57 protein-coding genes, 1 tRNA gene and 1 riboswitch (1 of these 59 only partly in view) are annotated in these 55,371 nt (G+C 70.7%); of the genes, 23 read left to right on the plus strand and 35 right to left on the minus strand.

Going from position 1 to position 55,371, the window contains the following annotated elements; genetic code table 11:
- Positions 1-562: 562 nt before the first annotated feature.
- Complete coding sequence (locus LO762_RS13560; protein ID WP_230614993.1) at positions 563-1,498, minus strand: NADP-dependent oxidoreductase; 936 nt, start codon at positions 1,496-1,498, stop codon at positions 563-565.
- Between the two features lie 113 nt (positions 1,499-1,611).
- Here LO762_RS13560 and LO762_RS13565 point away from each other — a divergent pair, with 113 nt between their 5' ends.
- Entirely contained in the window at positions 1,612-2,073 is a 462-nt protein-coding gene (locus LO762_RS13565) for a helix-turn-helix domain-containing protein (protein WP_230614994.1), read from the plus strand.
- Here the strand turns inward: LO762_RS13565 and LO762_RS13570 are convergent.
- The 5 genes from LO762_RS13570 to thrC form a co-directional block, all read right to left on the minus strand.
- Positions 2,045-2,389: a hypothetical protein gene (locus LO762_RS13570; protein WP_230614995.1), complete on the minus strand. Its 345-nt coding sequence runs from the start codon at positions 2,387-2,389 to the stop codon at positions 2,045-2,047. The genes LO762_RS13565 and LO762_RS13570 overlap by 29 nt on opposite strands.
- 68 nt (positions 2,390-2,457) lie before the next feature.
- Positions 2,458-4,083, minus strand: a complete 1,626-nt coding sequence (groL, locus tag LO762_RS13575; protein ID WP_230615866.1) for a chaperonin GroEL — start codon at positions 4,081-4,083, stop codon at positions 2,458-2,460.
- Between the two features lie 300 nt (positions 4,084-4,383).
- Complete coding sequence (locus LO762_RS13580; RefSeq protein WP_230614996.1) at positions 4,384-4,584, minus strand: cold-shock protein; 201 nt, start codon at positions 4,582-4,584, stop codon at positions 4,384-4,386.
- A gap of 262 nt (positions 4,585-4,846) precedes the next feature.
- The gene (locus LO762_RS13585) at positions 4,847-5,122 is read right to left on the minus strand and encodes a MoaD/ThiS family protein (protein ID WP_230614997.1); all 276 of its coding nucleotides are present in this window, start codon (positions 5,120-5,122) and stop codon (positions 4,847-4,849) included.
- Positions 5,123-5,124: 2 nt separating this feature from the next.
- On the minus strand, positions 5,125-6,354 hold the full coding sequence (thrC, locus tag LO762_RS13590) for a threonine synthase (protein ID WP_230614998.1): 1,230 nt from the start codon (positions 6,352-6,354) through the stop codon (positions 5,125-5,127).
- A gap of 17 nt (positions 6,355-6,371) precedes the next feature.
- Positions 6,372-6,509, minus strand: a riboswitch (SAM riboswitch).
- 184 nt (positions 6,510-6,693) lie between these two features.
- On the opposite strand from thrC, the gene LO762_RS13595 reads away from it, so the two are divergent.
- Entirely contained in the window at positions 6,694-8,127 is a 1,434-nt protein-coding gene (locus LO762_RS13595) for a trehalose-6-phosphate synthase (RefSeq protein ID WP_230614999.1), read from the plus strand.
- An 87-nt stretch (positions 8,128-8,214) separates the two neighbouring features.
- Here LO762_RS13595 and LO762_RS13600 read toward each other — a convergent pair whose 3' ends face one another.
- Positions 8,215-8,766, minus strand: a complete 552-nt coding sequence (locus LO762_RS13600; protein ID WP_230615000.1) for an RNA polymerase sigma factor — start codon at positions 8,764-8,766, stop codon at positions 8,215-8,217.
- Positions 8,767-8,819: 53 nt separating this feature from the next.
- Between LO762_RS13600 and LO762_RS13605 the strand changes: the two genes are divergently transcribed.
- Positions 8,820-10,631 carry a serine/threonine-protein kinase gene (locus LO762_RS13605; protein ID WP_230615868.1) on the plus strand — a complete coding sequence of 604 codons (1,812 nt, stop codon included), beginning with the start codon at positions 8,820-8,822 and terminating at the stop codon, positions 10,629-10,631.
- Positions 10,632-10,634: 3 nt separating this feature from the next.
- On the opposite strand, the gene LO762_RS13610 is transcribed toward LO762_RS13605, so the two are convergent.
- The gene (locus LO762_RS13610; RefSeq protein WP_230615001.1) at positions 10,635-11,783 is read right to left on the minus strand and encodes an FAD-dependent oxidoreductase; all 1,149 of its coding nucleotides are present in this window, start codon (positions 11,781-11,783) and stop codon (positions 10,635-10,637) included.
- A gap of 160 nt (positions 11,784-11,943) precedes the next feature.
- On the opposite strand from LO762_RS13610, the gene LO762_RS13615 reads away from it, so the two are divergent.
- On the plus strand, positions 11,944-12,522 hold the full coding sequence (locus tag LO762_RS13615; protein WP_230615002.1) for a PadR family transcriptional regulator: 579 nt from the start codon (positions 11,944-11,946) through the stop codon (positions 12,520-12,522).
- Here the strand turns inward: LO762_RS13615 and LO762_RS13620 are convergent, their stop codons facing one another.
- The 4 genes from LO762_RS13620 to LO762_RS13635 form a co-directional block, all read right to left on the minus strand.
- A complete protein-coding gene (locus LO762_RS13620) occupies positions 12,523-13,974 on the minus strand; it encodes a serine/threonine-protein kinase (protein WP_230615003.1) in 1,452 nt (483 codons plus the stop codon).
- Positions 13,975-14,062: 88 nt separating this feature from the next.
- Complete coding sequence (locus LO762_RS13625; RefSeq protein ID WP_230615004.1) at positions 14,063-15,640, minus strand: serine/threonine-protein kinase; 1,578 nt, start codon at positions 15,638-15,640, stop codon at positions 14,063-14,065.
- Positions 15,641-15,709: 69 nt separating this feature from the next.
- Positions 15,710-16,477 (minus strand): trehalose-phosphatase, encoded by a 768-nt coding sequence (otsB, locus tag LO762_RS13630; protein WP_230615005.1) that lies wholly within the window; start codon positions 16,475-16,477, stop codon positions 15,710-15,712.
- A 43-nt stretch (positions 16,478-16,520) separates the two neighbouring features.
- A complete protein-coding gene (locus LO762_RS13635; protein ID WP_230615006.1) occupies positions 16,521-16,844 on the minus strand; it encodes a DUF3263 domain-containing protein in 324 nt (107 codons plus the stop codon).
- Between the two features lie 305 nt (positions 16,845-17,149).
- On the opposite strand from LO762_RS13635, the gene LO762_RS13640 reads away from it, so the two are divergent.
- The 5 genes from LO762_RS13640 (at position 17,150) to LO762_RS13660 (ending at position 21,546) form a co-directional block, all read left to right on the plus strand.
- A complete protein-coding gene (locus LO762_RS13640; protein WP_230615007.1) occupies positions 17,150-17,698 on the plus strand; it encodes a MarR family winged helix-turn-helix transcriptional regulator in 549 nt (182 codons plus the stop codon).
- 72 nt (positions 17,699-17,770) lie between these two features.
- Positions 17,771-18,982 (plus strand): type VII secretion-associated serine protease mycosin, encoded by a 1,212-nt coding sequence (gene mycP, locus LO762_RS13645; protein WP_230615008.1) that lies wholly within the window; start codon positions 17,771-17,773, stop codon positions 18,980-18,982.
- A 96-nt stretch (positions 18,983-19,078) separates the two neighbouring features.
- Complete coding sequence (locus tag LO762_RS13650) at positions 19,079-19,741, plus strand: ATP-binding cassette domain-containing protein (RefSeq protein WP_230615009.1); 663 nt, start codon at positions 19,079-19,081, stop codon at positions 19,739-19,741.
- 3 nt (positions 19,742-19,744) lie between these two features.
- Positions 19,745-20,983: a hypothetical protein gene (locus LO762_RS13655; protein ID WP_230615010.1), complete on the plus strand. Its 1,239-nt coding sequence runs from the start codon at positions 19,745-19,747 to the stop codon at positions 20,981-20,983.
- Positions 20,980-21,546, plus strand: coding sequence for a hypothetical protein (locus tag LO762_RS13660; RefSeq protein WP_230615011.1), 567 nt, complete (start codon positions 20,980-20,982; stop codon positions 21,544-21,546). Before LO762_RS13655 ends, LO762_RS13660 begins: the two co-directional genes overlap by 4 nt.
- Positions 21,547-21,555: 9 nt before the next feature.
- Here LO762_RS13660 and LO762_RS13665 read toward each other — a convergent pair whose 3' ends face one another.
- The gene (locus tag LO762_RS13665) at positions 21,556-22,407 is read right to left on the minus strand and encodes an SDR family oxidoreductase (RefSeq protein ID WP_230615012.1); all 852 of its coding nucleotides are present in this window, start codon (positions 22,405-22,407) and stop codon (positions 21,556-21,558) included.
- Between the two features lie 76 nt (positions 22,408-22,483).
- Between LO762_RS13665 and LO762_RS13670 the strand changes: the two genes are divergently transcribed.
- The gene (locus LO762_RS13670; protein ID WP_230615013.1) at positions 22,484-22,894 is read left to right on the plus strand and encodes an Rrf2 family transcriptional regulator; all 411 of its coding nucleotides are present in this window, start codon (positions 22,484-22,486) and stop codon (positions 22,892-22,894) included.
- A 65-nt stretch (positions 22,895-22,959) separates the two neighbouring features.
- Here the strand turns inward: LO762_RS13670 and LO762_RS13675 are convergent.
- The 3 genes from LO762_RS13675 to cysS form a co-directional block, all read right to left on the minus strand.
- Positions 22,960-23,033, minus strand: a tRNA-Thr gene (locus LO762_RS13675).
- A gap of 19 nt (positions 23,034-23,052) precedes the next feature.
- Entirely contained in the window at positions 23,053-23,997 is a 945-nt protein-coding gene (rlmB, locus tag LO762_RS13680) for a 23S rRNA (guanosine(2251)-2'-O)-methyltransferase RlmB (protein ID WP_230615014.1), read from the minus strand.
- A gap of 87 nt (positions 23,998-24,084) precedes the next feature.
- On the minus strand, positions 24,085-25,473 hold the full coding sequence (gene cysS, locus LO762_RS13685; protein WP_230615015.1) for a cysteine--tRNA ligase: 1,389 nt from the start codon (positions 25,471-25,473) through the stop codon (positions 24,085-24,087).
- Positions 25,474-25,598: 125 nt separating this feature from the next.
- On the opposite strand from cysS, the gene LO762_RS13690 reads away from it, so the two are divergent.
- Positions 25,599-26,456, plus strand: a complete 858-nt coding sequence (locus LO762_RS13690; protein WP_230615016.1) for a hypothetical protein — start codon at positions 25,599-25,601, stop codon at positions 26,454-26,456.
- On the opposite strand, the gene ispF is transcribed toward LO762_RS13690, so the two are convergent.
- A complete protein-coding gene (ispF, locus tag LO762_RS13695) occupies positions 26,453-26,938 on the minus strand; it encodes a 2-C-methyl-D-erythritol 2,4-cyclodiphosphate synthase (protein ID WP_230615017.1) in 486 nt (161 codons plus the stop codon). The genes LO762_RS13690 and ispF overlap by 4 nt on opposite strands.
- A 15-nt stretch (positions 26,939-26,953) precedes the next feature.
- Positions 26,954-27,436, minus strand: a complete 483-nt coding sequence (locus LO762_RS13700) for a CarD family transcriptional regulator (RefSeq protein WP_106397345.1) — start codon at positions 27,434-27,436, stop codon at positions 26,954-26,956.
- A 273-nt stretch (positions 27,437-27,709) separates the two neighbouring features.
- On the opposite strand from LO762_RS13700, the gene LO762_RS13705 reads away from it, so the two are divergent.
- Both LO762_RS13705 and LO762_RS13710 read left to right on the plus strand, forming a co-directional pair.
- Positions 27,710-28,417, plus strand: coding sequence for a hypothetical protein (locus LO762_RS13705; RefSeq protein ID WP_230615018.1), 708 nt, complete (start codon positions 27,710-27,712; stop codon positions 28,415-28,417).
- A 188-nt stretch (positions 28,418-28,605) separates the two neighbouring features.
- Positions 28,606-29,229: a hypothetical protein gene (locus tag LO762_RS13710; protein WP_230615019.1), complete on the plus strand. Its 624-nt coding sequence runs from the start codon at positions 28,606-28,608 to the stop codon at positions 29,227-29,229.
- Between the two features lie 62 nt (positions 29,230-29,291).
- Here LO762_RS13710 and LO762_RS13715 read toward each other — a convergent pair whose 3' ends face one another.
- Both LO762_RS13715 and LO762_RS13720 read right to left on the minus strand, forming a co-directional pair.
- Positions 29,292-29,972 (minus strand): response regulator transcription factor, encoded by a 681-nt coding sequence (locus LO762_RS13715; RefSeq protein WP_230615020.1) that lies wholly within the window; start codon positions 29,970-29,972, stop codon positions 29,292-29,294.
- The gene (locus LO762_RS13720; RefSeq protein WP_230615021.1) at positions 29,969-31,147 is read right to left on the minus strand and encodes a cell wall metabolism sensor histidine kinase WalK; all 1,179 of its coding nucleotides are present in this window, start codon (positions 31,145-31,147) and stop codon (positions 29,969-29,971) included. The genes LO762_RS13715 and LO762_RS13720 overlap by 4 nt, the downstream gene beginning before the upstream one ends.
- Before the next feature lie 184 nt (positions 31,148-31,331).
- Between LO762_RS13720 and phoU the strand changes: the two genes are divergently transcribed.
- A complete protein-coding gene (phoU, locus tag LO762_RS13725; RefSeq protein WP_230615022.1) occupies positions 31,332-31,997 on the plus strand; it encodes a phosphate signaling complex protein PhoU in 666 nt (221 codons plus the stop codon).
- 109 nt (positions 31,998-32,106) lie between these two features.
- Here phoU and LO762_RS13730 read toward each other — a convergent pair whose 3' ends face one another.
- The 3 genes from LO762_RS13730 to mshA are packed head-to-tail and all read right to left on the minus strand — an operon-like array spanning position 32,107 to position 34,614.
- Positions 32,107-32,853 carry a phosphoglyceromutase gene (locus LO762_RS13730; RefSeq protein WP_230615023.1) on the minus strand — a complete coding sequence of 249 codons (747 nt, stop codon included), beginning with the start codon at positions 32,851-32,853 and terminating at the stop codon, positions 32,107-32,109.
- Between the two features lie 28 nt (positions 32,854-32,881).
- Positions 32,882-33,376 carry a YbjN domain-containing protein gene (locus tag LO762_RS13735; RefSeq protein WP_230615024.1) on the minus strand — a complete coding sequence of 165 codons (495 nt, stop codon included), beginning with the start codon at positions 33,374-33,376 and terminating at the stop codon, positions 32,882-32,884.
- Positions 33,367-34,614 (minus strand): D-inositol-3-phosphate glycosyltransferase, encoded by a 1,248-nt coding sequence (gene mshA, locus LO762_RS13740; protein WP_230615025.1) that lies wholly within the window; start codon positions 34,612-34,614, stop codon positions 33,367-33,369. Before mshA ends, LO762_RS13735 begins: the two co-directional genes overlap by 10 nt.
- 112 nt (positions 34,615-34,726) lie before the next feature.
- Between mshA and LO762_RS13745 the strand changes: the two genes are divergently transcribed.
- Both LO762_RS13745 and LO762_RS13750 read left to right on the plus strand, forming a co-directional pair.
- A complete protein-coding gene (locus tag LO762_RS13745; protein ID WP_230615026.1) occupies positions 34,727-35,491 on the plus strand; it encodes an SDR family NAD(P)-dependent oxidoreductase in 765 nt (254 codons plus the stop codon).
- Positions 35,492-35,580: 89 nt separating this feature from the next.
- Positions 35,581-36,639: a hypothetical protein gene (locus LO762_RS13750; protein ID WP_230615027.1), complete on the plus strand. Its 1,059-nt coding sequence runs from the start codon at positions 35,581-35,583 to the stop codon at positions 36,637-36,639.
- On the opposite strand, the gene LO762_RS13755 is transcribed toward LO762_RS13750, so the two are convergent.
- The 4 genes from LO762_RS13755 to LO762_RS13770 form a co-directional block, all read right to left on the minus strand.
- Positions 36,630-37,439 (minus strand): trans-aconitate 2-methyltransferase, encoded by an 810-nt coding sequence (locus tag LO762_RS13755; RefSeq protein WP_230615028.1) that lies wholly within the window; start codon positions 37,437-37,439, stop codon positions 36,630-36,632. The genes LO762_RS13750 and LO762_RS13755 overlap by 10 nt on opposite strands.
- A 31-nt stretch (positions 37,440-37,470) precedes the next feature.
- Positions 37,471-37,965 (minus strand): hemerythrin domain-containing protein, encoded by a 495-nt coding sequence (locus LO762_RS13760; protein WP_230615029.1) that lies wholly within the window; start codon positions 37,963-37,965, stop codon positions 37,471-37,473.
- Between the two features lie 119 nt (positions 37,966-38,084).
- Positions 38,085-39,122, minus strand: a complete 1,038-nt coding sequence (locus tag LO762_RS13765; protein ID WP_230615030.1) for a hypothetical protein — start codon at positions 39,120-39,122, stop codon at positions 38,085-38,087.
- Positions 39,119-40,831, minus strand: a complete 1,713-nt coding sequence (locus tag LO762_RS13770) for a DUF2207 domain-containing protein (protein ID WP_230615031.1) — start codon at positions 40,829-40,831, stop codon at positions 39,119-39,121. The genes LO762_RS13765 and LO762_RS13770 overlap by 4 nt, the downstream gene beginning before the upstream one ends.
- A 226-nt stretch (positions 40,832-41,057) precedes the next feature.
- On the opposite strand from LO762_RS13770, the gene LO762_RS13775 reads away from it, so the two are divergent.
- The 3 genes from LO762_RS13775 to LO762_RS13785 all read left to right on the plus strand — a co-directional run bounded on the left by LO762_RS13775 (position 41,058) and on the right by LO762_RS13785 (position 42,447).
- A complete protein-coding gene (locus tag LO762_RS13775; protein WP_230615032.1) occupies positions 41,058-41,453 on the plus strand; it encodes a helix-turn-helix domain-containing protein in 396 nt (131 codons plus the stop codon).
- Positions 41,450-41,962, plus strand: a complete 513-nt coding sequence (locus LO762_RS13780; protein ID WP_230615033.1) for a hypothetical protein — start codon at positions 41,450-41,452, stop codon at positions 41,960-41,962. The genes LO762_RS13775 and LO762_RS13780 overlap by 4 nt, the downstream gene beginning before the upstream one ends.
- A 149-nt stretch (positions 41,963-42,111) precedes the next feature.
- Positions 42,112-42,447 carry a DUF2516 family protein gene (locus LO762_RS13785; protein ID WP_230615034.1) on the plus strand — a complete coding sequence of 112 codons (336 nt, stop codon included), beginning with the start codon at positions 42,112-42,114 and terminating at the stop codon, positions 42,445-42,447.
- Positions 42,448-42,772: 325 nt separating this feature from the next.
- Here LO762_RS13785 and LO762_RS13790 read toward each other — a convergent pair whose 3' ends face one another.
- Positions 42,773-43,654 carry a M56 family metallopeptidase gene (locus LO762_RS13790; protein WP_230615035.1) on the minus strand — a complete coding sequence of 294 codons (882 nt, stop codon included), beginning with the start codon at positions 43,652-43,654 and terminating at the stop codon, positions 42,773-42,775.
- Between the two features lie 31 nt (positions 43,655-43,685).
- Positions 43,686-44,036 carry a BlaI/MecI/CopY family transcriptional regulator gene (locus LO762_RS13795; RefSeq protein WP_308103860.1) on the minus strand — a complete coding sequence of 117 codons (351 nt, stop codon included), beginning with the start codon at positions 44,034-44,036 and terminating at the stop codon, positions 43,686-43,688.
- A gap of 156 nt (positions 44,037-44,192) precedes the next feature.
- Between LO762_RS13795 and LO762_RS13800 the strand changes: the two genes are divergently transcribed.
- Positions 44,193-45,701 (plus strand): CocE/NonD family hydrolase, encoded by a 1,509-nt coding sequence (locus LO762_RS13800; RefSeq protein WP_230615036.1) that lies wholly within the window; start codon positions 44,193-44,195, stop codon positions 45,699-45,701.
- Positions 45,702-45,841: 140 nt separating this feature from the next.
- Positions 45,842-46,267: a D-aminoacyl-tRNA deacylase gene (gene dtd / locus LO762_RS13805; protein ID WP_230615037.1), complete on the plus strand. Its 426-nt coding sequence runs from the start codon at positions 45,842-45,844 to the stop codon at positions 46,265-46,267.
- Positions 46,268-46,347: 80 nt separating this feature from the next.
- Here the strand turns inward: dtd and LO762_RS13810 are convergent, their stop codons facing one another.
- From LO762_RS13810 to LO762_RS13825, 4 genes are all read right to left on the minus strand, one after another.
- Positions 46,348-46,812, minus strand: a complete 465-nt coding sequence (locus tag LO762_RS13810) for a hypothetical protein (protein ID WP_230615038.1) — start codon at positions 46,810-46,812, stop codon at positions 46,348-46,350.
- 69 nt (positions 46,813-46,881) lie between these two features.
- A complete protein-coding gene (locus LO762_RS13815) occupies positions 46,882-47,826 on the minus strand; it encodes a folate-binding protein YgfZ (protein ID WP_230615039.1) in 945 nt (314 codons plus the stop codon).
- A complete protein-coding gene (locus LO762_RS13820) occupies positions 47,823-48,239 on the minus strand; it encodes a Fur family transcriptional regulator (protein WP_230615040.1) in 417 nt (138 codons plus the stop codon). Before LO762_RS13820 ends, LO762_RS13815 begins: the two co-directional genes overlap by 4 nt.
- A 269-nt stretch (positions 48,240-48,508) precedes the next feature.
- Positions 48,509-49,036 carry an FABP family protein gene (locus tag LO762_RS13825; RefSeq protein WP_230615041.1) on the minus strand — a complete coding sequence of 176 codons (528 nt, stop codon included), beginning with the start codon at positions 49,034-49,036 and terminating at the stop codon, positions 48,509-48,511.
- Between the two features lie 230 nt (positions 49,037-49,266).
- Here LO762_RS13825 and LO762_RS13830 point away from each other — a divergent pair, with 230 nt between their 5' ends.
- Positions 49,267-49,863 (plus strand): TetR/AcrR family transcriptional regulator, encoded by a 597-nt coding sequence (locus LO762_RS13830; protein WP_230615042.1) that lies wholly within the window; start codon positions 49,267-49,269, stop codon positions 49,861-49,863.
- A gap of 75 nt (positions 49,864-49,938) precedes the next feature.
- Positions 49,939-50,529, plus strand: coding sequence for a TetR/AcrR family transcriptional regulator (locus LO762_RS13835; RefSeq protein WP_230615043.1), 591 nt, complete (start codon positions 49,939-49,941; stop codon positions 50,527-50,529).
- 68 nt (positions 50,530-50,597) lie between these two features.
- On the opposite strand, the gene LO762_RS13840 is transcribed toward LO762_RS13835, so the two are convergent.
- Positions 50,598-54,488: a DNA-directed RNA polymerase subunit beta' gene (locus LO762_RS13840; RefSeq protein ID WP_230615044.1), complete on the minus strand. Its 3,891-nt coding sequence runs from the start codon at positions 54,486-54,488 to the stop codon at positions 50,598-50,600.
- Positions 54,489-54,500: 12 nt separating this feature from the next.
- Positions 54,501-55,371: the 3' end of a DNA-directed RNA polymerase subunit beta gene (gene rpoB / locus LO762_RS13845; RefSeq protein ID WP_230615045.1), read on the minus strand. It continues 2,600 nt past the right edge of the window; only the last 871 of its 3,471 coding nucleotides appear in the window; its start codon lies beyond the right edge, outside the window; it ends in the stop codon at positions 54,501-54,503.

A 55,371-nucleotide genomic window follows, 5' to 3' on the forward strand; every position in this document is an offset into this window, starting at 1 on the left:
AAGCCAAACCTATCGGTGTTGAAACTGGCAAATGAACAAGGTCTGGCGAGACCTTTGTCCGTATTGCCTCAAAGAAATCCTCTGACGAGGATGAGCCAGAACCGAAGTCCTGGCCTTAATTGGCACTGACTTTTAGCACGCTGTTGAGTTCTCAAGAAACGGACTCGCACCGTTTTTCACCCTTGCGGGCTTCTTTCGGAGCAACCCTGCTAACTTACCAGGTTCGGGAAGCTTGTCAACCTCCGTGACCCGCTGCCCTTGATCGGCTACTTTCGCACCCGTTCTTGGAGCAACCCTTCGAACTTACCAGATCTGCCCGAAGTGTCAAACTTCGTCCCGATCTGTCGCTTTTGGGCACCGCAAGGCGGACCTTCGAGCTGGTTCTCCGGGGTTCCCCGCGCGGTGGCCGCCCCTCGGTCTCCCTCGTTGCGGCCCGCCTCTCAGCGGGGCGAAGCAAACGTTATTCCCCTCCGGCGTGATCGTCAAACCAGCGCGCGAGGCGGAGCCGTCCCCACGGCCCCACCTCGCTTCCGTCCGATCGGACTCCCCCGCAGGCACCCGTTCAGGGGACGAGCACGATCTTGCCCGTCGTGCTGCCACTCGCGATCGCCTCATATGCCTTGACCGCGTCGGCGAGCGCGAAGGCGGCGTCCACGTGGACGCGCACCGTGCCGTCCGCGACGAGCGCCGTCAGCCGCTCCAGGTCGTGCGCGGACGGGCGGACGTTGACGGCCTCCAGTCGGATCCCGCGCTCGGCCGCCTCCTCAGGCGTGAGCCCGAGGAAGGCGGAGATCGCGCCGACCAGGATGCCGCCGGGCCGGAGCACGCTCGCCGACCTGGGCCCGTTGTCGTAGCTCAGCAGATCGAAGACGACGTCGAGGCCGGACAGGACCTCGGTGTAGTCGGTCGTCCGGTAGTCGATGACCTCGTCGGCGCCGAGCGACCTGACGAACTCGTGCTTGGCGGCCGATGCGGTGCCGATGACGTGGGCGCCGCGCCACTTGGCGAGCTGCACGGCGAGGTGTCCGACGCCCCCGGCGGCCCGGTGGACGAGCACCCGCTGGCCGGGCCGCACGTCGGCGATCGCCACGAGCGCCTGGTAGGCGGTGAGCCCGGCCAGCGGCAGCGCCCCCGCCGCCCTGACGTCGAGCGCCTCGGGCCGCCGCACGATCTCGTTCGGCGAGACGAGCACGTACTCGGCGTGCGTTCCGGCCTCGGCGGGGAACCCGACGAAGCCGAGCACCTCGTCGCCCGCGCGGAACGCCGAGACGCCGGAGCCGACCGACACGACGGTCCCCGCGACGTCCCAGCCGAGTGTGAAGGGCGGCTCGCCGAGCAGCGGGTACAGGCCGGAGCTGACGGACGCGTCCACGGGGTTGACGCCCGCCGCGGCGACCCCGACGAGCACCTGTCCCGGACCCGGCTCGGGCCGCTCGGCGTCGACGAGCCGGAGCACGTCGGCGGGGGCGCCGACGGTGGTCTGGGTGAGCTTGCGCATGTCTTCCTCCAAGGATCTGCCTGGTTCGATCCCCGTTCCGGCGATCTGCGATCATCCTGGCCAGAACCGGTATCCCTTGGAAAGAAGGCACCTTTCGGATATATAGGTACCCCATGGAAACCATCCAGGTCGAAGCCTGCGGGACCGGCGAACCGCACAGCGAGCTCCTCCGGCTCGACGCCGACGCCTACCTCGCCGAGTGCGCCTCCCGCACCGTCCTCGTCGCGCTCTCCGACAAGTGGACGTGCCTCCTGGTGGACGCGCTCAGCGGCGGCCCGCTCCGGTTCGGGGAGCTGCGCCGCCGGATCGGCGGGATCACCCAGAAAAGCCTCACCTCGACGCTGCGGACGATGGAACGGGACGGCCTCGTCGTACGGACCGTCTACCCGTCGATCCCGCCGAAGGTCGAGTACGAGCTGAGCGAACTCGGCCGCGGCGTCATCCGGCTGATGAGCGGCATCAAGGAGTGGGCGGAGGTCCACGTCGACGAGATCCTCGCATCGCGTGCGCGGTACGACGAGCGGGCGGCGCAGGACGTCGAGCCGGTCAGGGCTGTGCCAGGTACCCGCCGGTGAACACGACGGCCTCCGCGAGGATCCAGAGGCCCGCGGTGGCCGTCAGGAGGATGTCGAGCGCGTCGGGGTCGTCGCGCAGGAGGACGCCGCCCAGCAGGCCGAGGACGAGCGCGGGGACGGCGAGGATCAGCGAGTACTCGACAGCGGCGGCGAACCCTATGAGGCACTGTGGGTCGGCGGGGAGGCCGTCGGCGATGGCGCAGAAGGCCGTCTCGCCCCAGCCGCCGTAGGCCGACAGCAGCCAGAGCAGCACGAGTGCCGCGTTGGCGGCCGCCGGGAGCGCCGGGGACACCCGCCATCTGCTGGGGCGCTGCATGTCCGTTGCATACACCAAAAGGGCGGCCCCCGTCACGGGGACCGCCCTTCGGTGCGTTCAGGCGCGGACTAGAAGTCCATGCCGCCGCCGTCGGGCATGCCCGCCGGGGCCGGGTTCTTCTCCGGCTTCTCGGCGATGACGGCCTCGGTGGTGAGGAACAGCGCCGCGATGGACGCCGCGTTCTGCAGCGCCGAGCGGGTCACCTTGGCCGGGTCGATGATGCCGGAGGCGAACATGTCGACGTACTCGCCGGTGGCGGCGTTCAGGCCCTGGCCCGCGGGCAGGTTGCGGACCTTCTCCACCACGACGCCGCCCTCAAGGCCGGCGTTGACGGCGATCTGCTTGATCGGCTCCTCCAGCGCCTTCTTGACGATGGCGGCGCCGGTGGCCTCGTCACCCGCGAGGTCGAGCTTGTCGAACGCGCTGACGGACGCCTGGAGCAGCGCCACACCACCGCCGGGGACGATGCCCTCCTCGACGGCCGCCTTCGCGTTGCGCACGGCGTCCTCGATGCGGTGCTTGCGCTCCTTGAGCTCCACCTCGGTGGCGGCGCCGGCCTTGATCACCGCGACCCCGCCCGCGAGCTTGGCCAGGCGCTCCTGGAGCTTCTCGCGGTCGTAGTCGGAGTCGGTGTTCTCGATCTCCAGCCGGATCTGGTTCTCCCGGCCCTTGATCTCCTCGCGGTCGCCCGCGCCCTCGACGATGGTGGTCTCGTCCTTGGTGATGACGACCTTGCGGGCGCGGCCCAGCTGGTCCAGGGTCACCGAGTCGAGCTTGAGGCCGACCTCCTCGGTGATGACCTGGCCGCCGGTCAGCACGGCGATGTCGCCGAGCATGGCCTTGCGGCGGTCGCCGAAGCCCGGGGCCTTGACGGCGACGGACTTGAAGATGCCGCGGATCTTGTTGACGACCAGCGTGGCCAGGGCCTCGCCGTCGACGTCCTCGGCGATGATCAGCAGCGGCTTGCCGGCCTGCATGACCTGCTCGAGCACCGGCAGCAGGTCCTTGTTGGAGGAAGCCTTGCCGCCGACGATGAGGATGTACGGGTCGTCGAGCGACGCCTCCATCCGCTCGGGGTCGGTCACGAAGTAGGGCGAGATGTAGCCCTTGTCGAAGCGCATGCCCTCGGTGAGCTCAAGCTCAAGGCCGAACGCGTTGCTCTCCTCGACGGTGATGACACCTTCCTTGCCGACCTTGTCCATCGCCTCGGCGATGAGCGCCCCGATCTCGGGGTCGGCGGCGGAGATGGAGGCGGTGGAGGCGATCTGCTCCTTGGTCTCGATCTCCTTCGACAGCTGGGACAGCTGCTCAGAGACGGCGGCGACCGCGGCCTCGATGCCCTTCTTCAGGGCCATCGGGTTGGCGCCGGCGGCGACGTTGCGGAGGCCCTCGCGGACCAGCGCCTGGGCGAGGACGGTCGCCGTGGTGGTGCCGTCACCCGCTACGTCGTCGGTCTTCTTGGCGACCTCCTTGACCAGCTCAGCGCCGATCTTCTCCCAGGGGTCCTCCAGCTCGATCTCCTTGGCGATGGACACACCATCGTTGGTGATCGTGGGAGCGCCCCACTTCTTCTCCAGAACGACGTTGCGCCCCTTGGGACCAAGGGTCACCTTCACGGCGTCCGCGAGCTGGTTCATGCCACGTTCGAGACCGCGCCGGGCCTCCTCGTCGAACGCGATCATCTTGGCAGCCATCGGCTCCAGATCCTCCTCGTAGTGGATGCGGAACATGGCGGATCGAGAGGATGCCCGCGACGGACGGCCTCACTCCCCGAGCAGCCCCATGCATGCCACCCGAGGGCCAGACCTCATCGTCCCGACCCTGAAAGCTTTGCGGTTGTCACTCTCACCCAGAGAGTGCCAGAACACTGTTTAGCACTCTACCCCAACGAGTGCAAGCCGTATCCCCCTTGACCAGCAAGTGCCCACAAGAGTGAAGACCCCCAGCCCGGGGCTGGGGGTCCGTGGAGCGGTCCGGCTCGATCGGGCGCAGAATCACACAGTGCGGACCAGGTCGGCCTGGGGGCCACGGTCGGACTGGGTGATCTCGAACTCGACCCGCTGGCCCTGCTCGAGGGTGCGGTAGCCGTCCATCTGGATGGAGGAGTGGTGGACGAACACGTCACGGCCGCCGTCGACGGCGATGAATCCGTAGCCCTTGTCCGCGTTGAACCACTTCACGGTGCCCTGCGCCATGCTGTGAACCCTGACTGGAGCCGCGGCCCCCCTGGACCGCGGAACGCGCGGGGAGTCCACCTCGGAGTCCCCGATCCCCTATCGAGACCGTCCGGAGATCGGGCCGTGATGGAGATGGCACCGGAAGATATCCCCCGTATCGGACGTAGGGAATGGCTCCGGCCGGGTGTGGCCACGGTGAAAACGCAAAAGGGCTTTCCCTTTCTGACAGGAAAGCCCTTGGTGTCAAGCCGCTGTGTCGGGTGACACGATCCAGCGCGCGTCAGCCGCCGGCTACCGCCGGGATGATCGAGACCTGGACGCCGTCGGGCGTCGCGGTGTCCAGACCGTCGACGAAGCGCACGTCCTCGTCGCCGACGTAGACGTTGACGAACCGGCGCAGCTTGCCGGTGTCGTCCAGGACGCGGGCCGCGATGCCGGTGTGGTTGGCCTCCAGGTCCGCGATGACCTCGCGCAGGGTGGCTCCTGTTGCCTTCACCTCGGCCTCGCCACCGGTGTAGGTGCGAAGAATCGTGGGAATGCGGACGGAAACACTCATTTTCACACCAATCCTGTAGCGCGGAACGCCTCGATCGTGGGCGCTATGTTGGCGGACGGCTTGGCGACGGGCGCCACGGCGTCCAGGGTCTTGAGTCCTTCGCCGGAGTTGATGATCACCGTCTCCAGGGCCGGGTCGAGCTGGCCGGACTCCACCAGCTTCTTCAGCACGCCGACCGTCACACCGCCCGCGGTCTCCGCGAAGATGCCCTCCGTCCTGGCCAGCACCCGGATGCCCTCGACCACCTCGGCGTCGGTGACGTCCTCGATGGCGCCGCCGGTGCGGCGCACGGCGTCCAACACGTAGGGGCCGTCGGCGGGGTTCCCGATCGCCAGGGACTTGGCGATGGTCTTCGGCTTGACCGGGCGGATCACGTCGTGACCGGCCTTGAACGCGGCGGAGACGGGGCTGCACCCCTCGGCCTGCGCGCCGAACACCTTGTAGGGCTTGTCCTCGACCAGGCCGAACTTGATCAGCTCCTGGAACGCCTTGTCGATCTTCGTCAGCTGGGAGCCGGACGCGATCGGGACCACGATCTGGTCGGGCAGCCGCCAGCCGAGCTGCTCGGCGATCTCGTAGCCGAGCGTCTTGGAGCCCTCGGCATAGTACGGCCGGACGTTGACGTTGACGAACGCCCAGTCCTCCTGCTCGCCCGCGAGCTCGGAGGCGAGCCGGTTCACGTCGTCGTAGTTGCCGTCGACGGTGACGAACGTGCCGTCGTACACCGCGGTGGTGATGATCTTCTGCTGCTCCAGGTCGGACGGCACAAAGACGGCGCTGCGGATGCCCGCGCGGGCCGCGGCGGCCGCGACGGCGTTGGCCAGGTTCCCGGTGGACGGGCAGGCCAGCACCTTGAAGCCGAGTTCGCGGGCGGCGGCCAGGGCGACGCCCACCACGCGGTCCTTGAAGGAGTGCGTGGGGTTGCCGCTGTCGTCCTTGACCCAGAGGTTCTGGAGGCCGAGCGCCGACGCGAGCTGGTCGGCGCGCACGAGCCGGGTGAAGCCGGGCTCGGTGTTGGGGATCTCCGCGACGTTCGGGGGCACCGGGAGCAGGTCCTTGTACCGCCAGATGTTGCGGGGACCCGCCTCGATGTCCGCCCGGGTCAGCCCCTTGATGTCGTAGGCGACCTCAAGGGGGCCGAAACACTCGGCACAGGCGTAGTAAGGACCGAGTTCGACGGAGTTTCCGCATTCGCGGCAGGTGAGCGCTGTGGCGTTACCCAGGTTGGGCATGATGCGCGGGGACCTCTCCCTCATCTTCCCTGCGCCGATCTGGTCGCAGGCCGGAGTTGGCACCTGTTCCGGCGTTGCGCGCGCGGGCTGCGCGGTGTGCCGGAAGGGTTGCCGGGGCTTCGCAGGGCCGGTCCCTCCACCCCTCTGGATGAGCGCCCGTCATCGAGTGACGGGCGTGTATGAAGTTGTGTTCCGACTTTACCTCAGCGGTCCGATCGTGCGAACAGCCGGGGTCGCCACCTTGGTGGACCGTGCCGGTTTGTGACTTCCGACACGGGACGGCAAGGTCAAGACCGACCTTGACCGAGCGCCGGAGAACCCCCGTGTAAGACTCGGGTCATGCAGGTACTCGTCGCCAGCAACCGGGGTCCGGTCTCGTTCGGCAGGTCCGAGGACGGCGCGCTGACCGTGCGCAGGGGCGGGGGCGGGCTCGTCTCCGGGCTCGCGTCGGTCGCCGCGGGCACCGACCTCCTGTGGATCTGCGCCGCCCTGTCAGACGACGACAGAACGGCCGCCCGGGAGGATCCGGAAGGCAGGCTCGACAGGGCTGGGCACGACACCGGGGCCGTCCGGATGCTGGACATCCCGGAGAAGACGTTCCAGCGGGCCTACAACTCGGTGGCGAACTCGACGCTCTGGTTCGTCCACCACCTGCTGTACGACACGCCGAACGCCCCGCACTTCGACGCGGCGTTCCGGCGCGACTGGCAGGCGTACGCGGCCTACAACGCGGCGTTCGCGGGCGCGCTCGGGCAGGACGCGGCGCCGGGCGCGAAGGTCGTCGTGCAGGACTACCACCTCGCGCTGGTGCCGGGGATGCTGCGGCAGGCCCGTCCCGACCTGCGGATCGCGCACTTCTCACACACGCCCTGGGCGCCGCCCGCCTACTTCCGGCTGCTGCCCGACGACATCGCCACCGACATCCTGGAAGGCATGCTGGGCGCCGACCACCTCGGGTTCCTCTCCGAGCGCTGGGCCGGGGCGTTCCTCGACTGCTGCGCGGAGATCCTCGACGCCAAGGTGGACCGGATCTCCGGCACCGTCACCCACCGGGGCCGCACCACCCGGGTGGGCGTGCACGCGCTCGGCGTGGACGGCGCCGAGCTGCGCGAACGGGCGGGCCGCGCCGACGTCGCCGAGCGGATGGCGCAGCTACGGGAGCAGGTCGGCGGTAGGCAGCTCATCCTGCGGATCGACAGGACGGAGCTGTCCAAGAACATCGTGAGGGGCCTCGCCGCCTATTGGGAGCTGCTTCTCAACCACCCGGAGTGGCGCGGGCAGGTCGTCCATGTGGCGTTCGCCTACCCGTCGCGCACGGACCTGCCGGAGTACCGCGCCTACACGGCCGCCGTCGAGCGGCTGGCGGGCGAGATCAACGACGAGTTCGGCACCGACACCTGGACGCCGCTCATCCTCCAGGTCAAGGACGACTACGCGCGCTCGCTGGCGGCGCTGCGGATCGCCGACGTGCTCGTGGTGAACCCGATCCGGGACGGCATGAACCTCGTCGCCAAGGAGGGGCCCGTGCTGTCCGACGGCGGGTGCGCGCTCGTGCTCTCGCGGGAGGCGGGCGCGGCCGCCGAACTCGGTGAGGACGCGCTGCCGGTCAACCCGTTCGACGTCTCGCAGACCGCCGAGACGCTGAACCAGGCGCTGCTGCTGGGCGCCGAGGAGCGCCGCGAGCGCACCGCCCGGCTGGCCGCGGCCGCGACGGCGCTGCCGCCCGGCCACTGGTTCGCCGAGCAGCTCACCGCCCTCGACGGTGTTCATTAGGGCCGGCCGCTTTCGCGACCCCGACTTCGTCGGGAGCGCCCGACCCTGTGTTCATTAGGGCCGGGCGCTTCTCACGTGCCCGGCCGGTCAGCTGTAGGACTCGCCCAGGGTGGCGCGTACCTGCTTGCGTGCCTCGTGGATGCGCGACTTCACCGTGCCCAGCGGAAGGCCGAGCTGCGCGGCGATCTCGCTGTACTCCAGCTGCGACACGTCCCGCAGGACGAGCGCCTGGATGAGGTCGGGTTTTTTGGCCTCCAACTCCTCCATCGCGTCGAGGATGTCCACCCGGGACCCCGCGATGACGGAGGTGCGGCGCGGGTCGGGCCGCTGCGAGGGCAGCTCGCCCGCCTGCTCGACCGACCGGCGCTTGAGCGACCGGTAGGTGGAGCGCGCCGAGTTGGCGACGACGACGTGCAGCCAGGTCGAGAACCGCGAGCGGCCCTCGAACCTGTGGATGTTCCGCGCGACCTGGAGGAGCGCGTCCTGGCACGCTTCCTCGGCATCCTGCCGGCAGGGGAGGAACCTGCCGGTGTGTCGTAGTACATCACTCTGGATGAGGCCGAGCAGTTCGTTGAGAGCGCCCTGGTCGCCCTTGGCGGCTCGCAGCGCCAGTTCCTCGGTCCGTTCGTTGAACGCCATACCGCTTCCGCTCCCCTTCGTGACCGCTCAAAGGGCATGATATCGGGGTGTCCATGCCTTCAGCCGTCGGCCGTTACCGAATCGATCGAGTCCTCGGTCAGGGGGCGTTCGCCCATGTCTGGCTCGGTCTGGACGACGACCTGAACGACCAGGTCGCGATCAAGGTGCTCTCCGGGGCGCTTCTGGACGATCTGGACGTGCGCAACCGCTTCCTGGAAGAGGCCCGCATCCTGCGGCGGGCCGACTCCGAGCGGCTTGTGCGGGTGCACGAGTTCGGCGAGCTACCGGACGGCCGCCCCTACTTCGTTATGTCCTACGCCGACCGTGGTTCGCTGTCGGATCGGATGCGTGAGGGCGGTCCACTTCCGGTCAGCACGGCGCTCGCCTACATCGACGACATCGCGCAGGGTGTCGAGGTCATCAACGAGCTCGGCGTGATCCACCGGGACCTGAAGCCGTCGAACATCCTTTTCCAGACGACGAAGGACGGAAAGGGCGAACGCCTCCTCATCGCCGACCTGGGTCTGGCCAAGGCGCTCGCGCACGCGTCCGGCGCGTTCACGCTCCCGGTGGGGACGCCCGGGTACATGTCGCCCGAGCAGGCGCGGTTCGGCGGCGGCCTCGACGTGCGGGCCGACGTGTACGGCGTCGGCGCGCTCAGCTACCACCTGCTGGCCGGGCGCGCCCCCGGGCCCGCGCCGGTGCGGGTGCCGCCGAGCGCGCACAACCCCGAGGTCGGCCCGGACATCGACGCCGTCGTCCTCAAGGCGCTGGAGGCCGACCGGGAGCTGCGCTGGCCGACGGCGGGCGCCTACGCCCACGCGATAGCGGCGCTGCGGCGCGGTGAGGCCCCGCTGGGCCTGGGTCAGCGCCGCCCGCCCCCGCCCGTCGCGATGACGACGCCCGACCTGCCCAGCTTCGAGCCGTATGGGCGGCCCGTGCAGCAGCCTCCGCAGCCTCCGCCTCCGCAGCACGTCCAGGCGGCGCACGGGCAGCCGCCTCCGCCGGGGCCGCACGGGCCGCAGGGCCCGCAGGGGCGGCCGTCGGGGCCGATCCCCCCGCGCGGTGACGAGGACAAGACGCAGGCGCTCAGGTTCCCCGGTGGGGACGTGGACGCGACCATCCTGGACCAGCAGCCTTCCCTCCCCCGGGACACCCCCTTCGGTAGCCAGCCCTCCGCCCCCGTGCCTTCACCGTCTCCGTCGCCGTCCTCCCCTGGCCGTCACAGCAGGCCGTCGGGGCCTTCCGGGGCGCGTGGCGGTCGGCAGAAGCTGCTCATCCCGGCGGTGGTGACGGCCGGTGTCCTCGTGCTCGGCGCGGTCGCGGCCGTCCTGGTCCGGCTGGGCGGCGACGAGCCCGGCCCGGCCCCGACGCCGAAGGTGCCGCTTGTCGCGCTCGCCGACCCGAGCCAGAAGATCCAGGTGAGCGTCCCGGCCGCGTGGGCGCAGGACACCGCCGAGGGCACCTGGAACCCGAAGACGAACGCCGCGCTTGAGGACGACACCGACCGGCCCGTGCTGCGCGCCACCAGCGACAAGGACGACTTCCGGCCCGCCGACGCGACCTCGCCCGGCATCTTCGTCGGCCTCACCGGCGCGCTGACGGTGCCGCCGCCCACGCAGTCCGACCACGAGGCCGACGCGAACGGCGGGTGCGTCAAGGGCGACACCCGCAGCCTCAAGATCGGCACGCTGAACGCCACGATCACGCCGTGGACGGAGTGCAAGACCGGCGTCCCGAGCATCACCGAGGTGGGCGTCGTCAACGAGGAGCAGACGTTCGCCGCGTGGGTCCGGATCAAGCAGACCGACGAGACCGACCTCACCGACGCGATCCTGCGCACCCTCAAGCTGCAGGAGCCCTAGCCGTCACACCCTGACGTGCTCGGGGCGGATGCCGTAGGCCAGGGCGCGGGCTACCAGGCCGTTCACCCGCTCCATGACGGCCGGGGGCGGCAGGCGCGGTGGCCGTCCGGCGAGCGCGGGGGCGACCAGCCGTCCCTGCGCGACCCGCTGCACGCCCTGGACGAGGACGGTCGCGGGCATCCGGCGGCGTTGGACGGCGGCCAGGTCGGCGGTGCTCAGGGTGCCTTCGCGCAGCGGCCGGGCGAGGCGGTTCGCGGCCGCCACCGCGTCCTGGACGGCGAGGTTGATCCCTACGCCGCCGATGGGCGACATCGCGTGCGCCGCGTCGCCTATGCACAGCACCTTGAGCCGGTGCCAGCGGCGCAGCCTGTCGATCCGGACGCGCAGTGTGCTGGTGCCGGTCAGGGCCAGTGCCCGGTCCGCGCTCCACGGGACCAGCTCGGCGACGTTCTCTCCGACGACCCGGGGGTCGTCCACCTCCATGCCCTTGGGGACGACGTAACCGCACTGCCAGTGGGTGCCCCGGTCGAGCATCACCACGAGCCTGCCGCGTGAGACGCGGACGAAGAGCTCGTCGGGGTCGCCCGCCTCCTTGTCGAGACGGAACCAGGCGACGTCCATCGGCGCGCCGATCTCGCGGCGCGGCAGCCCGGCCCGCAGCGCCGAGTCCCGGCCGTTGGCGACGACGACGAGGTCGGCGCGCAGCATCCGGTCGGAGCCTTCGGCGCACCGGTACCTGACCCTTCCGGATTCGGCGTCGAGCACCTCGCAGCCCATCTTCAGCGTGAAGCCGGGGAACCGGGCCGCCTCGCCTGCGAGGAAGTCGAGGAAGTCCCACTGCGGGACGAGCGCGATGTAGGGGTGGCGGCCCCGGAGCTTGGTGAGGTCGGCGACGGTGAACCGCGTCTCGTCCGTCACGACGGACAGGCGGTCGGCCCTGCGCTGCGGCAGCTTCGCGAACCGGGCGCCGAGCCCGAGCTCGTCCAGGACGTCGAGCGTCGAGGGGTGCACGGTGTCGCCCCTGAAGTCGCGCAGGAAGTCGGTGTGCTTCTCCAGCACGACGACGTCCACGCCGGCGCGCGCGAGGATCAGCCCGAGCATCATCCCGGCCGGGCCGCCCCCGGCGATCGCGCACGTGGTCGTCTCGTCCATACCGTCTCCTCTACCCCACGGCGCGCGCGGTCAGCCGGGCGGGCGTTCTCGTCCGGGCGGCCGGGACTTGCCAGCGACAGTGTTCCGATATATCGTTGAGGCATCGACAAACAGTCGAGACTCTTACCGGGAGCGGAGACTCCCAGAAGGAAGGAAGATCATGCACAGGCAACAGGAACACTTCGGGCCGGGTCCGCGCGGACGTCATGGCCACGGGCCGCGGCGCGGCCGCGGCCGCAGGGGCGACTTCGGGCCGTGGGGTCCGGTCGGCGGGCCGCTCGGCGGCAGGCCGGGCGGCAGGCGCGGCAGGGCCCGGCGCGGCAACGTGAAGGCGGCGCTGCTCGCCCTGCTCACCGACAGGCCGATGCACGGCTACGAGATGATCAGCGAGCTGGAGAACCGCACGAACGGCGTCTGGCGGCCCAGCCCCGGCTCGGTCTACCCCACCCTCCAGCTGCTGGAGGACGAAGGGCTGGTCACCAGCGCCGAGCAGTCGGGCAAGCGGCTGTTCACCATCACCGAGCAGGGCACGGCCGAGGCCGCGAACGACCCCGAGCCGTGGCAGGCGGTCGCCGACGCGGCGGGCGACACCGCGCTCAAGGCCCGCGAGTCCGTCGGCCAGCTGGCCGTCGCGCTCAAGCAGGTCATGGCGGCGGGCACCGAGGAGCAGCGCGCCCGCGCGCTGGACGTCGTCGGCGACGCGCGCCGCAAGCTCTACGGCATCCTCGCCGAGGATTGACTACCGAGCGAAGGGCAGTGCCATGGCCCGCTGGGTGAAGCGCGGATCGAGCACGTACAGGCCGAGGTCGGCCTGGGCGAGTTCGGCCCGCACCGGATCCGTCGTGGAGATCCGCAGCACGTACGTGGCGCGGGGCGGCATCGTGAGCGAGCCGTCCCGCAGCCGCGGCGCCGCCGATCCCGCGAGGGTCGAGCGCACCACCGTGCCGGTCTTCAGCGCGCACAGCGCCAGCACCGGGCGGCACTGGACCCGGACGCCCTCCGGCAGCGCCTCGGGCCGGATGAGCAGCTCTCCGGGCATCTCCAGCGCCTGCTGCGCCCCCGTCGTGTTGACGATCTCGTAGTCGGCGTACGCGCGGCCGTCCGCGACGCCGCCGCGCAGCCCCTTGAGCCGGTAGGCGTCGCCGAGCGTCAGCTGGTCGTCCGCGGTCGCGGCGGCCACCTGGGTGACGACGGGCTCGTGCCTGCTGTCGTTCCACTTGACCACGGCCCCGCCGACCACCAGCGGCACCACCATGGAGGCCGCCACCAGCAGCGGGCGCAGCGGGGTGCCGGGCACCCCGGTCAGCCCCAGGTAGGGCTGCACGGGCTCGATCGCGGGCCGCTGCGGGCGCTCGGGCGGCCGCACCACCGAGAGCGACGGCCACGAGCGCGCCGAGGGCGCCGTCGTGCCCGTCAGCTCCAGCAGGAGCTGCTGCGCGGAGGGCCTGCGCCTCGGCTCCTTGGCGAGGCTGTCCTCGACGAGCTGGCCGAGCCGTCCGTCGAGGCCGTAGAGGTCCGGCGGGTCGGTGAGCACCCGGGTGACGACGTCCTGGATGGAGCCGTCGCCGAAGGGCGGCCTGCCCGTCGCGGCGTAGGCCATGAGGCAGCCCCACGCCCACACGTCGGCAGCCGAGTCCACCTCGCGGCCGGAGACCTGCTCGGGCGCGCGGAACGACGGGCCGCCGAGCACCCCGCGCACCCCGCCCGCGTCGAGCGCGACGCCGTAGCCGAAGTCGATGACGCGCGGGCCGCCCGAGTCCAGCAGCACGTTGCCGGGCCGCAGGTCCCGGTGGATCACGCCGGCGCGGTGCAGCGCCCACAGCGCTCCGGCGACGCCGATCGCGAGCCGGTCGAGCGGCGGCCCGGTGCGCGGGCCGGCCCCCTCCACGACGTCGCGCAGCGAGAGGCCGTGCACGAACTCCGAGGCGACCCAGGGCGCGCCGCGCTCCATTCCGGCGCCGAGCAGCCGGGCGACACAGGGGTCGTCGACGCGTTGTGCGGTCGCGAGCTCCTGCGCGAACCGGGCGCGGAGCCGCTGGTTGCCGCCGAAGCGGGCGTGCAGCAGTTTGACGGCGGCGAGGTCGCCGTCGCGTTCGCCCAGATAGACCACGCCCTGGGCGCCCCGGCCGAGCCGGGCGACGATCCGGTACGGACCCACACGATCCGGATCAGAGGGCAGGAGGTCTTCCATGCCGGGAATACTGGCCTGAGTCGGGCGGCTGTAACCGAGGTCTCCTGGCCGGTTGTGGCCAATCCCCGGCGGACGGGGTGCGGGGGCGCTAGTCGGGGAACTCAACGTGCCGTGCCTTTCGATCCGCAAAGAACCGAACATTCCACACATAAAGCCCCAGTTCGGACGGCTTCACCTGGGCTGACACGGGCGCCTCCGTCCGCACATGGAGCAGGTACGACGCCCCGGCCGCCATGTACTGGTCGCCGTCCACCGTGAGCGGCGGCGCCGAGCCGTCCAGCAGCGCCTTCACCGTCGTCACGTTCTTCACCGTGCAGCGGCTCGCGGGCGCGCCCGGCTGCTCCGCGCACGGCACGCCCCTGGGCGCCCTGGCCCGGTCGAGGAACAGGTCGCCGGGGAACTCCATCGGCACCGGCTGCGACTGCACGTTGGCGATCGTGTATTCGGCGTAGGCGTACTTCTTGCCGTCGATCTCCTCGGTGCCGCCGCCCACGGCGCCCACGGTGTAGGTGAAGTCGTCGGTGTTGCGCAGCTCCAGCACCGGGCCCGTCGGCGGCTTGGCCCGCGACGTCGGGCCGCCCTCCGCCATCAGCGAGGACTCCGGCGCCGTCGGCTCCGCCTCGCCGCCGCCCGTCATCACGACGGTCGCCGCCACGCCCACCACCGCGACGGCCATCACCCCGGCGACCACGCCGTACCGCACGGTGTTCCTGCGCCGCGACGCCGCCCGCTCCAGCGCGCGCATCTCGCTGCGCGACACCGTGGGGTCGGCGCGGCCGCCCGTCAGCGTCACCGTGTCGCGCCGCGGCGCGGGCGGCCTGGCCTGGACGGCGGGGAACGGGTCGTCGGACCTCCCGGTGCCGATCAGGCTCAGCAGCAGCTGTTCCGCGGTCGGCCGGTCCGCCGGGTTCTTGGCCAGGCACGCCGCCGCCAGCTCACGCAGCCCGCCCGTCAGCGTGCCGAGGTCCGGTTCGGTGTGCAGGATCCGGTTGATCACCACCGAGATCGAGTCGTTGCCGAACGGCGGCTCCCCGCACGAGGCGTAGACCAGCGTGGACGCCCACGCGAACACGTCGACGGGCATGTCCACCGGCGTCTTGGCGAACTGCTCCGGAGCCATGTAGGCGGGCGTCCCCAAAGGGCCCCCGGTGGAGACGGACGCCGTCGTCAGGTCGAGCGCGCGCGCCACCCCGAAGTCGATGACGCGCGGGCCGTCCGGGCCGAGGATCACGTTGGACGGCTTGAAGTCGCGGTGCACCACACCCGCCTTGTGGATCGCCACGAGCGCGGTGGCCGTGCCGATCGCCAGCCGGTTCAGCCGCGACCCGGCGCGCGGACCCCACTCCTCGACCGTCCGCTTGAGGGACAGGCCGTGGATGTACTCGCTGGCGATGTACGGGACGTCGCCCTCCACGTCGGCGGTGAGGATGCGCGCGGTGCAGAACGGGTCGACCTTCTGCGCGGCGGCGAGTTCGTGCGCGAACGCGCTGCGCGCCCGGTGGTCGCCGGACAGCCGCGTGTGCAGCCGTTTCACCGCCACCTGCTCGCCGGACGCCGCGGTCGCCAGATAGACGACGCCCTGGGCGCCCTCGCCCAGCCGACCGAGCAGCCGGTACGGGCCGAGCTGGACGGGGTCGCCTGGCCTCAGCGGGTGCGCGTCGGGCATGACCGTCCCCTCGTCGAGATCCGGAATGGGTGGCGAAACCCTAAGACCACGACGTGTCCGCTGGCTAGTTCATGAAATTTCTTCAGATAGTTGGCGCAGCAGGGCGACCACACCGACGGGTCCGTCAACAACGACGTCGGCCTCCGCGGCCAGCGCGGCGACCTCGTCGGAGCCGCTGCACACCTTCACCGCCGGGATGCCCAGCGCGTCGGCGGCGGCGAAGGCCGCGAGGTCACCGAGGTCGTCGCCCGCGACGAGCACCGAACCCGCCTTCACCTCGTGGGCGAACTCCGTCAGGGCACGGCCCTTGTCCATGCCCGGAGGACGCAGCTCCAGCACGAACCGTCCGGGCTCAAGAACCAGACCTGTCTTCTCGGCGAGCGCCTCCAGGATCGAGCGCAGCCGCTCCAGCGCGACGTCGGGCTCGGCCGCCCTGCGGGTGTGGACGGCCAGGGCATGGCCCTTGTCCTCCACGGCCACCCCCTCGGGGGCCTTCGCCAGCAGCAGCGGCAGCTTCGCCCTGACCTCGGCGACGCCCGGATGCTCCGGCGGCGTCAGCAGCGAGCCGTCCGACCACCGCTCCAGCCCGTACTGGCCCAGAACGGTCAGATTGGGGACGTCCCGGAGGCCGCCGTACTCCACGGCGGTGAGCGCGGGACGTCCGGTGATGACGGCCAGCGCGCGCACCCGCGGCGCGAGCGCGCGCAGCACACCGGCCGTCTCGGGCAGCGCCCTGGCCTGGGTCGGATCAGGGACGATGGGGGCGAGCGTGCCGTCGAAGTCGAGCGCGACGAGCGCCTCGCCGGGCGCGGAGAGCAGGGGCGCGAGTACGGTCACCCGGCCAGTCTCGCAGAGCCCGCGGGCGCCCGTCACCGCGCCGTCACGGATTGAATCCGTACCGGCGCGCGGCGCGTTGGCGCTGGCGCTGCGCCCGGATCCGGCGCAGCCGCTTGACCAGCATCGGGTCGTGCTCCAGTGCCTCGGCCCTGTCGATGACGATGTTGAGGAGCTGGTAGTAGCGGGTCGCGGACATGTCGAACGTCTCACGGATCGCCTGTTCCTTGGCTCCCGCGTGCTTCCACCACTGCCGCTCGAACGCCAGGATCGCGCGGTCGCGCTCGGACAGCAGACCGTCGGGGAAGGCGCGCAGGTCGTCCGGGTCGGGCACGCCGGACTCCTCGTCGGGGACGTCGGCGGCGGTCATGAGGTCCCTTTCGATGGATTCTGATCCCGGCTGTCCGGGTTCGGCGGGACCTCACTCTAGCGGGGTCCGCCGACCCGTGGCTGCCATTCTGGCCGTCCCTCTACACGGTTATCGGCACGGGGATATCTCGTTTTCCTGCATTCCCGCACGCACCTTTCACCACTCCCGCCCCACGCCGACCACCCCCGCGCTGACCTGCGGTATCGCGGCCTTCCATGATCCCGGAAATCCCACGGCGGAACGTCATGAGAGCATATGCACCATACATTTATCCCTGCGGCGGGCGGCCCGCGCGGCAGTGAGGCGTGAGGGAGACCGTGACCGACGACCCGCTCCTGTCCCAGATCGGCACGTCGCTGTTCCGGCTGCGCCGGGTCTGGGCGCGGCCCGACCTCATGCGGAAGGTCGGCGCGCAGAACCCGGGACCCAAACCCCTCCAACTGTCCAACCTCATGGTCGTCACGGCCGTCGGCAGGCTCGGCGAGGCGGGCGCCGAAGTGACGATCGGGGCCGTCGCCGAACGGCTCGAAGTCGACCCGTCCACCGCGTCCCGGCTCGTCGGACACGCGATCGACGCCGGATACGTCTCGCGCAGGGCGTCCGCGTCCGACGCGCGCCGCGCCGACCTACGGCTCACCGAGCCGGGACGGCGCGTGATGGAATCAGCCGAACGCCACCGCAGCGCCTATCTCGCCGAGATCATGCGAAGCTGGCCGGAATCAGACAGGGTGGAGTTCGCCAGGCTCCTCACCGCGTTCGCCGACGCCATCTCCGGCGACCCGATGGACCCGTCCCGGATCTCCGAGATCTTCTCCGAGGCCGAGGGCGCCGAGCACACCCAGCGCGTCGAGTGACCGGAGGAACGCGGTGGGACACCAAAAACCGCGTGGCACAATGTCCCAGTCCGCAACGTAAAGGAGAACGGCATGCGGGTCCGCGCGGCGTCGGTGGGCCTCGCCCTGCTCCTCGCCGCCCCCGGTGCGCTCACCCCGCTGCCCGCGCACGCCGACGAGATCCGCGCCCGGCAGTGGGTCCTCAAGAAGCTCGGACTGCCCAAGACCTGGCAGCTCACCAAGGGCAAACGCGTCACCGTCGCGGTGCTCGACACCGGCGTCGACCCCGACCACCCCGACCTCAAGGGCAAGGTCACCACCGGGCCCGACTACACCGGGCACAGCACCCCCGCCGACAGCCCCTACTGGGCGCTGCACGGCACCGCGATGGCCGGGATCATCGCGGGCCGTGGCCACGGGCCCGGCCGCGCCTCCGGCGTCAAGGGGATCGCGCCCGCCGCGCGGATCCTGTCGATCCGGGTGACGTGGGAGAACAAGGACCCCGCCCGCGAACGCGAGAAGAACCTCAGCAGCAACAAGGACGCCATGGCCAAGGCGATCCGCTACGCGGTCGACAGCGGGGCCGGGGTCATCAACATGTCGCTCGGCGGCGGCAAGACCGACTACACGGGCAGCGAGACCGAGCAGGAGGCCGTGGACTACGCGCTGTCCAAGGGCGTGGTGCTCATCGCGTCCATGGGCAACGACGGATCAGGGCAGAACCGGCGGAACTTCCCGGCGGCGTACGAGGGCGTCATCGCGGTCGGCGCCGTTGACAGGTCGTTCCAGCCGTGGGCGGACAGCAACCACAATCCGTGGATCAGCCTCGCCGCGCCCGGCGTCGGGATCGTCACGACCCAGCCGTCCAACGCGTACGCGACGGACGACGGCACGAGCGCGTCCGCGGCGATCGTCACCGGGATCGTGGCGCTGCTCCGCGCCCGCTACCCGGACCTGACGCCCGCGCAGATCCGCTCGGCCCTGGAGTCCGGCACGACGCACCGGCCGCCGACGGGCCGCGACGACAGGGTGGGCGCGGGCGTCGTCCACGCCTGGCGGGCCGCCCGCGCCGCGAACCGCATAGCCAAGGCGACCGGCTCCCGCATCGTCCCCCCCGACGGCAAGAAGCCCGCCAAGCCCACCGCCCCGTCCGTCATGGCCGCCCCCGACACCCTCTCCCCCACCGCCGCCGCCGAGGCCCACACCCCCACCCCACCCACCCTCGTCTACGCCATCCTCGCCGGCGGCGCCCTCTTCATCACCGCCGGCCTCACCCTAGCCTGGCGCTCCCGCCACCCCACCTGACACTTCGGGGCGATCCAAGAGGAGTGAGGAGAGCGGATGCCCTTTCTCTTTGACGAGTGTCATTTCTCTTATCGCGGGGTTCCGGTGTTCTCGGGGTTGAGCCTGCGATTCGCGGAGGGGACGACGGTGCTGCTCGGGCCGAACGGGGCAGGGAAATCCACGTTGCTCGGGCTCGCGGCGTCCTTCCATGCTCCGGCGGCGGGGAAGGTCTCCTTCATGGGGGTCTCCGCCGGGGAGCGGCGGGCGCGGTCGGAGTACCGCAGGCGGGTCGGATGGATGCCGCAGCACGTCGCGCCGGTCGCCGGACTCACCGTCCGGGAGCAGGTGAGCTACGCGGGATGGCTGAAGGGGATGTCGCGGCGTGCCGCGTGGGACGGGGCGCTGGAGGCGTTGGCGGCGGTCGGGCTCGGCGGGCTCGCCGAACGGAGCGCGGGAAGGCTGTCCGGCGGGCAGCTCAGGCGGGTGGGGCTGGCGCAGGCGCTCGTCCACCGGGCGGAGGCACTGCTGCTCGACGAGCCGACCGCCGGGCTCGACCCACGGCAGCGCGAGACGTTCCGGGACGTCCTCGGGCAGGTCGCCGAACGCGCGCACCTCGTGGTGTCCACCCACCAGACCGAGGACCTGACCGCGCTGTACGCGTCGGTCGTCGTGCTGGACCGGGGGCGTCCCGTGTTCACCGGCCCGACCGACGCGTTCCTGCGCGCCGGCGGCGGATCCGTCGAACGCGCCTACGACCGTTATGTGGAAGCGGAGGCGTGAAGCGTGCCCGTCAGACGGTGGTTGGCGCGGCACTCCGTCGTCCTCGTGAGCCCCGTGCTCCTGGGGCTCGTTCTGTACCTCACGTGGATGGGGTTCGCGGAGCTCGGGGAGAACTGGGCCTCGGGTACCTCCGTGGCTGCGCGGTCGCTCGTCATCGTCGGCCCGGTGGGCGCCGCCCTGGCCGCTTGGGAGGCCGACCGGTTGCGCAGGGTCTCAGCCGCGACTCTGCCTTCGGTGCGCTCGTGGGCGGCGGTCGTGCTGTGGTCGCTCTGGCCCGTCGTCCTGCTGTGCGCGGCGGCACTCGCCCTCGCGCTCGGCACCGTCGCCCCGCGCATGACGGACGTACCGGGCACCCCGCACCTCGGGATGCTCACCGTCGCCGGGGCCATGACGCTTGGCTTCGTCCTCGCAGGGTTCGGGCTCGGCTATCGGCTCCGGGCCTCCTTCTCGATCCCCGTCCTGCTCATCGGGGGCTGGGTCGTGCTGGTGTACCCGGTCGCGATCGAACCGCTCTGGGTCAGGCACGTGTTCGCGGAACTGAACTGCTGCGCCACCGACCAGGTGGTGAACCCCAGGGTCGTGCTGGCGCCGCTCGTCGCCGCCGCCGGACTCGTCGCCGCCGCGCTCGTCTCGGGGATGGGCCGGGGCGGTCGGGCGCGGGGGCTGGCAGCGGTGGCATCGGTCGCCGTCGCGGTCGCCGGAGCGGCCGCGCTCGTCCACCGGCTCGACTACCAGGCCGGGCTCCCCCGGACGGCCGGGCTCGGCTGCGCCGCTACCCGGGGCGTCACGGTCTGCCTGTGGACCGAGCACGAGCGCTTCCGGTCCCGCTGGGCGCCGTCGTTGACGGCGGCCGTGGAACGGCTGGCCGGGGCCGGGCTGCCCGCGCCGGAACGGTTGACGGAAGGCCCGCCGCGCTCCCCGCAGGACTGGACGTTCAGGGTCACCGGAGACGCGACGGCCGACGACACCGTGATGGCCCTCGTCGCCGGAATGATCCCGCCGATGCCGACATGCGCGACCCACGGGCCCTGGCCGGGCGACGCCGCGATCGACCCGACCGGCGCGTGGCTCGCCCTGACCGCCGGGCTGCCCGCGGACCTCGTCGCCCAACGGATCAGCCCCGAGGGCGTCGCCACCGCACAGCGTGTCCGCGCGCTGGACCACACCCGCCAACGCGCCTGGTTCGACCGGAATCTGGCGGCGATGCGTGACTGCCGCACCGAGCCGGGCGGCCCCGCATGATCCACTGGATCAAGATCCGCCGAGTGGTCCGGCTCTGCGCCGTCCTGGCGCTCACGCTCGGCGGCACCGCCCTCGCGGGGACGGCGTCGGTACCGCTGCCGAGCCTCACGAGCGGCGCGCTGCTCGGTGCGCCGCTCGCGCTGATCCTGCCCGTCGTGCCCGTCACCTTCATCGTGGCGGCGCTCGGCGACGCGCCGGTGCCGCAGGAGCGCACGGCGACCCGGGCCGTCCGGCTGCTCGACCTGCTCCTTGTCGCCGGGGCCGTCGCCGTCACCCTCGTCTGTTCGGCCGCGCACCCCCTCGGGCTCGCCGTCGCGCGCGACCTCATCGGCTATCTGGGCGCGGGGCTGGCCGGGGTGGTGCTGCTCGGCGGGCACGCGGCGCAGGCGCTGCCGTCGGGCATGGTGTTCGGCTACTGCCTGGTCGGGCTCGGCGCGCAGGCGCACGCCTGGTGGGCCTGGCCGTTCGCGCCGGCGGACGCGCCGGTGTCCTGGCTTTGCGCCAGCAGCCTTCTGGTTGCCGGTTGGGCCGCCTACGCGCGGTGGGGGCCGCGCGGCGGATGACGCGTGGGGTCACAGGGTGGCGCGGATGGCCTCCTTGAGGGGGGTGGGGGCGCGGCCGAGGAGGTCGGCGAGGTCGGTGGACTGGGTGTAGAGCTCGCCGCGGGCCTGGGCGGCGTCGAAGGAGGCGACGAGACCGGCCACGGCCTCCGGGAGGCCGGCTTCGGCCAGGACGGACGCGTACTCCTCGACGGTGACGTCACGGTAGGCGACCCGGGTTCCGGTGAGCTCGGTCAGCGCGTCGGCGAACTCCGTCATGGTGAACGGGGCGCCGCCCAGCTCGTGGACGGTGTTCGCGGCGGCGCCGGTGAGCGCGGCCGCGGCGGCCTCGGCGTAGTCGGCGCGCGGGGCGGCGCTGACCGGGCGGTTCGCCGTGGCGCCGACGACAACACCGTGCTTGAGCGCGGTGTCGATCTTGTCGGTGTAGTTCTCGGTGTACCAGCCGTTGCGCAGGAAGACGTACGGCAGGCCCGAGTCACGGATGTGGTCCTCGGTCGCCAGGTGGTCCACGGCGAGGGAGAGCTCGCTGGAGTCGGCGCGCAGCACACTCGTGTAGGCGAGCCTTCCGACGCCCGCCCGCTTCGCCGCGTCCACAACGTTCTTGTGGCCCTGGAGGCGCTTGCCCGGGACGTCACCGGAGACGAGGAGCAGCCTGTCCACGCCGGCGAGTGCCGCTGCCAGCGTCTCGGGCTTGTCGTAGTCGCCTTCGCGGACCGTGACGCCGAGTGCCCTGAGGTCTTCGGCCTTGGCGGGCGTCCTTGCGATCGCGACGACGTCGGCCGCCTGCACGCCCTTCCCCAGGAGCGCCCGCACGGCGAGCCTTCCCAGCTGTCCGCTCGCCGCGGTGACGCCGTACGTGGTCATGTGATCCGATCCTTTCCGCAACCGGTGCAGTTACGGTTTAACTGTAGCAGCAGTGGTTACGGATACAATGTCCGATATGGCGCATGCGACGAACACCCAGTTCTCCGTCGCGGTCCACCTGGCGACGCTCCTCGCGGGCCGCCCCGGCGAACTCGTCGACTCCGTCGAACTGGCGCTCAGCCCCGCCACCAACCCCGTGCACGCCCGCCGCATCCTGGGCCGGCTCCGCGAGGCGGGCCTCGTCCACTCACACGCGGGCCCCAAGGGCGGCTGGTCCCTCTCCGTCCCGCCCGAAGCCCTCACCCTCGCCGACATCTGGACCGCCATCAACGCCGACTCCCCCGTCCTCGGCGTCCACCTCCCCAACCCCGCCTGCCCCATCGGCCAAACCGTCACCACCAACCTCCACCGCCAAGACACCCTCGCCCGCCAAGCCCTCCTCACCACCCTCTCCCAAACCACCATCGCCCACCTCCTCACCCCCTAACACCTCAACCCCACCCACACCCCCAACACAAAGGCCCCCCGCAATCACGGAGGGCCTTGCCAGTGAGCCCCGTATCGGATTCGAACCGATGACCTGCTGTTTACAAGACAGCTGCTCTGGCCGGCTGAGCTAACGAGGCGTTGTGCGGTGGGGGAAGTTTAGCTGATGGGGGTGTGGCGTTGGCGGGCGATCTCGTAGAGGGCGATGCCGGCGGCTACGCCCGCGTTGAGGGACTCGGCGTGGCCGAACATCGGGATGTGGACGGTGAGGTCGCAGCTGTCGGTGACGAGGCGGCCCAGGCCCTTGCCCTCGGAACCCACGACCAGGACGAAGGGGCCGTCGGCGGCCGGGAGGTTCGCCACCGAGGTGCCGCCGTGGGCGTCCAGGCCCGCGACGAAGCAGCCCGCCTCCTGGTAGGTCTTCAGCTGGCGGGTGAGGTTCGTGCAGCGCGCCACCGGGGTGGAGGCCAGGGTGCCCGCGCTCGTCTTCCAGGCGCCCGCGTTGACGCCGGCGCTGCGGCGCTCGGGCAGCAGGATGCCGCTCGCGCCGAAGGCGGCGGCGGAACGGACGATCGCGCCGAGGTTGCGCGCGTCGGTGATGCCGTCCAGCGCGACGATCAGGGGCGCGGTGCCGCGCAGCAGATCGTCCGGGTGGGCGTAGCGGTAGGGCTTCACCTGGAGGGCGAGGCCCTGGTGGACCGCCCTGTCGGTGAGGCGGTCGAGCTCGGGCTTGCCGCACTCGATGAGCGGGATGTTCTTGTCGGCCGCGAGCTGCAGCGCCTCGCGGACACGCTCGTCGCTGTCGGCGATGTAGTACAGGGTGGTGCCGGGCACGCCCTCGCGCAGCGCCTCCAGCACCGGGTTGCGGCCGTGGACGAGCTCGGGCGCGTCGAGGCGCCGGGCGCCCGGCGCCGGACGTCCAGCGGCCGCTGGAGCGCCCTGACGGGCCCCCTGCGGCCCCGCGCCCGACTTGCGCGGCCCGAAGGTCTTGGTGCCGGTGCGGGACGCGTTCTTGGCGTTGCGAGCCTTGACGCGCTTGCCGTGCCAGTGCCTGTCCTCGGCCTTGGCGGTGACGCTCGGGCCCTTCTTGCCCTTCTTGGTCATCCTCGGCTGCCCTTCCCGAACAGAAAAAACGTGAACCACAAGCGTAAGCGACCCGGAGCAGCACTCCGGGCCGCCTGTGGAAAACCCCTAGCCGCGCCTGATGTCGTAGCGCGGGCCCTGCGGTGTGTCCTCGACGACGATCCCGGCCGCGGCGAGACCGTCGCGGACGGCGTCGGCGGCGGCCCAGTCCTTGCGGGCCCGCGCCGCCTGCCGCTGCTCCAGCGCGACGTGCACGAGCGCGTCGACGACGGGGCGGAGGTCGTCGGCGGCCGACGTCCACTCGAACGGGTCGAGCCCGAGGACCCCGGCCATCGCCCTGGCTTCGGCGGCGGCCTCGCGGGCCGCCTCGTTGTCCCCGGACGCCAGCGCCGTGTTGCCCGTCCTGACCGTCTCGTGTAGGACGGCGAGCGCCTGCGGGACGCCCAGGTCGTCGTCCATCGCGGCGACGAACGCGGGCGGCAGGTCGGCGGAGACCTTGACCTCGCCCAGCACCTCGGCCGCCCGGACGAGGAACCCCTCGATGCGCCGGTAGGCCGTCGCCGCGTCCTCGATCGCGCCGGGCGTGTAGTCGATCGTCGAGCGGTAGTGCGCGGCGACGAGGAAGTACCGGGCTTCGACGGGCCTCACCTGCTGGAGCAGGTCGTCCAGGTACACCACGTTCCCGATGGACTTGCTCATCTTCTCCCGGTCGATCGTGAGCAGACCGTTGTGCATCCAGTACCGCGCGAACCCGTCGCCGGCCGCCTGGGCCTGGGCGATCTCGTTCTCGTGGTGCGGGAAGATGAGGTCGACGCCGCCGCCGTGGATGTCGAAGGTGTCGCCCAGGTACTTGGTGGCCATGGCCGAGCACTCCAGGTGCCAGCCCGGACGGCCGGGGCCCCAGGGCGTCTCCCAGGTGGGCTCGCCGGGCTTGGCGCCCTTCCACAGGGCGAAGTCGCGCGGGTCGTGCTTGAGGTCCTCGTTGGGAGTGTCCCCAGCGGAGCGCATGTTCTCGAGCTTCTGGTTGGACAGCGACCCGTAGCGGTCGGCCCAGGACTTGACGTCGAAGTAGACGTCGTCGCCGACGTTGTAGGCGTGCCCGCGCTCCACGAGCCGCCGCATCAGCACGATCATCTCCGGGACGTGCCCCGTGGCGCGCGGCTCGATCGTGGGCGGCAGGCAGCCCAGGGCGTCGTAGCCCCGGTTGAAGATCCGCTGGTTGCCCTCGGCGACCGCGAACCACTGGCGGCCGGTGTCGGCGGCGACGGCGAGGATCTTGTCGTCGATGTCGGTGACGTTCCGGACGAAGGTGACCTCGTAGCCGGACCGGATCAGCCACCGCACGAGCTGGTCGTAGATGACGCCCGAGCGCAGGTGGCCGATGTGCGGGGCGGCCTGCGGGGTGGCGCCACAGACGTACAGTCCGACCCGGCCCGGCTTCAGGGGCTCGAACTCGCGGACGGTACGCGTGCTGGTGTCATAAAGGCGCAGGCTCACGGAAGTCAAGGCTACTAGGGAAAGGCGTCGTGGAGAGGCGCCTGTCGCAGTTACGGCGCGGGGGTCGCGCCGGAGGGCGCGGAGGGTCAAGATTGTTCTTCCACGCCGTCTTCCCCCGAGGCATCATGACGACCCCTCACGCGCGGTCCCACCGCGTCTTCACGATCCTGAGCTTCCTCACCGTCGCCGGGCTCACGGCCGGGGCGTTCGTCCTGTCCTACGACGATCTGAGGCTGCTCGCCGAGGCGGGCCTCCCAGGGCCGTACGCCGAGCGCTTCGGCAGGTACTACCCGGCCGTGTACGACGGCCTCATCGTCTCCACGATGCTCGCCCTGTTCGCCGCCCGCCGCGCCCCGTGGTGGACGCGCTGGCCCCGCTGGATCCTGCTGTACGCCCTGGTGGGGGGCGCGATCGCCGCGTCCGTCCAGCGGGTGACGAAGGGGTTCGCGGCGATCGACGGCACCGCGCTCGACGCCGGGGTGGCCTCCGCTCCCTGGGTGGCCGCCCTCCTGGCGACGTGGCTGTGGCTCTCGATGTTCCGTCAGGCGCGGGCCACCCACCGGCTGCGCAGGGCGAGCTGCGGAGCACCGCCCGCGCCCGCCAAGGAGCCGGAGGACTTCAGCCTCGACGGGATCACCCCGGCCGAGCCGATGCGGCTCCCCACAGCGGAAGACTTCCCTAACCCCTACCTGGACGCCTATCCCTCCGTTCCGGAGCCTTCGCCCGATCCGGAGCCCGTCGAGGAGCCGCGTGAGGACGACGACGTGCGGGACACCAAACCCAGGCCGCTCCCCTTGCCCGTCGAGCCTGAGCCGGTGCGTCCGCCGGCCAGCCTTCCGACCGACGTCAAGCTCGTCGGACGGCAGCGTGAGGAGGCGCCCGCAAGGGTGGACCTGGAGGAGTGGGCCGCGTACGGCGGGGACGAGTGGGATCCGCCGTCCGGGACGCTGCGCAGCGGCCCGACTCCACCCGAGCGCGGCTAGCGCGGGACGATCAGCGCGGTGGCGATCGCGGCGATGCCCTCGCCGCGGCCGGTGAGGCCGAGCCCGTCGGTGGTGGTGGCCGAGACGCTGACGGGCGCGCCGTCCAGCACGGCGCTGAGCGTCTTCTCGGCCTCCGCCCTGCGCTTGCCGATCTTGGGCCGGTTGCCGATCACCTGGATCGCGACGTTGCCGATCTCGTATCCGGCCGCGCGGACGAGCCGGTGCACCTCGGTGAGCAGGACGGCCCCGGACGCCCCGTGCCAGCGCGGGTCGGCGGTGCCGAAGACGGCGCCGAGGTCGCCGAGCCCGGCGGCCCCCAGGAGGGCGTCACAGGCCGCGTGGGAGGCGACGTCGCCGTCGGAGTGCCCCTCGATGCCGTCGCCCTCTCCGGGCCACTCAAGCCCCGCGACCCACAGCGGGCGGCCGGACGCGAAAGGGTGGACGTCGGTACCGACGCCCACCCTTGGATATTGCGATGTCATACGAACAAGCGTGCCCTACCCGGCGAGGACCTCGTCCAGGAGAGCCTCAGCCTTGTCCTCGTTCGTCTTCTCGGCCAGAGCCAGCTCGCTGACGAGGATCTGCCGTGCCTTGGCGAGCATCCGCTTCTCGCCCGCCGACAGGCCGCGCTCCTTGTCGCGCCGCCACAGGTCCCGGACGACCTCGGCCACCTTGTTGACGTCTCCGGACGCCAGCTTCTCCAGGTTCGCCTTGTACCGCCGCGACCAGTTGGTGGGTTCCTCGGTGTACGGGGCGCGCAGCACCTCGAACACCTTCTCCAGCCCTTCCTGGCCGACCACATCCCGGACCCCGACCAGCTCGGCGTTGTCCGCGGGGACGCGTACTGTAAGGTCACCCTTGTCGACCTTCAGCACCAGGTAGGTCTTGTCCTCACCCTTGATGGTGCGAGTCTCGATGGCTTCGATCCGAGCAGCCCCATGGTGGGGGTAGACGACGGTGTCGCCGACCGTGAAAGTCATGTGACAAGTACCCCTTCCGCTAGGCACAAGGGTACCACGCGCTTCCCACTGAACGCACGGGCCAACCGTACATTTCCGCAGGTCACGCCATTAATTGGGGTCTTGACAAACCTCCGCACCGGTGCAAGCAAGCCCCCCGGACTCATTGTTCTACCCATGGGAAACGTCTTCGCAACCTCCGCGCAACACGGCAAAACCGATATTCCGATCTTGGCGGAAAAGGCGATACTGGAAAGAGACCCGTGGGACGGCGCCGCGGAGGCGAGGTGCGGCATGAGGCATGACGACGACGACTACGGCCTGCCGCACATCGACGTGGTCGTGCCGGACGACGCGCGAGAGCTCGACGAGGACGTCGCGCAGTGGCGTCGCGAGGAGAAGGTCCGCCTACGCAAGGCCCGTTGGGCGAAGCTCACCAAGCCGTTCAAAGGGTGGGGCCTCGCCCTGCCGATCACCGTGCTTGTCCTGCTCGTCGCGATACTGAGCGGCACCCTCATGACCCTCTTCGGGCCGCGCGTGCCCCAGCCGACCACCCCGGCCCAGCCCCTCGTGCGGCCTTCCGCGGGCGTGGGGTCGGTCGACGGCCTCCTGCCGTCCGCTGAGGTGACGGTGAACGGCGCGCCCCTGCACACCACCCGCCTGCGGCCCGCTCTCATCGCGATCATTCCGCCTGACTGCGGCTGTGACAGCGCGCTGCGCGCCTTCGACGAGATCACGGAAACGTCGGCCGTCCGCTTCTATTTGCTCGCCGACCGCCGCACCGGCGGTGAATCGGTCAAGAAGGCGCACGAGGAACTCTGGAAGATCTCCGGCCGGGTCGCCGACTCACAGGCGGCCATTGTGGACGATTCGACCAACCTCCTGGCGCGCACCTATCAGGCGCGCGGACTCACCGTTCTCGTGGTGAAGGCGAACGGCACCGTCGGGCGGATCATGCTCGACGTGCGCACCCCGCCCGACCCGGCGCAGATCCGCTTCTGAGACGCCCTTCACACCCGCCGCCACCGGCCGCCACCTGCGCGGGGCGCGCGCCGCCCGCTGGAGCACCCCCGGTCCTGACCACCTGCGGGTGCTCGCTACGATGCGTGCGGTACCACGTGTGCCACCAAGACAAACATGTATCTCGCGCAGCACCCGAGGGTGTGCACCAACCGAGGAGACTCGTCGCCGTGATCCGCAAAGTCGCCCCGCTGGCTCTCGCCGGTTCTCTCGCCTTGGCCGGGTGCGGTGCCGGAACCGAAGCCGAGAGCGTGAGGCCGACCCGCCTCACCGAAGGCGTCAACTTCTCGCAGGGCGGCCTGGACGTGCGCAACCTGTTCGTGCTCGGCCCGGTGCCCGGCGCGCCCGCCGAGGTCGGCTCCGACCTGCCGCTGTACGGCACGCTGATCAACAACACGGCGAAGGACACCGACAAGCTCGTCGCGGTGACAGCGGGCGGCTTCGCCCAGAACGTCGTGATCCAGAGCGAGGAGATCGTGCTCCCCGCGCACACCGCCGTCGCGCTCGGCGGCCCCCAGACGTCCGTGCTCCTCAAGGGCATCGGCGACAAGCTGCACGGCGGCGAGAGCGTCAAGCTGACCCTGTCGTTCACCAGCGCCCCGCAGATCTCCGTGACGGTCCCCGTTGTGCCCGCCACGGGCCCCTACGCGACGCTGAGCCCCGCCCCGGCGGCCACCCCGACCGGCGCCCCGGCGACGGGCGGCGACGTCTCCGTCGAGGCGACGCCCGCGGGCAACGCCAAGCCGACCAGGACCCCCAGGCCGACCAAGACCGCCGAGACCTCCGAGCACTGAGGTCCGCACGACGTGAAGAGGCCCCCCGGACATCCGGGGGGCCTCTCGGCTTACCGGGCCGGTCAGGGCTCGAACTTGTAGCCGAGCCCCCGGACGGTGACGATGTAGCGCGGCGTGGAGGGGACCGGCTCGATCTTGGCCCTGAGGCGCTTCACGTGCACGTCGAGCGTCTTGGTGTCGCCCACGTAGTCGGCCCCCCAGACGCGGTCGATGAGCTGCATCCGGGTGAGCACCCTTCCGGCGTTGCGCAGCAGCACCTCAAGCAGCTCGAACTCCTTGAGCGGGAGCTGGACGGTCTCCCCGTCAACGCTGACGATGTGCCGCTCCACGTCCATCCGGACCGGCCCCGCCTCCAGCGCCGCGGGCTCCACCTCGGCCACGTCCCCCTGACGGCGCAGGACGGCGCGGATCCGGGCGACGAGCTCACGGGACGAGAAGGGCTTGGTGACGTAGTCGTCGGCGCCCAGTTCGAGCCCCACGACCTTGTCGACCTCGCTGTCCTTGGCCGTCAGCATGATCACCGGGACGTTGGAACGCGACCGCAGCTCGCGGCAGACCTCGGTGCCGGGCAGGCCGGGCAGCATGAGGTCGAGCAGGACGAGGTCGGCGCCGTTGCGGTCGAAGGCCTCCAGCGCGTCCGGCCCCGTCGCGGCGACGGCCACCTCGAAGCCCTCCTTGCGGAGCATGTACGACAGGGCGTCGCTGAACGACTCCTCGTCCTCCACGACAAGTACACGGGTCACGGGTTGTCCTCCAGGACTTGCTGATCTGTGGAACGGGGGTGGTCGCGGAGTGGAAGCCTCAGGGTGAAGGTGGAGCCTGAGCCTTCCTTGCTCCAGACGATCACCTCTCCCCCGTGTTTGGTGGCGACGTGCTTGACGATCGCCAGGCCGAGACCGGTGCCTCCGGTCTGGCGGGAGCGCGCGGGGTCGACCCGGTAGAACCGTTCGAAGATCCGCTCGAGCTCCCTCTCCGGGATGCCTATGCCCTGGTCGGTGACGCTTATCTCCGCGTACCGGGCGTCGTCCTCCTTGGCGACCCGGGTGCTGATCGCCACGCGGGTGCGTTCCGGACTGTAGGCGACGGCGTTGTCCACGAGGTTCTTGAGTGCCATCACCAGGAGTTCCTCGTCTCCGGTGACGTGCAGGCCGGGCGCTCCGGCGGTGCTCAGTTGGATCTCGCGTGCCCCGGCGGCGAGGGTGGCCCGGTCGACGGCCTCGGCGACGACGTCGTCCACCGCGACCGGCCCTTCCTGCGCGAGGGGTTCGTCGCCCTGGACGTGCGAGAGCGTGATGAGGTCCTGCACGAGGCTGGACAGCCGCGCCGCCTCCAGCTGCATCCTTCCGGCGAAGCGGCGGACGGCGTCCTGGTCCTCGGCGGCGTCCTGGACGGTCTCGGCCAGCAGGAGGAGGGCGCCCACGGGGGTTTTGAGCTCGTGGCTGACGTTCGCGGAGAAATCACGCCGTATCGACTCCACGCGGCGCATCTCGGTGAGATCCTCGGCGAGGACGAGCACGAGTCCTCCGGAGCCGAGGGGGGCGACCCGGACGGCGAACCACCGGGAGTCCTTGCGGGAGAGTCCCACCTGGATCTCGGCCTCGCGGATCTCGCCGTCGCGGCGGACGCGGCGGGCGAGGGCGAGGAGTTCCTCGGCGACGAGCCTGTCGCCGCTGACCATGCCGAACGCGCGGGCCGCGGACGAGGCGCGCAGCACCCTGTCGTCGGTGTCCAGGACGACGGCGGAGGAGGGCAGGACGTTGAGTACGGACGCCACCCCGGGCGGCAGCGCCGCCGCGGGCTGTTGGGGCGGCTCGGCGCGCCCCAGCGCGATCTCGCTCCAGCGGATCGCGAGGCCGGTCACCAGTCCGCCGGTCAGGCCCACCAAACCGGCGAGTCCGACGGCCAGTTCGACATTCACACCTGGATGTTAGGTCCCGCTGGGGATGCCCTTGCACTACCCAAGGTGTCCGGACGGTCGCGTTCGCCCAATGTTCACCTGTGCCACCGGCTCAGTTCATGACCGACATGTTCGATGTGCCGTGGGAAAGACCCTTGATAGGGCATTTCACCCACAGCAATCGCACGAACACTGAGGATGAGACTTGCGCGACGCTTACCATGAGGAACTCGACGGCATCTCCCACGAACTGGTGGAGATGACCCGCCTCGTCCGTTCCGCCATGGCGCGGGCGACGACGGCGCTGCTCGACGCTGACGCCCGGCTCGCCGAGGAGGTCATCAGCGGCGACAAGGCGGTCAACAAGATCGAGGCCGGAATCGAGCAGACCGTGCTCGACCTGATGGCCCGCCAGCAGCCGGTGGCCGGCGACCTGCGGACCCTCGTCACCTCCCTGCGGATGGCCGCCGACCTGGAGCGGATGGGCGACCTCGCCTCGCACATCGCCAAGACGGCGCGCCGCCGCCTGCCCGAGTCCTGCATCCCGCCGGAGCTGCACGCCACCGTCCTGGAGATGGGGCAGATCGCCGAGCGGATGGTCGCCAAGGCCGGGAGCGTCATCGCGTCGCAGGACGTCGCGATGGGCCTGGAGTTGGAGGCCGACGACGACGCGATGGACCGGCTGCACAGCAAGCTGTTCAAGGTCCTGCTCTCCCCACAGTGGAAGCACGGTGTGGAGAAGGCGGTGGACATCACGCTGGCCGGCCGCTACTTCGAGCGGTTCGCCGACCACGCCGTCCACGTCGGCGGGGACGTGGTCTACCTCGTGACGGGCCAGCGCCCGGAGGAGATCATCGACGAGTTCAGCTGATCCGCGCGCGGCGCTGAGCGGGCCGCTGAGACCCGCCCGGCCCGCCGCCGGTACGCGACACCAAGAGGGCCGCACGGACGTCCGTGCGGCCCTCTGACGTGCGCGAAAGCTATTTCTTGCCCTGGTTCTTGACGGCCTCGATGGCCGCCTTGGCCGCGGTGGGGTCGAGGTACTCGCCGCCGCGCTTGCGCGGGACGAAGTCGGCGTCGAGCTCGTACTTGAGCGGGATGCCGGTCGGGATGTTCAGCTCGGAGATCTCGTCGTCGGGGATCGCGTCGAGGTGCTTGACCAGCGCGCGCAGCGAGTTGCCGTGCGCGGTCACCAGGACGGTGCGGCCCGCCGCGAGGTCCGGCACGATCGCGTCGTACCAGTAGGGCAGCAGCCTGTCCACCACGTCGGCGAGGCACTCGGTGCGCGGGACCAGCTCCGAGGGCAGGCCCGCGTAGCGCAGGTCGCCGACCTGGGAGAGCGGGTCGGCGTCGGCGATCGGCGGCGGCGGCGTGTCGTAGGAGCGGCGCCAGGTCTTGAACTGCTCGGCGCCGAACTCCTCCAGGGTCTGCGCCTTGTTCTTGCCCTGGAGCGCGCCGTAGTGCCGCTCGTTCAGCCGCCAGGAGCGCCGGACGGGCAGCCACAGCAGGTCGGCGGCGTCCAGCGCGATGTTCGCGGTCCTGATGGCCCGCTTGAGCAGCGAGGTGTGCAGGACGTCGGGGGTCAGGTCGGCGTCCAGCAGCAGCTCACCGGCGGCGGCGGCCTCGCTCTCGCCCTTGGCGGACAGGTCCACGTCCACCCATCCGGTGAACAGGTTCTCCGCGTTCCACACGCTCTCGCCATGCCGGAGCAAAACCAGGGTAGCCATGCGGGCGATCCTACCGAGCGGCCCCCGGTCAGCGGTTCTCGGGAGCCGCGAAGCGGGCGAAGGCGGCGAGGTTGGCCAGGGACTCGCCACGGGAGACCCGCCAGTCCCATTCCTTCTGGATCGAGGACTTGAAGCCCAGTTCGAGCGCCCTGTCGAAGTTCTCGTCGCTGTAGGCGAGGGCGCAGCCGAGGACCCGGTCGACCTCCTCCTCGTCGACGGCCTTCAGCGGCAGCTTCCCGACGAGATACACGTCACCCGCCTCATCCAGGGTGAAGGACAGGCAGTAGAGCTTGCTGTTCTTCTCCAGGAGCCACCGGTAGAAGACCGCGTGGTTCTCGTCCGGCTGACGGCAGAAGAACGCCTCCACGTGGAGGGTGTAGGTGCCGACGATCAGCCACACCATGGTGGCGAGCTTGTGCTCGCCCGGAAGCCGGATGAGGAAGGCGCCTTCACGGGGCTCCTCGTAGGTCAGCTCGGACTCTTCGAGGAAGGCCCGGATCGTCTCGACGGCGTTCACGCGCATACCCGATCGTTCACCACGCTGTTGTACACCCGCAGGAGGCGGTCCGCGGTGGCGTCCCAGCCGAAGACGCGGGCGTGCCTTACGGCTCCTTGGCCGAGGCGCTCCCTGAAGTAGGGCTCGTCATAGAGGGTTTCCAGCACCCTTGCGTAGTCCCGGGGGTCGTGGCCCTCGACGAGGATGCCCGAGACCTTGTCCCCGACGGCCGTGCGCAGTCCGCCTACGGCCGCCGCCACGACGGGCGTCCCGCACGCCTGCGACTCGACGGCGACCAGCCCGAACGACTCGTTGTGCGACGGCACCACGGTGACGTCGGCGGCCCGGTACCAGTCGGCGAGGCCGTCCTGGCGGGTCGGCGGCTCGAACCGGGCGACGTCGCCGAGACCGAGGGACGCGGCGAGCTTCTGCAGGCCCTCGGGCCGCTCCCGGCCCGTCCCGGACGGTCCGCCCACGACCACGACGACAAGCCGGGAGCGCAGTTCGGGGCGGCGTTCCAGCAGCTCGGCGGCGGCCCGCACCAGGACGTCGGGTGCCTTGAGCGGTTGGATGCGCCCGACGAACAGCAGCAGGTAGGCGTCCGCAGGCACGCCGAGCCGCTGACGTGCCGCGTGACGCGGTCCCGGTTTGAACACGTCGAGGTTGACGCCGGGCGCGACGGTCGTGACGCGTCCGGGAGAGGCGCCGTAGAGGTCGATGAGTTCGTCCGCCTCGTCGGCGGTGTTGGCGATCAGCTCGCAGGCGTCCGCGACGATCTGTTCCTCGCCGGAGACCCTCAGGCCGGGCTCGGGTGTGTCGCCCTCCGCCAGCCGTAGGTTCTTCACCTTGGCGAGTGTGTGCATCGAGTGCACCAGCGGCACCCCCCAGCGGTGGGAGGCGACCCATCCAGGCTGCCCGGACAGCCAGTAGTGCGAGTGGACGAGGTCGTAGTGCCCGGGGTCGTGTGAAGCCTCCACACGCAGGAGTCCCGACGTGAAGGAACACAGCTGCCTGGGCAGCTCTGCCTTGTCGAGTTCCTCGAACGGCCCCGCCTGGACGTTGCGGACCAGCACACCGGGCGCGAGTTCCACGACCGGGGGCAGCGCCCGGGACGTCGCGCGCGTGAAGATGTCCACCTGCACGCCCCGCTGGGCCAGCCGTTTCGCGGTCTCCACGATGTAGACGTTCATGCCTCCGGCGTCGCCCGTGCCGGGCTGGTCCAGGGGTGACGTGTGCACGGAGAGCGTCGCGACCCGGTTGATCACGAGACCTCGCTTTTTGTCGGGAAAAGGAACCAAAGGGTGAACCTACCGATCCGCCCGCCTCATTCCCCACCCCGGGCCCGGTGACCGGCCGTCAGCCGGGACAATGGAGCCCATGCGCAAGACAGCAGTGATCACCGGGGCCAGCAGCGGGATCGGGGCGGCGACCGCCCGCAGGCTCGCCGCCGAAGGCTTCAACATCGTCGTCGCCGCCCGCAGGCGCGACCGCCTGGACGAGCTGGTCAAGGAGATCGAGGCGGCCGACCCCGCAGGCCGGACGGGCTTCGCCGAGGCCGTCACGCTCGACGTGACGTCCGAGGAGTCCGTCGCCGAACTCGCCGCAAGGCTCCCCGAGTGCCACGTCCTCATCAACAACGCGGGGGGCGCGCACGGCAAGGAGAGCGTCGCGGAGGCGCTCACGGAGGACTGGCAGGTGATGTACGACACCAACGTCCTCGGCCTCATGCGGGTCACGCGGGCGCTGCTGCCGAAGCTCGTCGCGTCCGGAGCGGGCCATGTGGTGAACGTCACCTCGTTGGCCGCGCACGTGCCTTACGAGGGCGGCGGCGGCTACGTGGCGGCCAAGCACGCGGCGGCGGCCGTCAACGACATCCTTCGCCTCGAACTCGTCGCCAAGCCCGTCAGGATCACCGAGGTGGCCCCGGGCATGGTCAAGACCGACGAGTTCTCCCTCGTCCGCTTCCGGGGCGACGAGGCGGCCGCTGAGGCCGTCTACGCGGGCGTGGCCGAGCCGCTGGTCGCCGACGACATCGCGGACTGCATCGCCTGGGCCGTCACCAGGCCCGCGCACGTCAACATCGACAGGATCGACGTGCAGCCGCGCGCGCAGGCAGCGCCGTACAAGATCCACCGGGGCTAGCCGGATTCGGGCCCCCGGGGTCTCTTACGCCCCATGGGTCGCTCCCCTAGGGTGAGGCGCACTCCCATCCCCCCTCGAGGAGATCCGGCATGCGCCTCACCGTCGTCGTCTCGGCCGCGCTCGCGGGCGTGCTGCTCGTCCCGCAGGGCGCGGCGGCCAAACCGTCATGGAAGAACGTCACGGCCAAGGCGTTCAAGACGTCGGGCACGCTGCTCGCTGTCGCGGCCGTGAACAAGCGGACGGTCTTCGCGGTCAACGAGAACGGGCGGCCGTTCCACTGGAACGGCAAGAAGTGGACGGTCAAGAAGGGCGCGGGCACGTTCCGGCCCACCGCGATCGCCGCTTCCAGCCCCACCAGGGCGTGGGCCGTTGGGCTGGCGGGCGTGACGCCGGTCGCCATCTACTGGAATGGCAAGTCGTGGAAGCGGGTGGCCTACCCGGGGGCCAACCTGGGGCCCATCACCCTGCCGCTCGTGCCGCTGTCCCTCTCGGCCTCCCCTGATGGCACCGTCTACTCCGTCGCGGGGCTGAACGCCAAGAACGACGGGGCCAGCGCCGTCCGTAGGTGGAACGGCAAGAGGTTCGTGAACGTGGACGTCCCCGCCGGGGGCGCCTCCCTGACGGCGGTGGCCGTGCGCACCAAGGGCGACGTGTGGCTCGCCGGGACGACCACCGCCAACGGCACCCAGGCCGTCGCGACGGTCCTGCGGCTCCAGGGCGGGCAGTGGAAGCAGGTCCCGGCGCCCGGTGGCGACTGGGGCACCATCGGACAGCCGCACAACATCATCCAGGACCTCGCGGTGGCCGGGCCGAACCGGGTGTGGGCCATCCGCGCGCAGAACGGCGGCGGCCTGCTCCGCTGGACGGGCTCCGGCTGGACCGAGGCGAGGACCCCTCTGATCTCGCACTACGCCCTCACCCCCGACGGCGGCTCCGGCGCCTGGACGATCCCGTCCCCCGGCACCGGAGGCAAGCGCTCCCAGTACCTGCACTGGGCGGGCAAGTGGACGACGCTCAAGGGCCCGCAGCGCAAGGGCGACACCCAGATCCACGACCTCGTGCGCGTCCCGGGCACCAGGCAGGTCATCGCCGTCGGAGGTGTCGCGTCCGGGAACAAGCGGCTCCCGGTCGTCGAGATCTACCGCTGAGGCCCGAGCGCGTCCCACGGCAGGGTGATCTCGCCCAGCCTCCAGCGGCGCGCTCCCCCGTAAGGCGGACGTGTGTGGACGGGCCACCCGCGCCGCACCTGCTCGACCGTCGCCAGCCAGCGCTGCCGGGGCCCGAACACCGACCGAGGGGCGGCGGACGCCCACGCCAGGTCCAGGTCGGCGAGGAACGCGTGGACGGCCTCGCCCGGCACGTTCCGGTGGATGAGCGTCTTGGGCAGCCGCTCGGCCAGCGCCGACGGCCTGGGCAGGTGCGCCAGCGCCGCCGCGAACGTGACGGTCGCGGGGCCGTCCCGGTGCACGGTGACCCAGACGTGCCGTCGGCCTAGCTCGTCGCAGGTGCCCTCCACGAGAGCGCCTCCGGGCGCGAGGCCGTCCCTGAGCCTGTCCCACACGCGCCACGCCGTGTCCTCGTTGTACTGGCGCAGCACGTTGGCGGCGCGCACGAGGTCGGGCGGCCGGTCCACCGGCAGCTCGAAGCCGCCCCTGGCGAACGACAGCCCCGGATACGCGGCCTGGCGCGGCGCGAGGAACGCGCGGGCGGCGTCCACCCGCTCCTGCGCGATCTCCAGCCCGACGACCCTGACGTCGGGGCGCACCGCGCGCAGCCGCGAGTAGAGCTCCACGGCCGTCACGGGCGACGCCCCGTATCCCAGGTCCACCACGAGCGGCGCGGGCGGCAGCGGCCGTGTGGCGGCCATCCAGAGGTCCTGGCGGCGGAGGCGGTTGGGGTTGGTCGTCCCCCTGGTCACCTCGCCCTCCGGCCTCCGCACCCGCGCCACGCCGTCCACGGTAGGGCCTCGGGCCGACCGCTCAGTCCCGAGGCGGCGGCAGAGTGGGCAGGTCGAAGGCGACGGGCTCGAAGGGGACTTCGAGGTCGTCCAGCGCCTTCGTGATCTTGCGTTCCTCGTAGGTGAAATGCGACTCCATGATCGCCGCGAGGCCGTCGAGCTCGCGGCGGACCCGCTCGGCGTCGGCCGGGTCGGCTTCCGCGACGAGCGCGTCGAGCCTGGTGAGGATGTCGGCGATGAGCCCGTGGTCCTCGCGCAGGCTCGCCAACGTGGGCGCGAGCGCGGGGTACTGGGCGGCGAGAGCGGGGAACACGTGGTCGTCCTCGCCGGTGTGGTGCCTGGTCAGCGCCGTGCAGAACGCCGCGCAGTGGGCGAGGAGCTCGCGGGGGCGCCCCTGCCCTCCGTCAAGGTAGGCGTCCATGTCGGAGCGCAGGAGGGCGAGTTCGGCGCGGAGCCTGTCGTGGATATGCAGAAGCTGGATGCCGAAGGCCGTGAGGCGTTCGTCGGTGGTGGCCATGGGAGATCCCGTGGTTCGGCGCCTCCATGCCCGCGGGTGTCTGCGACCGGGCGCACGCGACGCTGCCGGTGATCCTAACCGCGACCCGCCCTCGCCGGTCAAGGCCGGTGCGGCCGGGGTCAACGGTAGATCTCGGCCACCGGGTAGCGCTCCCCGCCACGGTCGAGGCCGCCGACGGAGACGACGCGGGTGGTGCCCGGCACGAGGTCGAGGTCGCCGAATCCGGGCACGCCGTCGCGGCGCGGCCCGTACAGGAAGTGCCACGTGTTCTTGTGCCAGCGCAGGTACGGGACCTCGGTCACGTCGTTCTTGCTGTAAGGCAGCATCCACACCCCGCCCTGCCCGTCCTGGGTGAGGGTGAGGGCGCCCAGGTCGCGCGGGAGCCTGCGGTCGGTGACGCGCTTGCCGTCCACCCGGACGAGCGACGTCCTGGTGGAGCCGCGCAGGGCCCAGGCCGCGCCCGGCTTGTCCGCGACGATCTGGGTGATCGCCTGGGTGGAGTTCCCGCCGACCTTCAGGCGCTTCCACCTCTTGCCGTTCCAGTGCATGAGGAGAGCGCGGACCTTCTTGTTCGCACTGTAGGAGCCGCCGAGCCAGATGTCGTCCTTGGCCCGAACCTCGACGGTGTCCAGGGCCGCCCCCTTGGGCAGGCTCACCTTCCACGGCTTCCACCCGCCGTCCTTCCAGCGCAGGACGGACGAGTCGCCTTTGAACGGCTCCACGGCGACCGTCACGGCGGTCCCGTCAGATCCGGCGGCCAGGTCCACGGGCACGCCGGGTCCGGGGAAGGCGACCTTCCGCCACTTCTTGCCGTTGTAGTAGAGGGCGTGGCCTACGGCCAGGTCCATGCCGGTCACCCACGCACGGCGCGGGCCCGCCACGGCGAGCCCGGAAGGCGCGAAGGTGCCTTCGACCGACGCGCGCCGCCACTCCTTGCCGTTCCACTTCCAGACCGCGAGCCTGTCGCCCTCCCGGCCAGCCGCCCAGCCGAGCTTCGCGGAGACGAACTCGACGTTGTTGAGCGAGCCCGCCTTCACCGGCTTGGGGCTCGGCATCTTGCGCCACTTCGGCGGCGCCGCCTGCGCCGCCGGGCTGACGACGGCGCAGGCACCGAGCACGAGGGCGGCGAGGGCGGCGAGGGCCGCGGCCCGCCTCACCCCTGGCCCGCCAGCGCCGCGACATCCACCTTCGGCGCCTTGCGCCCGTAGGGGCGGGACTGCGCCAGCGCGCCCGAAAGCGCGAAGGTGAACGCCCGCATCGACTCGGCGAACTTCGACAGGTCCCATTCGGCAGGCCCCTCGTACCAGTAGAGGTTGTCGCCTCCCTCAACCCCGGCCGTCTCGACGGTCTTGGACCACGGGCCCACCGCGTCGAGCACGACGGCGTAGGGGAGGAAGCGGGAGAACAGCGCGATCTTCTGCCGGTCGGGCACCTGGTCGGCCCTGCCCTTGCGCAGGTGCTCCTGGAAGCCCAAGGTCTGCGCCAGGACGGTCGAACCCTTGGCCGTCTTGGCTGGCATGTGCTTACCGAAGAGCGTAAGCGCGAGCCCGAAGGCGAGCACACCGAGGCCGACGAGCGCGTAACTGGTGAAGATGGCCAGCGCGACCGTGCCGACGGCGCCGACCACCGTGGCGAGGTAGCCGAGGATCGTCCAGCGGGAGCGGACGGCGTCCGGCCTCCGGTGGAACCAGCCCTGCTTGACCACGTCCACGTACAGGGCGGCGCGCACCTGGGCGAGCTTTGTGGCGAACCTGCCGCCGAGGTCCGCCAGCTTGACGGTGTCGCCGTCGATGAACAGGCCGTCGTAGAGGATCTCCTCGTAGTGCAGGAGGTCGTTGACGGGCCGGTTGAGGCGGCGCAGCGTCCAGTCGCCCTTGCCTGCGGCCTCCTCGATGAGGATGTAGCCGCGCACCGCAAGGTCGATGACGGTAGCGGCCACGTCGATGACGTCGGCCTGCTCGTCGATGAGGGTGCCGACCTGGCCGGGACGGATGCCGTCCGGCGGCTCCTCGGTGTGGGACGTCTCCGTCACCTCCGCGCGGGCGTCACGGCCGCGCAGACGGTACAGCAGGAAGAAGCCGCCGAGGAGGACCACCAGGAGGGCCGCGAGGGCGCCGCCCGTCACCGGGTTCATGGCGAAGGACGAGGCGAGTGTCTTGCGCTCCTCGTAGGACGGCGCGCCCGTGGTGTGCCCGGAAGGCAGCGCGGCCGCCACCGTCAGGTACTCCTCGGGGAGCATGTTCTCCTGGCCGTAGACGGCCTTGCGGCGCTGCTCCGCCGTGCTGAACTCGCTGCACCCGACGACGCTGCTGGGCGATCCGGCGAAGCAGTTGATGTTGCGGACCCCCACCCCCGCGTCGAGCGTCACCCGCGCGGCGGCGACCGGGACGTCCCACCCGACGGCCGTCCAGCGCACCTCCTGCGCGGCGTTGAGCGGCAGGATGGAGCCGGTGATGTCGTACTGGAGGGTGAAGGTCTGGGGGCCGGTCCGCCCACCGCTGAGGCGCACGATGGTCCGGTCGGACCCGACGACGGTCTCGGCGGTGACGTCGCCCGACACCCTGACGTTGTCGACCGAGAACGTCCGGTCCCGCGTCGCGTCGTCGGGGATGCGGGTGATGAAGATCCGCTCGACCGGGCGGGAGGCGGCCTCCGTGCCGTGGTCGAACGTAACCGTCTCGGTGGCGTGCAGGACGCCGTCCGCGCCGACCGTGAGCACGATCTCGTCGTTCAGCACCTTGTCGTCGGCGTCGGCGAGCACCGCCCTGCGTTCGGCGGCCGTCGGCGGGCCGGAGGCGTGCGCGGGGGCGAGCGGCACGAGGAGGAGCAGGAGGGGGGCGGCTATCAGCCATGGACGTCCCAGCATGCGCCCAAAGCGTAGTGGGTCCCGATCACGCCCACTATGCACCTGGACGATCCTCTCTGCTTGCAAGAGCACGCACCCGACGGTCACGTCCAGGGCGAGAAGTCCCCGAAAATCCAGCCAAAGCGCGGAAAGCGTAGCGAGATCATTGCAAAATGTGAGCGGAGTCACCCGCGATATCCCAGCTTCCCGCTTGCAATAGCAAGCACATTGACAGAGGGTGGTTCCTATGCAAGGACCGAAGGTCGGCTCCATCGGTGAGTACATCCGGGAGCAGCGGCAACGGGCGAAGATCTCGCTGCGCCAACTGGCGGAGCAGGCGGGGGTCTCCAACCCCTACCTCAGCCAGGTGGAACGCGGCCTGCGCAAGCCGAGCGCGGAGATCCTCCAGCAGATCGCCAAGGGTCTGCGGATCTCCGCCGAGGTGCTCTACGTGCAGGCCGGGATCCTCGAAGACCGCGAAGCGGACACCGATGTGCAGACAGCCATCCGGGCCGACCTCACTCTCTCCGAAAGGCAGAAGCAGGTGTTGCTCGACATCTACGACTCCTTCCGGAAGGAGAACGCAGCGAACATCGGGCCCGACCACGAGGCCCTGTCCGAAAGAGAGGACCTGGAACCATGACCCTTGCCGAGAAGATCAAGGAAAGCCGCGCGGTCTACGCCGGCGCCGGGGCCGTCGACCTGGCGGTGGAGAAGCTCCGCGAGGTGCCCGAGGCCGCCGCCAAGGTGCGCGCCGAGCTCACCGAGAACTACGGCAAGTACCGCGAGACGGTCACCGAGAACGTCGACGAGCTGCGCGGCGAGGTGAACGAGCGCGTCGCCAAGGCCCGCACCACCGTCACCGTGCGCGTGGACGAGCTCAAGGCCAACGTCACCAAGTACCAGGAGCGCACCGAGGCGTCGGCCCTGCAGGGCTACGTCGCCACCCTGTCGACCAAGCTCAACGAGGTGATCGACGACCTCGCCGAGCGCGGCAAGACCGTCATCAACAAGGAGGCCGACGAGGAGCCCGCCCCGGCCGTCGTCGTCCCGCCCAAGCAGGCGACCCCGGTCGAGGCCGCCGAGGCCAAGCCCGCCGCCAAGCCCAAGCCCGCCCCCGCCAAGAAGACCCAGCCCGCCAAGAAGGGCTGACGTCGGCAAGCGCGCTCGCCGGAAGGCGCCCGGTCCTGTGTGGACGGGCGCCTTTCGCCGTCCGGGGAGCCCGCGGTCCTCCACAGGGTGGAGGGCAGGACCGCGAATCTTTTGTAGTGTGGCGGCAGCACTTGAGGAAGGGTGATGTCGTGCTCGGAAGCATTCACACGGGGCTGGCGCTCGTGTTCTGGGGGCTCGCGATCGTCGCCTTCATCATGGAGGCGTTCTCGCTCGTCGACGTCCTGCGCAGGCCCGCCGAGGCGTTCCCCGCCGCGGGCAAGCAGACGAAGAAGCTGTGGCTGATCATCCTCGGTTTCGCCACGCTCTTCGGTTTCGCCGCCGCCACCCTGTACCTCAACCAGCTCGGGATCTTCGCGATCGCCGCGTTCATCGCCTCGGTGATCTACCTCGCCGACGTGCGCCCCGCGCTGAAGGAGTACGGCTCGGGCGGCGGCCGCCGCATGGGCCCCTACGGCCCCTGGTAACACGCTGATCCACGGCGCCGGACGTTCGCCGTCCGGCGCCGCCGCGTCGTGCCACAAACCGCGCCCTTCCCCCCGGCGAAAAAAGTTATCCACAGGCCGCTAAGCGATCTTGAAGCGAATGACGCACAGTGTTCCCGAGCGCACGCACAAGCGGCGATCGAAGGGAGCACACCGCGATGAGACTGTCACCGACCACGCAGCGAGACTTCGGAACCGGGCGCCCGAGCCCGCAGAACCGCGGCACGGGCGCCGTGGCGCGGGCAGGGGCCGAGCCGGGCTGCGCGAACCGGGAGCAGGGCGGGCCGGGAGGGCGGCCCGCCGGGGGTCAGTGGAAGGACCAGAGGGCGAGGGGTGTGAGAACCAGCAGGACGGAGGTGAGCAGTGCCGCCGAGCGTGCCAGGAGGGGGCGCGGAGCGGGGTTGAGCAGGCGCTGCACGCGGGCCATCACGGCGCTGCCCTCGTGGGCGACGGCGAGGGCGCAGGAGGGCGCCGAGGCCGAGGGGGCGGTGGCGAAGCGCAGCAGCGCCTTGGCCAGCTCCTTGGGGGAGCGGTGCCGCAGCGCGCGGTCGTCGGCGCGCATCTCGATGAGCAGCGCGACGGAGTCGAGGATCCGGGCGACGAGCCCGATCCGTGGAAGGGAGGTGAACGGCAACAGCACCAGGTCGTGACGCTCGCGCGCGTGCGCCAGCTCGTGGGCGAGCACCGCTTCGAGCTCGCCGTCGTCGAGCAGTTCCAGCGTGCCCTTGCTGATGACGATCTTCGACCGGACTCCCGGCACGCAGTAGGCGGCGGCCTGGGGATGGTCCAGCACGAGGGCGTCCGCGCGCATGCCGCGGTCGGCGATCAGCCGCAGCAGGGCGCGGTGCCGGGCGCGGGCGCGCAGCACCCGGAAGCCCGACAGCAGGAGCGAGCCGATCAGCGACCCGGCGAACGCCATGCCCGCGAGCAGCACGAGCTGCCGCGGCAACGACAGCAGCGACCCGTCATCGGGGAGGAGGAACAGCCCGTGCAGCACACCACGGCCGAGCGGCTCCAGCGCGAAGCCCACGAGGGCGCCGATGGTGGCCAGGCCCCAGGCGAGGCCGAGCGCCTGCCACAGCACGATCCCCGCGCGCGGGGTGCGCCAGGTCCACCGGGCCTTGGCGAGCAGTCCGGCCGCGGGCACCGTCGCCAGGGCGATGAGCGCGAGCGCGGCCCAGGCGGTCATGGGACGGCTCGCGGGACGGGGCGGGGCACGGTCATTCGAGGTTCTCCAGAACCCGCCGGAGCGCGGCGGCCTCGTCGCCGCTCACCGAGCGGGCGAAGTGGGCGAGTGCGGCGTCGCGGTCACCGCTCAGGGCGAGCGCGCCGAGCATGAGCTCGGCGACATAGCCCTCGCGGGACTCGGCGGGGCGGTACGCCCAGGCACGGCCCGAGCGCTCCCGAACAAGGAAGTCCTTCTTGGCGAGGCGGTCCAGCACCGTCATCACGGTGGTGTGGGCGAGGTCGCGGTCGGCGAGGGCGCGGCTGACGTCCCGTGCCGTCGCCGGTTCCTCCCTGGCCCAGAGGATCTCCATCACTGCGCGTTCAAGCTCTCCCAAACCCTTCACAGCCCGAATTCTACCTCCCGGTCACTACGCCCCGTAGTACCCCTCGTTTCCGCACACAGTAGATCGGATGTTCTATCAGATTCCGCCATATCGCCGACAAGTAAGCAGTTCTTTACTTCTGGGAGACGTTACCGATGAGTAAAGAGGAGGTGCCGCATGCGCCGAACCGGTGCGACCATCGTCGCGGCGACACTGCTCGGCTCCCTGCTGGCAGCCGCGCCCCCGGCCGCCGCCGACGCGGGGTTCACTTCGGCCTACCGGACCATCCCCGGCCACGGAGGCACGCCCCTGAAGGCCCTGGTCTACCAGCCGAAGGGCAAGGACCGCTTCCCGCTGGTCGTCATGCCCGCGAGCTGGTCGCTGTTCCACGCCGAGTACGCGGGCGCGGCGGCGCGGTTCGCCAAGGCCGGATACGGGGTCGTCGCCTACACCTCGCGCGGCTTCTGGGACTCCGAGGGCAGGATCGAGATCGCCGGGCGCCCCGACGTCGGCGACATCAGCCGGGTCGTCGACTGGGCGCTCGCGCACACCAGGGCCGACCGCACCCGGATCGGCGCCGCCGGGATCTCCTACGGCGCGGGCATCTCGCTGCTCGGCGCGGCACACGACAGCCGGATCAGGGCCGTCTCGGCGATGAGCGGCTGGGCCAGCCTCGCCGACTCGCTCTACCAGAACCAGACGGTCAACGAGCAGGCGGCGCTGGCGCTGCTGACGCTCGGGCACATCACCGGCGATCCGGGCGAGGACTTCCTCACCGTCCAGGACGGCTGGGTCAAGGACCAGTTCGGCACCGCGCTCAAGCTGGCGGAGATCCGGGGCGCCGCGCACTACGTGGACCGCCTCAACCGGAACCGTCCGGCGATCATGCTCGCCAACGGCTGGCAGGACGGGATCTTCCCGCCCGCCCAGTACGTGGACTTCTACCACCGGCTGAAGGTGCCCAAGCGGATCACCCTCCAGGCGGGCGACCACGGCACCGCCGAGGCGCTCGGCGCGCTCGGCCTGCCGAACACCACCTGGACCGAGACCCTGCACTGGTTCGACCGGCACCTGCGCGGCCGCGCGAACGGGATCGACGCCAAGGGGCCCGTCGCGCTGAAGCCGAACAACGGCGGCCCCTGGGCCTACTTCCCCACCTGGAAGGGCCAGGCCGACCGGGTGAAGCGCCACCCGCTGCCCGCCCGCCGGATCCGGATCACCGGCGGCGTGAACACCGTCGCCGACAGCGGCCTCCTGGAGGCGACCGGTATCGCCGCCCAGGCGGGTATCCACTGGACGATCAGACCCGGCCAGGTGAACCGCAAGCACGCTTTTGTCCACCGCACCCCAGCGCTGAAGCGCCCCACCGTCGTCAGCGGCTCCCCCGTCCTCCGCGCCAAGGTCACCCCCTCCACCCGCAGCACCACACTGTTCGCCTACCTCTACGACGAAGCCCCCGACGGCAAGGCCCGCCTCATCACCCACGCCCCCTACACCTTCCGCGACGCCACCCCCGGCAAGCCCCAATCCCTCACGCTCACCCTCCAACCCATCCGCTGGCGCCTCCCCGCCACCCACCGCCTCACCCTCGTCATCGACACCGTGGACCTCCGCTACCGCACCACCACCCCCAAGAACACACACCTCACCCTCCACCCCACCTCCCTGACCCTCCCCCTCACCTGACCCCACCCCTCCGGCGAGCCCCTCCACCCAAGACCCCCACTCCACCCCAGGCCCTCCCCCGGCCCCGAGGTGGAGTGGGCCCCGCCGTCGCCCGAGGTCAGGGCGCGCCCGGCGGTGGGCGGGCGTGGGAGACTGCGGGGATGCGTGCGGTGGTGCAGCGGGTGAGTGAGGCGGCGGTCCGGGTGGACGGCGAGGTCGTCGGAAGGATCGACGGGCCGGGGCTGCTCGTGCTCGTCGGGGTCACCCATGACGACGAGGCGGGTCAGGCGGCGAAGCTGGCCGCGAAGCTGTGGGGGCTGCGGATCCTCGACGGGGAGAGGTCCTGCTCCGACGTGGGCGCCCCGCTCCTGGTGATCAGCCAGTTCACCCTCTACGGCGACACCCGCAAGGGGCGCCGCCCGTCCTGGATCCACGCGGCCAGGGGCGATGTCGCCGAGCCGCTCGTGGACGCCGTCGTCACCGGGCTCCGCTCCCTCGGCGCGCACGTCGAGACGGGCAGGTTCGGCGCCGACATGAAAGTCTCCCTGGTCAACGACGGCCCGATCACCCTGGTCCTCGACGTCTGACCCACCCCGGACACGACCCGGACACGACTCGCCGGTTCCGCCGGAACCGGCGTGGAGACGCGGCGCTCCCCCGCCGACGATCAGAACAGCCCCCACAGCATGCCGACCAACGACACGACAAGGCCGACGAAGGCCGCGTACAGGATGTACCGGTCTTCCTGGCTGAGGCGGTGGCGCACCTTGGGGGCGACCAGCACAACACCCGTCGCCCGGTTCGGGTCGGAGACCGGCGGCCGGTAGCTCGGGTTGGTCCGCCCGATGAGCTGCCACAGCCCGTCGTTCTTGATCCCCTGGTGCCGTTTGTCGTGCGCGAAGACCCGGCCGCGGACCTGCTCGATGCACTCGTTGCCCTGGCGTGTCTTCACCCGGCAGCGGGTGCGCACGAGGCAGATCTCGTAGAAGCTCCACAGCAGCAGGGTGAGCAGCAGCAGCCGCCAGTTCCAGGTGTAGACGCCGATCACGACGAGCGCGGCGAAGCCGAGCCACCACACGATCTGCTCCAGGTCCCGGCCGAACCCGCGCCGTGCCGCCTTTCGGGAAACCATGACCGCGTACCGCCTCCGTCCGGAACGGCTACCTCGATCTTCTCTTTATCCCATATCTCCCGTCGGCAATCACCGACGGCGGCCCCGGAGCGCCGGGTCGATCGTCACGTTCGCCCCGGTGTCGGGCGACACGACGACCTCCTGGGCGGCGGCGACACCGTCGGCGACCAGCGGCGCGTCCACCGGAACGGTCCGTTTCACCAGCGCCAGCCCGATCGGCCCGAGTTCGTGGTGCCGGGCCGCCGATCCGGCGAATCCGACCTGTCGCCCGTCGGCGGTGACGGCGGCGCCCTTACTCGGAAGCCTGTCCACACTGCCGTCGAGGTGAAGGAACACCAGCCTCCGCGGCGGACGGCCAAGGTTGTGCACCCGCGCGACGGTCTCCTGCCCCCGGTAGCACCCCTTGTTCAGATGCACCGCAGGCCCGATAAGACCGAGTTCGTGCGGAATGGTCCGGTGGTCGGTGTCCACCCCGAGCCGGGGCGCGTGCGCCGCGATCCGCAGCGCCTCGTACGCCCAGATCCCGGCGGGGTCGCGGCCCGTCGCCGTCCCGGCCGGGACGATCAGGCTGGTCATGCCCGCGACGTCGGGCAGGCTCAGCTCGCCCGAGAGCCCGAGCCCCGTGACGACGTCGTAGGACGAGGACACGTCCTCCACCTCGACCCGCAGCATGAACCTCATCCGGTCCAGGAACGCCGCGAGATCGGCGGCGGTGCCGGGCTCCACGTGCGCCCACACGGCCGACCCGTCGTCCACCAGATGAAGATGGTGTTCGATGTGCCCGTTCGGCGACAGCAGCAGCGCCTGGGTGGCCTCCCCCGGCGCGAGCGCGCTCAGATGCTGGCTCAGCAGGCTGTGCAGCCACGAGAGCCGATCCGGGCCGCTGACCCGCACGACCCCCCGGTTCGACCTGACGACGGCCGCCTCACCGCCCTCCAGGGCCTTCTGCTCCGCATAGGGGTCACCAAAATGCGCCGGAAGCTCAGTATCGGGGGCTTCTGCGTAGAACGTCATGAGCGGCACTCCCTGCACCTGCCGAAGACCGTCAGATGATGGACGTCGGTCTCGAACCCCTGCTCCGCCTCCAGCGCGGCCACCAGGCCGTCGGCGACGGACGGGGACACGTCCTGCACCTTGCCGCACCCACGGCAGCACAGATGGACGTGGTCGGCCTCGGTGGCCAGATGGTAGTTCGGCGGCCCGTGCCCGACGTGGGCGTGTTTGACCAGGCCGAGCTCTTCCAGCAGCTCCAGCGTCCGGTAGACGGTCGAGATGTTCACGCCCGTCGCCGTCCGCTGCACCTGCGCGCAGATCTCCTCGGGGGTCCCGTGCTCCAACGCCGCGACGGCCTCCAGGACGAGCTGGCGCTGCGGGGTGACCCGGTACCCACGGGCCCGCAGCTCCGCCTGCCACGTCGTCTCACCCATGTCCCGATCCTATGTCCGGAAAAAGCGTTTGCCTGCACGCCGGAACCTCGCATAGTTTCGGTGCCACGCAGGAAAGGAGGTGGTCCACGAGATGATTTCTTCGAGGACTTGCGAGGTGGCTGCTCGCTAGGAGCGCCCGCACGGGACTTGCAGTCTCCTGGCGAATCTCCAGCAGACACCGGGTCCCCGGACCGCCGTCCAGTCCTGACGGCACGCCGCCCCACGCGGCAGGTCCGGGGGCTTTCGCATGTCGGGGGCCGCAGCCGGGCCTACTCCGGCAGCACCTTCTTGAGCTGCGCCGACATGTGCACCTGCAGCGGGTGCCCCAGCGCCGCCATCTCGTACACCCAGCCGAGGTCCCGCTCCTCGGTGCCCTCCTGCGCGGGGAACAGCCCGTACAGGCGCTTGCCGCCGGTGACCTCCTTGGCCGTCCGGGTCCGCGCGACGACGTCCGTCACCAGCTCCACCTTGTGGAAGGCGACCTCGCCGGTGTAGATCTCCTGGACGCCCGTCGGGTGTGACAGCAGCACCTCGATCTCGCGCCCGCCGCCGGGCACCCGCCAGAACCCGGTCTCGTACGCCAGGGCCTCGCGCTGCTTGAACTCCTCGTCCAGCCGCCAGGTGCGGCTGGTGTAGATCAGGTAGGGCTTGCCGATGTGCGTGAACGAGACCTGCTGCGTGAACCGGAACCGCTCGATGGTCGGGTAGTCGCCGACACCATCGCCCTCCCACGTCCCCACAAGCCACTCCAGGGCCTTGAGGTCGGGGTGCAACTCATGCTCGAACACGATCTCCATGTGACCAAGCGTAGCCTCACCCCAACCGCCCCAGGACCCGCACGAGCAGCACACAGCCCAGGGCCACGAGGGCGAGGACGGCCACGAGCACACCGACGTTCACGAGCGCCATGCGCGGAGCATAGGCCATCGTGCCGGGCCGTGGCGGCCCCGGACGCACCCCGGGACTAGTCGGCGTGATCTTCTTGTTATGTGAAGCGGGACGACCGGGGGCGGGAGTCCAGGAGGGGATGACGGTGCCACAGCCGACGTCGGAGGAAGGCCAGCGGCTTCTGGAGGCCGCGTACGGGCTGTTCGCCGAGCTGGGTTACGACCAGACGGAGAGCCAGATGATCGCGGACGTCGCCGGGGTGTCGGTGGCGGCGATCAAGGCGGAGTTCGGCAGTAAGCGGGGCCTGTACCTGGAGGTGATGAAGCGGGTCCATCTGGAGGAACAGGAGATCTTCGAACAGATGGCCGCGCACTACACGTACGACGCGGAGGGCCTGCACCGGATCGTCGACCGGTACCTCGACTACTTCGTGGACCATCCGCGCAGCGCCGCGCTGTGGGCGCAGCGGCGCATGTACGACGCCACCGACCTCCGCGAGGTGGAGGTCGCCTACAACTATCCCCCGGCCCGGAACATCGTGGAGATGACCGCCGGCGCCGTCCGCCCCGAGGTGGACATGGAGCTGCTCGTCTGGACGATCGTGTGGGCGGTCCAGACCTTCGTCTACAGCGGGTTCCCGAACGCCGAGGGCGGCCGGGTGGACGCCACCGACCCCCGGGCCCTGGAGCGCTTCCGCCGCCACATCCACACCGTCGTCGGCGCGCTCACCCGCTGACCACGACCCGTCGTCGCTACGGTCAGTGACCATTTTGTTATTCTGCGAGGGGGCGGCGTTCGGGGAGGGGCTACGGTGACGGAGCCGGCTTCGGAGACGGGCCAGCGGCTGCTGGCCTCGGCGCTCGGGCTGTTCGCGGAACTCGGCTACGACCAGACGACGAGCCAGATGATCGCGGACGGCGCGGGGCTGCCCGTCGGCGCGGTCAGGGCGGAGTTCGGCGGCAAGCGCGAGCTGTACCTCTCGGTGATCAAGCACGTGCACGAGGAGGAGCAGCGGCTCCTGGAGCACATGATGGCCGAGTACACGCATGACGCGGCGGGGATCCACCGGCTCGTCGACCAGTACCTCGACCACTTCGTGGACCACCCGCGCAGCGCCGCCCTGTGGATGCAGCGCCGTATGTACGACGCCGCCGACCTCCGCGAGATCGAGATCAACTACTCCTATCCCCAGATCGCCGCCGTCTCCGAGCTCACCGGCGATCTCGTCCGTCCGGGCGTGGACATGGAACTGGTCATCTGGACCCTCGTCTGGACCGTCCAGACCTTCGTCTACGGCGGCATCCCGGACGAGCGCGGCGGCCGCTCCACCGCCAGCGACCCCCGCGCCGTCAACCGCTTCCGCCGCCACCTCCACTCCTCCATCGACCCCCTCCTGCGCTGACGCACAGCTCCAACAACGGGAAAGGCCCCGTCCCCCAGAAGGGGGACAGGGCCTTCACACGGCTGATATCAGCGGTTGTACTGGCCGAAGTCGTACTCCTCCAGCGGGACGGCCTCGCCGGAGCCCGTGCCGAAGGTGTACTCGCCCGCGTCGTCGTAGGAGCCGACGCTGTAGACGGCGGCCTTGGCCTCCTCGGTGGGCTCGACCCGGACGTTGCGGTACTGGGGCATGCCAGTGCCGGCCGGGATGAGCTTGCCGATGATGACGTTCTCCTTGAGGCCCAGCAGGGAGTCGCTCTTGGAGTGCATGGCGGCCTCGGTGAGGACGCGGGTCGTCTCCTGGAAGGAGGCGGCCGACAGCCAGGACTCGGTGGCGAGCGACGCCTTGGTGATGCCCATCAGGACCGGACGTCCCGCCGCGGGGGTGCCGCCCTCGGAGACCACCGAACGGTTGGTCCGCTCGAAGATCGGCCGCTCGACGAGGTCACCCGGCAGCAGGTTGGTGTCACCGGCCTCCAGGATGTTCACCCGCTTGAGCATCTGGCGGACGATGATCTCGATGTGCTTGTCGTGGATCGACACACCCTGCGACCGGTAGACCTCCTGGACCTCGTGCACCAGGTGCAGCTGCACCGCGCGCGGGCCGAGGATGCGGAGCACCTCGTGCGGGTTGACCGCGCCCTTGATGAGCTGCTGGCCGACCTCGACGTGGGCGCCCTCGAAGATGCCCTCCTCGAACCGCGACCGCATCGACACCGGGTAGGCGATCTCGTCGGAGCCGTCGTCCGGCATGATGACGATCTTGCGGGTGCGCTCGGTCTCGTCGATCTTGACCCGGCCGGCGACCTCGGTGATCGGGGCGACACCCTTGGGGATGCGCGCCTCGAACAGCTCCTGGACGCGCGGCAGACCGTGCGTGATGTCGCCACCGGCCACACCACCGGTGTGGAAGGTGCGCATCGTCAGCTGGGTGCCGGGCTCACCGATGGACTGGGCCGCGATGATGCCGACGGCCTCACCGACGTCGACCCGCTTGCCGGTGGCCAGCGAGCGGCCGTAGCAGGCGGCGCAGACGCCGATCTTCGCCTCGCAGACCAGGGCGCTGCGCGTCCTGACCTCCTCGACGCCGGCCTCGATGAGCCGGCTGATGACGGCGTCGGACAGGTCGGTGTCGGCCGGGTAGACGACGGTGCCGTCCACCACGACGTCGATGGCGATGGTCCGGCCGATGAGGCTGGACTCCGACGTGCCGAGCTTGACCAGCGAGCCGTCGGCCGCCCTGTCGTTCTCGGCGATCCGGAACGGGATGGTCCGGTCGGTGCCGCAGTCGACCTCGCGCACGATGACGTCCTGCGCGACGTCCACCAGACGACGGGTCAGGTAGCCCGAGTCGGCGGTCCGCAGCGCGGTGTCGGCGAGGCCCTTGCGGGCGCCGTGCGTGGAGATGAAGTACTCCAGGACGGTCAGGCCCTCGCGGAACGAGGACTTGATCGGCCGCGGGATGGTCTCGCCCTTCGGGTTCGACACCAGGCCGCGCATACCGGAGATCTGCCGGACCTGCATCGGGTTACCACGGGCGCCCGAGTTCACCATCATCCAGATGGGGTTGTTCGGGTTGCTCTTGAACTCGTCCATCATGTCGTTCGCGACCTCGGTGGTCGCGTGCGTCCAGATCTCGATGAGTTCCTGGCGGCGCTCGTCGTCGGTGATCAGACCGCGCTCGTACTCGCGCTGCACCTTCTCGGCGCGGCGCTCGTAGCCTTCGAGGATGCCCGCCTTGTTCGGCGGCGCGATGACGTCGTCGATGGAGATCGTGACGCCGGAGCGGGTCGCCCAGTGGAAACCCGCGCTCTTGAGGGCGTCCAGCGAGGCGGCCACCTCGACCTTGGGGTAGGACTCGGCGAGCTCGTTCACGATGACCGAAAGCTGCTTCTTGCCCACCTCGTAGTTGACGAAGGGGTAGTCCGGCGGCAGCGTCTCGTTGAACAGGGCCCGGCCCAGGGTGGTCTCCAGCCGGTAGGGCTGGCCCGCCTCGTAGCCTTCGGGCGCGACCCAGCCGCGCGGCGGGACGACGTCCTTGAACCGGATCTGGATCTTCGCCTGGAGCGACAGCTCGTTGCGGTCGAAGGCCATGATCGCCTCGGCCACGTTCGAGAACAGCCGGCTCTCGCCCACGGCGCCCTCGCGCTCGCCGGTCAGCCAGTACAGGCCGATGACCATGTCCTGGGTGGGCATGGTGACGGGCTTGCCGTCCGACGGCTTCAGGATGTTGTTCGTGGACAGCATGAGGATCCGGGCCTCGGCCTGGGCCTCCGCCGACAGCGGCAGGTGGACCGCCATCTGGTCGCCGTCGAAGTCGGCGTTGAAGGCGGTGCAGACCAGCGGGTGGATCTGGATGGCCTTGCCCTCGACGAGCTGCGGCTCGAACGCCTGGATGCCGAGCCGGTGCAGCGTCGGCGCGCGGTTCAGCAGCACCGGGTGCTCGGTGATGACCTCTTCCAGCACGTCCCACACGACCGGGCGGGCCCGCTCGACCATCCGCTTGGCGGACTTGATGTTCTGCGCGTGGTTGAGGTCCACGAGCCGCTTCATGACGAACGGCTTGAACAGCTCCAGCGCCATCTGCTTGGGCAGGCCGCACTGGTGCAGCTTGAGCTGCGGGCCGACGACGATGACCGAACGGCCGGAGTAGTCGACGCGCTTGCCCAGCAGGTTCTGCCGGAACCGGCCCTGCTTGCCCTTGAGCATGTCGGACAGCGACTTCAGCGGACGGTTGCCGGGGCCCGTCACCGGGCGGCCGCGGCGGCCGTTGTCGAACAGCGCGTCGACGGCCTCCTGCAGCATCCGCTTCTCGTTGTTGACGATGATCTCGGGCGCGCCGAGGTCGAGCAGCCGCTTGAGGCGGTTGTTCCGGTTGATCACCCGGCGGTACAGGTCGTTCAGGTCGGAGGTGGCGAAGCGGCCACCGTCGAGCTGGACCATCGGCCGCAGGTCCGGCGGGATCACCGGGATGCAGTCGAGCACCATGCCGAGCGGGCTGTTGCTGGTGTTGAGGAACGCCGAGACGACCTTGAGCCGCTTGAGGGCGCGCGCCTTCTTCTGGCCCTTGCCGGAGCGGATGATCTCGCGCAGCTTCTCGGCCTCGGCCTCGAGGTCGAAGTTCTGGAGCCGGGCCTGGATGGCCGCGGCGCCCATGCCGCCCGAGAAGTACTTGCCGAAGCGGTCCCGCATCTCGCGGTACAGCATCTCGTCGCCCTCGAGGTCCTGGACCTTGAGGTTCTTGAACCGGCTCCACACCTCGTCGAGGCGGTCGATCTCGCGCTGCGCGCGGTCGCGGAGCTGCTTCATCTCCCGCTCGGCGCCCTCGCGGACCTTGCGGCGCTGGTCGGCCTTGGCGCCGGCCGCCTCCAGCTCCGCGAGGTCGGCTTCCAGCTTCTGCTGGCGGGCCTCGATGTCGGAGTCGCGGCGCTGCTCCAGCTGCTGGCGCTCGACGGAGACGTGCGCCTCCAGCGTCGGCAGGTCACGGTCACGGCGCTCGGTGTCCACGCTCGTGATCATGTACGCGGCGAAGTAGATGATCTTCTCGAGATCCTTCGGCGCGAGGTCGAGCAGGTAGCCCAGGCGCGACGGGACGCCCTTGAAGTACCAGATGTGGGTGACCGGCGCGGCCAGCTCGATGTGGCCCATCCGCTCACGGCGCACCTTGGCGCGGGTCACCTCGACGCCGCAGCGCTCACAGATGATGCCCTTGAAGCGCACCCGCTTGTACTTGCCGCAGTAGCACTCCCAGTCCCGGGTCGGACCGAAGATCTTCTCGCAGAAGAGTCCGTCCTTTTCGGGCTTGAGGGTCCGGTAGTTGATGGTCTCGGGCTTCTTCACCTCGCCGTGCGACCACTGACGGATGTCGTCGGCGGTCGCCAGGCCGATGCGCAGCTCGTCGAAGAAGTTGACGTCAAGCACTGGCTACTCCTCTCAGACTTCCTCGACGCTGGACGGCTCGCGCCGCGACAGGTCGATGCCCAGCTCTTCCGCCGCCCGGAAGACGTCCTCGTCGCTGTCCCGCAGCTCGATGTTCATGCCGTCACTGGACAGCACCTCGACGTTCAGGCAGAGCGACTGCATCTCCTTGATGAGGACCTTGAAGGACTCGGGGATGCCGGGTTCGGGGATGTTCTCGCCCTTGACGATCGCCTCGTAGACCTTCACGCGGCCCAGGACGTCGTCGGACTTGATGGTCAGCAGCTCCTGCAGGGCGTAGGCGGCGCCGTACGCCTCCAGCGCCCACACCTCCATCTCGCCGAACCGCTGGCCGCCGAACTGCGCCTTGCCGCCCAGCGGCTGCTGGGTGATCATCGAGTACGGGCCGGTGGACCGGGCGTGGATCTTGTCGTCCACGAGGTGCAGCAGCTTCAGGATGTAGATGTAACCGACCGAGATCGGGTCCTTGAACGGCTCGCCGGAGCGGCCGTCGAACAGCCTGGCCTTGCCGCCGGGGCCGACCATGCGGTTGCCGTCGCGGTTCGGGATCGTGCTGTCCAGCAGGCCCTGGACGTCCTCCTGGTGCGCGCCGTCGAAGACCGGGGTCGCCGTGTTGGTCCACGGCTCGGCCTCCTCCAGGCCGATGCCCTTCAGCTGGCGCTTCCAGTCGGCGTCGTCGCCCTCGATCTTCCAGCCGCGCGAGGCGACCCACCCGAGGTGGGTCTCCAGGACCTGGCCGACGTTCATACGTCCAGGAACACCGAGCGGGTTCAGAACGATGTCGACAGGGGTGCCGTCCTCCAGGAACGGCATGTCCTCGACCGGCAGGACCTTGGAGATGACGCCCTTGTTGCCGTGCCGGCCC

This window comes from Actinocorallia sp. API 0066 (genome assembly GCF_020991275.1).
GTDB lineage: Bacteria > Actinomycetota > Actinomycetes > Streptosporangiales > Streptosporangiaceae > Actinocorallia.

Bases quoted from the DNA above. Each gene is read 5' to 3' on its own strand.
- LO762_RS13560 (WP_230614993.1), bottom strand. From the start codon at position 1,498: ATGCGCAAGCTCACCCAGACCACCGTCGGCGCCCCCGCCGACGTGCTC.
- LO762_RS13565 (WP_230614994.1), top strand. From the start codon at position 1,612: ATGGAAACCATCCAGGTCGAAGCCTGCGGGACCGGCGAACCGCACAGC.
- LO762_RS13570 (WP_230614995.1), bottom strand. From the start codon at position 2,389: ATGCAGCGCCCCAGCAGATGGCGGGTGTCCCCGGCGCTCCCGGCGGCC.
- groL (WP_230615866.1), bottom strand. From the start codon at position 4,083: ATGGCTGCCAAGATGATCGCGTTCGACGAGGAGGCCCGGCGCGGTCTC.
- LO762_RS13580 (WP_230614996.1), bottom strand. From the start codon at position 4,584: ATGGCGCAGGGCACCGTGAAGTGGTTCAACGCGGACAAGGGCTACGGA.
- LO762_RS13585 (WP_230614997.1), bottom strand. From the start codon at position 5,122: ATGAGTGTTTCCGTCCGCATTCCCACGATTCTTCGCACCTACACCGGT.
- thrC (WP_230614998.1), bottom strand. From the start codon at position 6,354: ATGCCCAACCTGGGTAACGCCACAGCGCTCACCTGCCGCGAATGCGGA.
- LO762_RS13595 (WP_230614999.1), top strand. From the start codon at position 6,694: ATGCAGGTACTCGTCGCCAGCAACCGGGGTCCGGTCTCGTTCGGCAGG.
- LO762_RS13600 (WP_230615000.1), bottom strand. From the start codon at position 8,766: ATGGCGTTCAACGAACGGACCGAGGAACTGGCGCTGCGAGCCGCCAAG.
- LO762_RS13605 (WP_230615868.1), top strand. From the start codon at position 8,820: ATGCCTTCAGCCGTCGGCCGTTACCGAATCGATCGAGTCCTCGGTCAG.
- LO762_RS13610 (WP_230615001.1), bottom strand. From the start codon at position 11,783: ATGGACGAGACGACCACGTGCGCGATCGCCGGGGGCGGCCCGGCCGGG.
- LO762_RS13615 (WP_230615002.1), top strand. From the start codon at position 11,944: ATGCACAGGCAACAGGAACACTTCGGGCCGGGTCCGCGCGGACGTCAT.
- LO762_RS13620 (WP_230615003.1), bottom strand. From the start codon at position 13,974: ATGGAAGACCTCCTGCCCTCTGATCCGGATCGTGTGGGTCCGTACCGG.
- LO762_RS13625 (WP_230615004.1), bottom strand. From the start codon at position 15,640: ATGCCCGACGCGCACCCGCTGAGGCCAGGCGACCCCGTCCAGCTCGGC.
- LO762_RS13635 (WP_230615006.1), bottom strand. From the start codon at position 16,844: ATGACCGCCGCCGACGTCCCCGACGAGGAGTCCGGCGTGCCCGACCCG.
- mycP (WP_230615008.1), top strand. From the start codon at position 17,771: ATGCGGGTCCGCGCGGCGTCGGTGGGCCTCGCCCTGCTCCTCGCCGCC.
- LO762_RS13660 (WP_230615011.1), top strand. From the start codon at position 20,980: ATGATCCACTGGATCAAGATCCGCCGAGTGGTCCGGCTCTGCGCCGTC.
- LO762_RS13665 (WP_230615012.1), bottom strand. From the start codon at position 22,407: ATGACCACGTACGGCGTCACCGCGGCGAGCGGACAGCTGGGAAGGCTC.
- LO762_RS13670 (WP_230615013.1), top strand. From the start codon at position 22,484: ATGGCGCATGCGACGAACACCCAGTTCTCCGTCGCGGTCCACCTGGCG.
- rlmB (WP_230615014.1), bottom strand. From the start codon at position 23,997: ATGACCAAGAAGGGCAAGAAGGGCCCGAGCGTCACCGCCAAGGCCGAG.
- LO762_RS13690 (WP_230615016.1), top strand. From the start codon at position 25,599: ATGACGACCCCTCACGCGCGGTCCCACCGCGTCTTCACGATCCTGAGC.
- ispF (WP_230615017.1), bottom strand. From the start codon at position 26,938: ATGACATCGCAATATCCAAGGGTGGGCGTCGGTACCGACGTCCACCCT.
- LO762_RS13700 (WP_106397345.1), bottom strand. From the start codon at position 27,436: ATGACTTTCACGGTCGGCGACACCGTCGTCTACCCCCACCATGGGGCT.
- LO762_RS13705 (WP_230615018.1), top strand. From the start codon at position 27,710: ATGAGGCATGACGACGACGACTACGGCCTGCCGCACATCGACGTGGTC.
- LO762_RS13730 (WP_230615023.1), bottom strand. From the start codon at position 32,853: ATGGCTACCCTGGTTTTGCTCCGGCATGGCGAGAGCGTGTGGAACGCG.
- LO762_RS13735 (WP_230615024.1), bottom strand. From the start codon at position 33,376: ATGCGCGTGAACGCCGTCGAGACGATCCGGGCCTTCCTCGAAGAGTCC.
- LO762_RS13745 (WP_230615026.1), top strand. From the start codon at position 34,727: ATGCGCAAGACAGCAGTGATCACCGGGGCCAGCAGCGGGATCGGGGCG.
- LO762_RS13750 (WP_230615027.1), top strand. From the start codon at position 35,581: ATGCGCCTCACCGTCGTCGTCTCGGCCGCGCTCGCGGGCGTGCTGCTC.
- LO762_RS13760 (WP_230615029.1), bottom strand. From the start codon at position 37,965: ATGGCCACCACCGACGAACGCCTCACGGCCTTCGGCATCCAGCTTCTG.
- LO762_RS13770 (WP_230615031.1), bottom strand. From the start codon at position 40,831: ATGCTGGGACGTCCATGGCTGATAGCCGCCCCCCTCCTGCTCCTCCTC.
- LO762_RS13775 (WP_230615032.1), top strand. From the start codon at position 41,058: ATGCAAGGACCGAAGGTCGGCTCCATCGGTGAGTACATCCGGGAGCAG.
- LO762_RS13780 (WP_230615033.1), top strand. From the start codon at position 41,450: ATGACCCTTGCCGAGAAGATCAAGGAAAGCCGCGCGGTCTACGCCGGC.
- LO762_RS13790 (WP_230615035.1), bottom strand. From the start codon at position 43,654: ATGACCGCCTGGGCCGCGCTCGCGCTCATCGCCCTGGCGACGGTGCCC.
- LO762_RS13800 (WP_230615036.1), top strand. From the start codon at position 44,193: ATGCGCCGAACCGGTGCGACCATCGTCGCGGCGACACTGCTCGGCTCC.
- dtd (WP_230615037.1), top strand. From the start codon at position 45,842: ATGCGTGCGGTGGTGCAGCGGGTGAGTGAGGCGGCGGTCCGGGTGGAC.
- LO762_RS13810 (WP_230615038.1), bottom strand. From the start codon at position 46,812: ATGGTTTCCCGAAAGGCGGCACGGCGCGGGTTCGGCCGGGACCTGGAG.
- LO762_RS13815 (WP_230615039.1), bottom strand. From the start codon at position 47,826: ATGACGTTCTACGCAGAAGCCCCCGATACTGAGCTTCCGGCGCATTTT.
- LO762_RS13820 (WP_230615040.1), bottom strand. From the start codon at position 48,239: ATGGGTGAGACGACGTGGCAGGCGGAGCTGCGGGCCCGTGGGTACCGG.
- LO762_RS13825 (WP_230615041.1), bottom strand. From the start codon at position 49,036: ATGGAGATCGTGTTCGAGCATGAGTTGCACCCCGACCTCAAGGCCCTG.
- LO762_RS13830 (WP_230615042.1), top strand. From the start codon at position 49,267: ATGACGGTGCCACAGCCGACGTCGGAGGAAGGCCAGCGGCTTCTGGAG.